General features: G+C 69.0%; 53 protein-coding genes and 1 riboswitch (2 of these 54 running past the window's edge). Of the genes, 23 read left to right on the top strand and 30 right to left on the bottom strand.

Annotated elements, in window-relative coordinates; translation table 11 throughout:
* From ABGI63_RS14735 to ABGI63_RS14720, 4 genes are all read right to left on the bottom strand, one after another.
* Positions 1-465: the 5' end (the start) of a TonB-dependent receptor gene (locus ABGI63_RS14735; RefSeq protein WP_349743142.1), read on the bottom strand. It extends 1,695 nt beyond the left edge of the window; 465 of the gene's 2,160 nt are visible here — the first part of the coding sequence; it begins with the start codon at positions 463-465; the stop codon falls past the left edge of the window.
* A 150-nt stretch (positions 466-615) separates the two neighbouring features.
* Positions 616-863: riboswitch (cobalamin riboswitch) on the bottom strand.
* Between the two features lie 50 nt (positions 864-913).
* A complete protein-coding gene (locus tag ABGI63_RS14730) occupies positions 914-3,733 on the bottom strand; it encodes an ATP-binding protein (RefSeq protein WP_349743141.1) in 2,820 nt (939 codons plus the stop codon).
* 8 nt (positions 3,734-3,741) lie between these two features.
* Positions 3,742-4,449 (bottom strand): hypothetical protein, encoded by a 708-nt coding sequence (locus ABGI63_RS14725; RefSeq protein WP_137942149.1) that lies wholly within the window; start codon positions 4,447-4,449, stop codon positions 3,742-3,744.
* Positions 4,446-5,783: a hypothetical protein gene (locus tag ABGI63_RS14720; protein ID WP_349743140.1), complete on the bottom strand. Its 1,338-nt coding sequence runs from the start codon at positions 5,781-5,783 to the stop codon at positions 4,446-4,448. Before ABGI63_RS14720 ends, ABGI63_RS14725 begins: the two co-directional genes overlap by 4 nt.
* Positions 5,784-6,005: 222 nt before the next feature.
* Here ABGI63_RS14720 and ABGI63_RS14715 point away from each other — a divergent pair, with 222 nt between their 5' ends.
* Positions 6,006-6,428, top strand: a complete 423-nt coding sequence (locus ABGI63_RS14715; RefSeq protein ID WP_349743139.1) for a hypothetical protein — start codon at positions 6,006-6,008, stop codon at positions 6,426-6,428.
* Between the two features lie 77 nt (positions 6,429-6,505).
* On the opposite strand, the gene ABGI63_RS14710 is transcribed toward ABGI63_RS14715, so the two are convergent.
* On the bottom strand, positions 6,506-6,880 hold the full coding sequence (locus ABGI63_RS14710; RefSeq protein ID WP_349743138.1) for a DUF1801 domain-containing protein: 375 nt from the start codon (positions 6,878-6,880) through the stop codon (positions 6,506-6,508).
* Between the two features lie 26 nt (positions 6,881-6,906).
* Complete coding sequence (locus ABGI63_RS14705; protein ID WP_137942144.1) at positions 6,907-7,725, bottom strand: M48 family metalloprotease; 819 nt, start codon at positions 7,723-7,725, stop codon at positions 6,907-6,909.
* 254 nt (positions 7,726-7,979) lie between these two features.
* On the opposite strand from ABGI63_RS14705, the gene ABGI63_RS14700 reads away from it, so the two are divergent.
* The 5 genes from ABGI63_RS14700 to ABGI63_RS14680 all read left to right on the top strand — a co-directional run bounded on the left by ABGI63_RS14700 (position 7,980) and on the right by ABGI63_RS14680 (position 11,871).
* On the top strand, positions 7,980-9,227 hold the full coding sequence (locus ABGI63_RS14700) for a cystathionine gamma-synthase family protein (protein WP_349743137.1): 1,248 nt from the start codon (positions 7,980-7,982) through the stop codon (positions 9,225-9,227).
* 4 nt (positions 9,228-9,231) lie between these two features.
* Positions 9,232-9,879 (top strand): hypothetical protein, encoded by a 648-nt coding sequence (locus ABGI63_RS14695; RefSeq protein ID WP_349743136.1) that lies wholly within the window; start codon positions 9,232-9,234, stop codon positions 9,877-9,879.
* A 6-nt stretch (positions 9,880-9,885) separates the two neighbouring features.
* Positions 9,886-10,206 carry a YnfA family protein gene (locus ABGI63_RS14690; protein WP_349743135.1) on the top strand — a complete coding sequence of 107 codons (321 nt, stop codon included), beginning with the start codon at positions 9,886-9,888 and terminating at the stop codon, positions 10,204-10,206.
* Positions 10,207-10,291: 85 nt separating this feature from the next.
* Positions 10,292-10,783, top strand: coding sequence for a MarR family winged helix-turn-helix transcriptional regulator (locus ABGI63_RS14685; protein WP_349743134.1), 492 nt, complete (start codon positions 10,292-10,294; stop codon positions 10,781-10,783).
* A gap of 149 nt (positions 10,784-10,932) precedes the next feature.
* A complete protein-coding gene (locus ABGI63_RS14680; RefSeq protein ID WP_349743133.1) occupies positions 10,933-11,871 on the top strand; it encodes an alpha/beta fold hydrolase in 939 nt (312 codons plus the stop codon).
* Positions 11,872-11,875: 4 nt separating this feature from the next.
* Here the strand turns inward: ABGI63_RS14680 and ABGI63_RS14675 are convergent, their stop codons facing one another.
* The gene (locus ABGI63_RS14675) at positions 11,876-13,981 is read right to left on the bottom strand and encodes a dipeptidyl-peptidase 5 (RefSeq protein ID WP_349743132.1); all 2,106 of its coding nucleotides are present in this window, start codon (positions 13,979-13,981) and stop codon (positions 11,876-11,878) included.
* A gap of 215 nt (positions 13,982-14,196) precedes the next feature.
* On the opposite strand from ABGI63_RS14675, the gene ABGI63_RS14670 reads away from it, so the two are divergent.
* From ABGI63_RS14670 to ABGI63_RS14655, 4 genes are all read left to right on the top strand, one after another.
* Complete coding sequence (locus ABGI63_RS14670; protein WP_349743131.1) at positions 14,197-16,749, top strand: response regulator; 2,553 nt, start codon at positions 14,197-14,199, stop codon at positions 16,747-16,749.
* 117 nt (positions 16,750-16,866) lie between these two features.
* Positions 16,867-17,835: a DUF3014 domain-containing protein gene (locus tag ABGI63_RS14665; RefSeq protein WP_349743130.1), complete on the top strand. Its 969-nt coding sequence runs from the start codon at positions 16,867-16,869 to the stop codon at positions 17,833-17,835.
* Positions 17,836-18,696, top strand: coding sequence for a DUF6279 family lipoprotein (locus tag ABGI63_RS14660; protein WP_349743129.1), 861 nt, complete (start codon positions 17,836-17,838; stop codon positions 18,694-18,696).
* Positions 18,697-18,782: 86 nt separating this feature from the next.
* On the top strand, positions 18,783-19,676 hold the full coding sequence (locus tag ABGI63_RS14655; RefSeq protein WP_349743128.1) for a hypothetical protein: 894 nt from the start codon (positions 18,783-18,785) through the stop codon (positions 19,674-19,676).
* A gap of 9 nt (positions 19,677-19,685) precedes the next feature.
* Here ABGI63_RS14655 and ABGI63_RS14650 read toward each other — a convergent pair whose 3' ends face one another.
* Together ABGI63_RS14650 and ABGI63_RS14645 are read right to left on the bottom strand one after the other, a co-directional pair.
* Complete coding sequence (locus ABGI63_RS14650) at positions 19,686-21,023, bottom strand: hypothetical protein (protein ID WP_349743127.1); 1,338 nt, start codon at positions 21,021-21,023, stop codon at positions 19,686-19,688.
* A gap of 99 nt (positions 21,024-21,122) precedes the next feature.
* Complete coding sequence (locus tag ABGI63_RS14645; RefSeq protein WP_349743126.1) at positions 21,123-22,142, bottom strand: NAD-dependent epimerase/dehydratase family protein; 1,020 nt, start codon at positions 22,140-22,142, stop codon at positions 21,123-21,125.
* A gap of 97 nt (positions 22,143-22,239) precedes the next feature.
* Between ABGI63_RS14645 and ABGI63_RS14640 the strand changes: the two genes are divergently transcribed.
* Positions 22,240-23,154: a LysR family transcriptional regulator gene (locus ABGI63_RS14640; RefSeq protein WP_349743125.1), complete on the top strand. Its 915-nt coding sequence runs from the start codon at positions 22,240-22,242 to the stop codon at positions 23,152-23,154.
* Here ABGI63_RS14640 and ABGI63_RS14635 read toward each other — a convergent pair.
* A complete protein-coding gene (locus ABGI63_RS14635) occupies positions 23,090-24,079 on the bottom strand; it encodes a LysR family transcriptional regulator (RefSeq protein WP_349743124.1) in 990 nt (329 codons plus the stop codon). The two genes, ABGI63_RS14640 and ABGI63_RS14635, sit on opposite strands and share 65 nt — an antisense overlap.
* A 148-nt stretch (positions 24,080-24,227) precedes the next feature.
* On the opposite strand from ABGI63_RS14635, the gene ABGI63_RS14630 reads away from it, so the two are divergent.
* From ABGI63_RS14630 to eutC, 3 genes are all read left to right on the top strand, one after another.
* Positions 24,228-24,470 carry a hypothetical protein gene (locus ABGI63_RS14630; RefSeq protein WP_137942129.1) on the top strand — a complete coding sequence of 81 codons (243 nt, stop codon included), beginning with the start codon at positions 24,228-24,230 and terminating at the stop codon, positions 24,468-24,470.
* Positions 24,471-24,553: 83 nt separating this feature from the next.
* Positions 24,554-25,936 carry an ethanolamine ammonia-lyase subunit EutB gene (locus ABGI63_RS14625; protein WP_349743123.1) on the top strand — a complete coding sequence of 461 codons (1,383 nt, stop codon included), beginning with the start codon at positions 24,554-24,556 and terminating at the stop codon, positions 25,934-25,936.
* Positions 25,933-26,691, top strand: a complete 759-nt coding sequence (gene eutC, locus ABGI63_RS14620; protein WP_349743122.1) for an ethanolamine ammonia-lyase subunit EutC — start codon at positions 25,933-25,935, stop codon at positions 26,689-26,691. The genes ABGI63_RS14625 and eutC overlap by 4 nt, the downstream gene beginning before the upstream one ends.
* Positions 26,692-26,697: 6 nt before the next feature.
* Here eutC and ABGI63_RS14615 read toward each other — a convergent pair whose 3' ends face one another.
* The 8 genes from ABGI63_RS14615 to ABGI63_RS14580 all read right to left on the bottom strand — a co-directional run bounded on the left by ABGI63_RS14615 (position 26,698) and on the right by ABGI63_RS14580 (position 32,717).
* On the bottom strand, positions 26,698-27,426 hold the full coding sequence (locus ABGI63_RS14615; RefSeq protein ID WP_349743184.1) for a GGDEF domain-containing protein: 729 nt from the start codon (positions 27,424-27,426) through the stop codon (positions 26,698-26,700).
* Positions 27,427-27,467: 41 nt separating this feature from the next.
* Positions 27,468-27,863: a DUF1987 domain-containing protein gene (locus ABGI63_RS14610; protein WP_262970744.1), complete on the bottom strand. Its 396-nt coding sequence runs from the start codon at positions 27,861-27,863 to the stop codon at positions 27,468-27,470.
* A gap of 35 nt (positions 27,864-27,898) precedes the next feature.
* Positions 27,899-28,471, bottom strand: a complete 573-nt coding sequence (locus tag ABGI63_RS14605; protein ID WP_137942126.1) for a SiaB family protein kinase — start codon at positions 28,469-28,471, stop codon at positions 27,899-27,901.
* A 14-nt stretch (positions 28,472-28,485) separates the two neighbouring features.
* Positions 28,486-29,724, bottom strand: a complete 1,239-nt coding sequence (locus tag ABGI63_RS14600) for a SpoIIE family protein phosphatase (protein ID WP_349743121.1) — start codon at positions 29,722-29,724, stop codon at positions 28,486-28,488.
* A 154-nt stretch (positions 29,725-29,878) separates the two neighbouring features.
* Positions 29,879-30,631, bottom strand: a complete 753-nt coding sequence (locus ABGI63_RS14595; protein WP_349743120.1) for an amino acid ABC transporter ATP-binding protein — start codon at positions 30,629-30,631, stop codon at positions 29,879-29,881.
* Positions 30,615-31,268: an amino acid ABC transporter permease gene (locus ABGI63_RS14590; RefSeq protein ID WP_137942123.1), complete on the bottom strand. Its 654-nt coding sequence runs from the start codon at positions 31,266-31,268 to the stop codon at positions 30,615-30,617. Before ABGI63_RS14590 ends, ABGI63_RS14595 begins: the two co-directional genes overlap by 17 nt.
* Positions 31,261-31,929, bottom strand: a complete 669-nt coding sequence (locus ABGI63_RS14585) for an amino acid ABC transporter permease (RefSeq protein ID WP_349743183.1) — start codon at positions 31,927-31,929, stop codon at positions 31,261-31,263. The genes ABGI63_RS14590 and ABGI63_RS14585 overlap by 8 nt, the downstream gene beginning before the upstream one ends.
* On the bottom strand, positions 31,929-32,717 hold the full coding sequence (locus tag ABGI63_RS14580; protein ID WP_349743119.1) for a transporter substrate-binding domain-containing protein: 789 nt from the start codon (positions 32,715-32,717) through the stop codon (positions 31,929-31,931). Before ABGI63_RS14580 ends, ABGI63_RS14585 begins: the two co-directional genes overlap by 1 nt.
* A gap of 130 nt (positions 32,718-32,847) precedes the next feature.
* On the opposite strand from ABGI63_RS14580, the gene ABGI63_RS14575 reads away from it, so the two are divergent.
* Positions 32,848-33,666, top strand: coding sequence for a DODA-type extradiol aromatic ring-opening family dioxygenase (locus tag ABGI63_RS14575; protein WP_349743118.1), 819 nt, complete (start codon positions 32,848-32,850; stop codon positions 33,664-33,666).
* 8 nt (positions 33,667-33,674) lie between these two features.
* On the opposite strand, the gene ABGI63_RS14570 is transcribed toward ABGI63_RS14575, so the two are convergent.
* The 4 genes from ABGI63_RS14570 to ABGI63_RS14555 all read right to left on the bottom strand — a co-directional run bounded on the left by ABGI63_RS14570 (position 33,675) and on the right by ABGI63_RS14555 (position 39,045).
* Complete coding sequence (locus ABGI63_RS14570) at positions 33,675-34,190, bottom strand: GNAT family N-acetyltransferase (protein ID WP_349743117.1); 516 nt, start codon at positions 34,188-34,190, stop codon at positions 33,675-33,677.
* Positions 34,183-34,824 (bottom strand): DUF1294 domain-containing protein, encoded by a 642-nt coding sequence (locus ABGI63_RS14565; protein WP_349743116.1) that lies wholly within the window; start codon positions 34,822-34,824, stop codon positions 34,183-34,185. The genes ABGI63_RS14570 and ABGI63_RS14565 overlap by 8 nt, the downstream gene beginning before the upstream one ends.
* An 81-nt stretch (positions 34,825-34,905) precedes the next feature.
* A complete protein-coding gene (locus ABGI63_RS14560) occupies positions 34,906-36,591 on the bottom strand; it encodes a DEAD/DEAH box helicase (protein ID WP_349743115.1) in 1,686 nt (561 codons plus the stop codon).
* 420 nt (positions 36,592-37,011) lie between these two features.
* Entirely contained in the window at positions 37,012-39,045 is a 2,034-nt protein-coding gene (locus ABGI63_RS14555) for a helicase-related protein (RefSeq protein ID WP_349743114.1), read from the bottom strand.
* On the opposite strand from ABGI63_RS14555, the gene ABGI63_RS14550 reads away from it, so the two are divergent.
* A complete protein-coding gene (locus tag ABGI63_RS14550; RefSeq protein WP_349743113.1) occupies positions 39,032-39,628 on the top strand; it encodes a hypothetical protein in 597 nt (198 codons plus the stop codon). The genes ABGI63_RS14555 and ABGI63_RS14550 overlap by 14 nt on opposite strands.
* On the opposite strand, the gene ABGI63_RS14545 is transcribed toward ABGI63_RS14550, so the two are convergent.
* Both ABGI63_RS14545 and orn read right to left on the bottom strand, forming a co-directional pair.
* Entirely contained in the window at positions 39,598-41,418 is a 1,821-nt protein-coding gene (locus ABGI63_RS14545) for a chorismate-binding protein (RefSeq protein ID WP_349743112.1), read from the bottom strand. The genes ABGI63_RS14550 and ABGI63_RS14545 overlap by 31 nt on opposite strands.
* Before the next feature lie 9 nt (positions 41,419-41,427).
* Positions 41,428-41,991, bottom strand: coding sequence for an oligoribonuclease (orn, locus tag ABGI63_RS14540; protein ID WP_349743111.1), 564 nt, complete (start codon positions 41,989-41,991; stop codon positions 41,428-41,430).
* A 53-nt stretch (positions 41,992-42,044) separates the two neighbouring features.
* Here orn and ABGI63_RS14535 point away from each other — a divergent pair, with 53 nt between their 5' ends.
* Genes ABGI63_RS14535 through rsgA form a run of 3 tightly spaced genes read left to right on the top strand, consistent with a single transcriptional unit; the run spans position 42,045 to position 44,574 of the window.
* Complete coding sequence (locus tag ABGI63_RS14535; protein WP_349743110.1) at positions 42,045-43,334, top strand: M48 family metallopeptidase; 1,290 nt, start codon at positions 42,045-42,047, stop codon at positions 43,332-43,334.
* A gap of 2 nt (positions 43,335-43,336) precedes the next feature.
* Entirely contained in the window at positions 43,337-43,669 is a 333-nt protein-coding gene (locus ABGI63_RS14530) for a 4a-hydroxytetrahydrobiopterin dehydratase (protein WP_269840202.1), read from the top strand.
* Entirely contained in the window at positions 43,624-44,574 is a 951-nt protein-coding gene (rsgA, locus tag ABGI63_RS14525) for a ribosome small subunit-dependent GTPase A (protein WP_432767422.1), read from the top strand. Before ABGI63_RS14530 ends, rsgA begins: the two co-directional genes overlap by 46 nt.
* 3 nt (positions 44,575-44,577) lie before the next feature.
* Here rsgA and ABGI63_RS14520 read toward each other — a convergent pair whose 3' ends face one another.
* From ABGI63_RS14520 to ABGI63_RS14510, 3 genes are all read right to left on the bottom strand, one after another.
* A complete protein-coding gene (locus ABGI63_RS14520) occupies positions 44,578-44,850 on the bottom strand; it encodes a hypothetical protein (RefSeq protein ID WP_349743108.1) in 273 nt (90 codons plus the stop codon).
* An 18-nt stretch (positions 44,851-44,868) separates the two neighbouring features.
* Complete coding sequence (locus ABGI63_RS14515) at positions 44,869-45,621, bottom strand: SDR family oxidoreductase (protein ID WP_349743107.1); 753 nt, start codon at positions 45,619-45,621, stop codon at positions 44,869-44,871.
* Between the two features lie 75 nt (positions 45,622-45,696).
* Complete coding sequence (locus ABGI63_RS14510; RefSeq protein ID WP_349743106.1) at positions 45,697-46,734, bottom strand: 6-phosphofructokinase; 1,038 nt, start codon at positions 46,732-46,734, stop codon at positions 45,697-45,699.
* A 76-nt stretch (positions 46,735-46,810) separates the two neighbouring features.
* On the opposite strand from ABGI63_RS14510, the gene ABGI63_RS14505 reads away from it, so the two are divergent.
* Positions 46,811-47,233 (top strand): response regulator, encoded by a 423-nt coding sequence (locus ABGI63_RS14505; RefSeq protein ID WP_349743105.1) that lies wholly within the window; start codon positions 46,811-46,813, stop codon positions 47,231-47,233.
* A 25-nt stretch (positions 47,234-47,258) separates the two neighbouring features.
* On the opposite strand, the gene ABGI63_RS14500 is transcribed toward ABGI63_RS14505, so the two are convergent.
* Positions 47,259-49,304, bottom strand: coding sequence for a M3 family metallopeptidase (locus tag ABGI63_RS14500; protein ID WP_349743104.1), 2,046 nt, complete (start codon positions 49,302-49,304; stop codon positions 47,259-47,261).
* A gap of 124 nt (positions 49,305-49,428) precedes the next feature.
* Positions 49,429-50,088 carry a hypothetical protein gene (locus ABGI63_RS14495; protein ID WP_349743103.1) on the bottom strand — a complete coding sequence of 220 codons (660 nt, stop codon included), beginning with the start codon at positions 50,086-50,088 and terminating at the stop codon, positions 49,429-49,431.
* A gap of 124 nt (positions 50,089-50,212) precedes the next feature.
* Here ABGI63_RS14495 and ABGI63_RS14490 point away from each other — a divergent pair, with 124 nt between their 5' ends.
* From ABGI63_RS14490 to ABGI63_RS14480, 3 genes are read left to right on the top strand one after another with little or no spacing between them, the layout of a single operon-like run.
* Positions 50,213-50,773: a YaeQ family protein gene (locus tag ABGI63_RS14490; protein WP_349743102.1), complete on the top strand. Its 561-nt coding sequence runs from the start codon at positions 50,213-50,215 to the stop codon at positions 50,771-50,773.
* 47 nt (positions 50,774-50,820) lie between these two features.
* Positions 50,821-52,866 (top strand): prolyl oligopeptidase family serine peptidase, encoded by a 2,046-nt coding sequence (locus ABGI63_RS14485; RefSeq protein WP_349743101.1) that lies wholly within the window; start codon positions 50,821-50,823, stop codon positions 52,864-52,866.
* Complete coding sequence (locus ABGI63_RS14480) at positions 52,866-53,720, top strand: DUF924 family protein (protein WP_349743100.1); 855 nt, start codon at positions 52,866-52,868, stop codon at positions 53,718-53,720. Before ABGI63_RS14485 ends, ABGI63_RS14480 begins: the two co-directional genes overlap by 1 nt.
* Before the next feature lie 6 nt (positions 53,721-53,726).
* Here ABGI63_RS14480 and ABGI63_RS14475 read toward each other — a convergent pair whose 3' ends face one another.
* Positions 53,727-54,583: the 3' portion of a long-chain fatty acid--CoA ligase gene (locus tag ABGI63_RS14475; protein ID WP_349743099.1), read on the bottom strand. 841 nt of this gene lie beyond the right edge of the window; only the last 857 of its 1,698 coding nucleotides appear in the window; its start codon lies beyond the right edge, outside the window — the gene reads right to left on this strand; the stop codon is at positions 53,727-53,729.

Here is a 54,583-nt window from a genome sequence, read left to right as displayed (position 1 = left end):
GCGCTCGTAGCCCCAGCTGTCGGTCGGCGTGGACTGGGTGCCCGAGGCCGTGGCCATGCGCAGGCCGTCCTCGGCGCTGGCCACCGACTCGTTGCCGGTGAAGCCGCGGCTGGAATACGTGCTGCCCGAGGTGGCCGAGGCCTGCACCGCGATGCCGGTGGCGCGGCCCACCGTGTCGGCCACGCGGGTGTCGCCGCGGGCCTGCTGCAGGGACACATCGATGCTCTCGATGCTGGCCGGCGTATCCAGCGCGCTCAGCGCCAGGCGCGAGGCCGTCAGCTGCGGGGCCTTCAAGCCGCCGGCCTTGTGCGAGACCCCCTGCACCAGCACCGGCCTGAGCTCGGTGGTCGGCGCAGTGCTGGGCGGGTCGACTTCGGCGGCGGCCGCCAGCGTGCCCAGCAGGGTCAGGACGGCGCCCGCGCAGGGGGCCAGGACGGCGCAGGGCCGCACAGGGGACTTCTTCATCGTGATCAGCAGCCAAGCAAGGGGACGGCCACGCCAGCCGGCCGCGACAGGACGCGGACGGAGCCAGGCAGAACGGATGGACCATCCCTCGTGCGCACCACCTCCCCGTGGCCGCGCACCTCATGACGCTGCCGCCGGCCCGAGGGCTGACGGCGCATCGCCTTGTTGGCCGGTATCCGGGCTGACGGCGCGGCTCATATGCCCTTCCCAGACGCCGGGGCATCCAGTGGGCTGCGGATATGAGCTGCAGGTTTCTTCTGTCGAAACCTGGGTCCGTTTGACCGTTGCGGGGGCAGCTCAGGCAAGGATGGGGCCGCGTGGCCCTGCTCCCTCCTGATTCCCGTTTAACTGCGGCATCAATGACTGACCCCGCGAGCACCAACGGCGCGCATTCTATGCGAGGCCGGTGTCCCCCGATGTTGATCGGGCAAGACCTGGCCCCGGCCCTTCAGTCGTAGATTGACTTCTCGGGCCGCCGCGTGATCACCGCGATCGGCGGGGCCCAGCGTTCGCCGCGCGGCTTCTTGCTGGTCACCAGGGTGATCTCGCTGGGCTCGAAGACCTCGACGTTGTGCGTGATCGGCGTGGTCAGCAGGTACTGCGCGCGCGTGCTGCGCAGGAAATGGCCGACCAGCTGGATATTGCGCACGTCCAGATGGGCGAAGGGCTCGTCGATGAAGACAAAGCCGCCGGGGGTCTCGTCGTCCTTCATCAGGCCCACCAGCAGGATCAGGCTCTTCAGCACCTGCTGGCCGCCCGAGGCCTCGCCGTCGTTCAGGCCCACCTCGCCCTTGCCGTCGAAGTTGAAGCGCACATGCAGGCCGGCCTGGGCCAGCACCATATCGTCGTTGTCCAGATGCGGCAGCTCGGCCTGGGCCATCACGCCGGCTAGCTCGCCGAGCTCCTGCACATTCTTCTTGTAGCGCCGCACGGTCGCGCGCAGCACGTCGATATAGCGCTCGCGGGCATTGAAGGCGGCGATGCGCGCCATCTCGTTGCTGGCGCGCCGGTCCTCCAGCTGGCTGCTCTGCTCCAGCACCGAGACATTCATGCGGGCATGGCGCTCCTGCACGGCCGGATCGGTCTCCCACACCCCCGTGTCCAGCTCCTGCTGCACATGGCGGGCCGCGATCTCGGCCTGCTTGGCGTTCTCGAACTCGTCGCGCAGCGCCTGCACCTTGGCCGGCTGCGTCCAGCTGGCCGGGAAGGCCTCGCGCGCCTCGCGCGAGGCCTTGGCCGCCAGGGCCAGGTCTTGCCGGCGCGACTCATGCTCGCGCAGCACGCGCAGCACGTTCTCCTCGCTGGCCTTCAGTCCGCCCTGGGCGGCCTCGTAGTCACGCTCGCTGCGGGTCGCCGCGGTCAGCGCGCGGTCATGCTCGGCGTCGAGCGCGGCCATGCGGGTGGCGGCCTCGATGCGGGCCTGGCGCAGGCCGGCCAGGCGGGCCCGGCCTTCGGCAAACTCGGCCGCCCGCTCGGCCAGCTCGCGCGCGGCCTTGTGGCCTTGCGCGGCACGCTGCACGTCCTTGAGCTGGCGCTCGACCTCGGCCTGCTCCTTGGCGATGCGGCTCAGCTCGCTGTCGTAGCGGCTCAGCTCGCGCTCCAGCGAGGCGCGGCGCGAATCCAGCGCCGAGGTGCCGAACTGGTAGTCGCGCGCCTCCACCCAGAGGCTGCGGCCGCCGCGGCCGTCGCGGTAATAGGCCTCGGGCGTGATCCACTCGCCGCCGGCCTTGCTGCCGGTCTCGGTGTCCTTGACGCAGCGTATCGTCGCCAGCTGTCTCGCAAGCCAGCCGGGCAGCTTGGCATTGATCTTCAGCGCCGCCAGCAGCGAGTCCTTGGGCGCCTGGGCCGGCGCGTTCTCGCCGTCGGCGACGACGTAGTGGCGGTAGCGCTCCTTGGCCGCCAGGCCGAAGGCGCGGCCCTCGTCGCCGCTGTGGGCCAGCACCACCACCCAGCGCGAGGGCCGCAGCAGGCCCTCGGCGGCCGCGCGCCAGGCTTCGTCGGCGATGTCGATGCAGTCGGCCAGCACATGGTGGGCGATGCCGGCCTCGTCGAGCGCGCGCCGGAAGCGCGTCACCTCGGGCGGCGGCGGCGGCAGGCGCTGGCCGCTCAAGGCCTCCATCGCCGCCTGGGCCTTGCGGCTCTGGTCGTTCTGGCGCGTGAAGCTCTCGCGCAGCGTGTGCTGGCGGCTGCTCAGTTCCTCCAGGCGCTGGGTCAGCTCCTGGCCGTCGGACTCCACCGCGGCCAGCGCCTTCAGCTCCTCCTCGCGCTTGGCCAGCAGCTCGACCGGGCGCTCGGCCTCGCGGGCCGCATCGAAGGCGCTGCGCGCGAGCTTGCGCTCGGCCTCCAGGTCCACCAGCTTCTGCTTGGCGGCCTCATGGCCCAGGTGCAGCGCATGCAGCTCGGCGCGCTTGGCCGACATCTGGCGCTTGTCGCTGGCGGCGAACAGGCGCTGGCGGTGCAGCTCGCGCAGATTCTGCGCAGTTCGGGCGCGCGACTCGGCCCATTGCAGCACCGGCACCACCTCGGTGGCCAGGCGCTCGCGCTCCTTGAGCCGCAGCTGGTACTGCTGGTAGCTGTTGACGCGGTTGGCCAGGTCCGAGAGCTGGGCCTGGGTGTGCGAGAGCTCGTGCGCGGCCTGCTCGACTTCCTTGAGCAGGCTTTGCTGGTGGCTGCGCGCCTGGTCATAGCGGTCCAGCACCTCCTGGTCGCCGAAGACCTCGAACACCAGGCGCAGCAGCTCCTTGGGCGAGAGCTCGCACAGCCGGTCGGTCTGGCCCTGCTCCAGCGCCAGCACGCGGCCGATCGCTCGGGTCAGGCCGGCGGCCTCCAGGCGGCGCTTCCAGGCCTCGATGCCCAGCCAGTCCTTCTCGGCCTTCTCGGCCAGCGCCTCGATCTCGTGCACGCCGTCCAGCATCACATAGCGGCGCTGCCAGTCGCCGCCGTGACGCTCGATGCGGCAGGCCAGCGTCACCTGGTCGGAGTACAGCAGCGAGCTGGCGAAGGGGCGCGAGCTGTTCTGGCGGCCGCGCGCGCGGTTGTCCACCAGCGCGCGCAGCCAGGCCGTCTCGGCATTGGCGTGGCGCGCATAGGTCTTATAGGTGCGGCCGCCGGAGCACTCCAGGCCCAGCAGGGTGCGCATCGCGTCGAGCAGCGTGGTCTTGCCCGAGCCGTTGGGGCCGGCGATCGTGATGATGGCGCCGTCCAGCGGCATCGAGACGCGCTGGCAGTAGTCCCAGTGCAGCAGTTCCAGAGATTGCAGATGAAACATAGATAGGGTCAGGTCTCGCTATCGAGTTCGGCTTGTTCGCCGGCCTGCAGCCGGGCGACCAGGGGCGCGGCGGCCGGGTCGGTCGAGCGGGCCAGCACATCGGCCAGCGCGCCGTCGAGGATGCGCGGCGCCAGCGTGTCGTAGTCCAAGAGCAGGTCCAGCAGCGGGCCCTCGGCGATGTCCTCGCCGCGGCGGATGATGAAGCCGTTGCGCTCCAGCAGCTTCAGATTCGAGTCCAGCCGCATCTTCTTGCCCAGCTGGTTGCCGAAATCGGCCAGCAGGCTGCGGTAGGACACGGTGGGCGAGACGCTGGCGGCCAGCGGCAGCGGCTTGTCGGTGGCGAAGAACTCGCCCTGCCCCTCCTCCTTGGCCTCGGCCCGCGCCACCTGGCGCTGGCGCTTGGGCAGCACGATCAGCGACCACAGCACGATCAGCAGCGCGACGCCGTCGCGCGGCAGGTCCAGATTGTTATTGGCCGCCAGGCCGGTCTCGCCGAACACCGAGACCTCGGCCGGGCGCAGCATCGCGACGCTGATATGGTCGGCATAGAGGTTGTCGATCACCTTCAGCCCGACCTGGGCCAGCCGGTCGCCCAGGGCGGCCCACAGCTCGGTGTCGATCAGCGCACGGCGCACCAGCGCATGGTTGCGGGGCAGCCAGCGGCGCGCGATCAATTGCGCCGCCAGGTGGGCGGCATCATCCAGGGCTTGGCTCATGAGGAAGAGGCTTCTTTCGGGGAATCGGGGGCCGGGTTGTAGAGCACGCCACGGCTCATCCACTTGACGAACTCATCGCTGGTCTCGCCCTGCTCGGCCGACCAGCGCACGCGCCAGGGCTGGCGCGCCATATCGCCGGTGGCACCGCTGAGGTGCTGGGCCTGCGGGTCGCCCAGCAGCGGCAGCAGCTGGGCACGGTAGGCGCTGCGCGCATAGCTGCCGCCCAGCACGGCCGGGGCCACGTCTTGCTCCAGCGCCTGGCCGGGCTCGCCGGCGGCCAGCCAGCGCGTCAGCAAGGCCTGCAGCTCGCCCATCTCGGGCGGCAGGCTCAGCACGGCCAGCTGGCCCGGCGGCGCGGCCTGGCCCGGCGGCAGTGGCTCCAGCTCCTTGGGCTTGGGCCGGTCGCGCTCGAACTCGGCCTCGGCCAGGTCCAGCAGCTCGTGCTGGGACACCAGCACCGGGTGCACCGGCCGCGAGAGCGCGCCCAGCGACAGGTTTTCGAGGAAGGGCACGTTCTGCAGCCAGCGCCGCACATCGGTGGTCGTGATGCCGGTGGAGCCCAGGGTCACGCGCTGGCGGTCGGCCTGCTGCAGCGCGCGGTTGAACTGGCTGGCCATCGCCAGCAGCCGCGCCTGGGCCAGGCCCAGCTCGCGCGCCAGCCTCTCCAGCCGCGCGTTGCCGTCGGCCTCGGCCTGCTCGATGATGGCCTTCAGCGCCTCGCTGGCCCGCTCGACCAGCTTCAGCGCCCGCTCGAAGCGCTGGCGCGCGCGCCGCAGGTGGAATTCCGAGCCGCTGGCGATCGCATCGGCGAACTCGTCGTAAAGCCGCGAGAGCTGGGCCTGCAGATGGTGCAGCTGGGCCGGGTCCAGGGTGCCCATCTGGTGGGCACCGGCCACGTTCGCCAGCAGGGCCGCCAGGTCGGCGTCCTGCTCGGCCGCCTGCGTCAGCGGCGACAGCAGGCCCAGCAGGCGCTGCGCCAGCGGCGTCACGCTGTACTGCTGGTTCGAGCCATCCCAGGCCAGCAGCTCGGCCTCGCGCAGGCGCTTGAGCACCAGCTCCAGCGCCTCCTCGCGCAGCGAATGGAAATGGCGGTTCAGCGTGTCGCGCGCCACGCGCGACTCCGGCAGCGCCATCAGCTCCATGAACACCCAGACCCGCAGGCGCACCAGGGCCGCCGGCCCATGGCACAGCGCCCGCAGCGCGGCCAGCAGGCCCTCGTTACGCTCCAGCTGCCACCACAGCAGCGCCTCGGTCGGCGCGGATCCCTCGCGGAAATAGTCTTCGAAGCGCAGCTCGACGGTGTCGTCGGCGGCGCTTGCCTCGTGATCGATCATGGTGGGATTATCCCAGGGCGGGAAAAGTCCCCCGGCAGCGGAGCAAAGAACATCAGCCCATCGGGGACAGCTCGCCGAAATACTGCGCACGCGGTGTGCCGAGCAGGCCGGCGCTGTGCTCGACATCAGGCGGACGCAGCTCTGCCTGTAGAGTCCAGCGGTCCGTGTCAAAGTCTGATTCAGATATCACGGCAATCCGGACCTACTCAGGAGGCCAATGTCATGGGATCTGGTACCAACAGCAGCACAAAGAAACCAACGCTGGAGGAAGTGGCGAAGCTCTGGATGAACGAGAACTCGGTCGTCAATACCAAAGTGGCCTATTTCACCGCAGTGAATGCAGCGCTCGGGGCTGCACTGACCCAGACCAAGAACGATCTTCCCCCGGTCCTTGTTGCGATTGCCGGACTTCTCGTCGCGCTGGCCGCCTTCTTTTCCATTGCACGCACTTGCGCCTACCGGCGCCACTTCAGGCAGTTGCTCGATCAGGACCCGGATTACAAGCGCCTGTTCGTCGTCGAGTTTCAGTTCTACGAGAAGTTGAAATCCAACAAGCTGCTGACATTGGTGCCGTTTGCGGCAATCGCGGGGTGGCTGCTCGTTCTCGTGCTCGCTATCAACTGTGGCGCACCTCATCGCTGGTAGCGCCTGCCACGATCAGCGCTGAGTCTGGCGCAAGCCATCGTGCCCTACAAAACGCAGGGCCGAGTCCTGACCGCCCATCAGACCACCCAGTCCAGCTTCGCCGCCTCCTCCGCCAGCGTCGCCACCGTCTGCCGCGCCAGCGCCGTCCCTTCCCGCAGCTCCAGCGTCGCCATCTGGTACTTGCCGCCGGGCCGCAGCCGCGGCTCGATATGGCGCAGGCGCTGGCCCTGCCAGAAGCCGAACAGCAGGCGCTGCGGCTCGATGCGTATCAGCAGCACCGGTTCGCCTGCTGCATTGAAGTAGACGAGGTGGCCCCACTTCAGCCGCTCCTGCAGCTGAGGGGCGCTCTCGCGCACCACCGCTCGCAGCGCCTCGGCATAGACGCGCTGCCAGCTGCCGGCCTGATGGCAGGCGATGTATTCGTCCGGTGTTCTGGCGGCAGTCAAGATCATCGGCGTCATGCTCCGGTCCCCCTCCATCAATCCGTCTTGGCTTCGTCCTTCTTGCCCACCAGGCTCTGGAACCAGCCCAGATACTGCTTTCTGAAGCTCAGCGGTGGATGGAGTGGGTCGAGCAGCGCATTGCCCGGGGTCTGGCCGGCCTGCGCATCGTGGGAATGCTCCAGCATCTCGTTGTCGAAGCGCTTGATCCCGCCCTCGGCACCGACGTTCTTGGCCGAATGCAGATCGGCCTTGATCTCGAACAGCTTGCTGATCAAAGGCAAGGACAGCCCGGCCCCCAGCAGCGTGCCCACCAAGCCGCCCACCGGACCGCCCACAAAAGCCCCCAGCGGCCCCAGGCTGAGCAGGCTCGCCGCACTGACGCCGGTCACCGCCGCATTCAGATAGCCACCACCGGCCGCCATCTCGCCGGCAAAGCCCGCAGCGCCGCCCAGAACACCTCCCAGCAAACCGCCCAAGGGCCCCAGCGACAGGGTCGCGAGCCCGCTGGCACCCAGCATCGCGGCCGTCATGCTGCCCAGCGGCAGCTGCTCCGACCCGCCAAAGCGGGTGTCAAAGGTCTTGTAGTGCGACAACTCATGTCCGACGGTGAAGTTCAGCTGATCCTCGTCCTTCCCCCGGAGCAGGCTGCCTTCGATCGACACATCGTTGCCGGTGGCGTTATTGCCGCGGCCCTCGGCGTCGTAGAAATTGAGCCGGGCGGGGTCGATGCCCATGCGCTCGGCAATCGCCTGCAAGCGGCGCAAGTCCTCGCCCTCGAACTTCTTCCCTTGGCGCACACATTGGGCCACCGCCTGCACGGTGCTCCCGGGCGCCGGCTGCCGCAGCCGCGCCATCTGCCGTGCCTGCGCGGCCACACGCGGACCGGCCGCCGGCCTCGGCCCGCTGCGGTCTTGATGAAAAGTGCGCGCTCCCCGCGCCGCTGCGGCCGGCTGAAAATTAGCCTGGGGGCTTGCAGATACGGGGTGTCGGGACGCATGCATGGGCGGATTCTGAGCAGCCTCGCCCGCCTCGTCCATCAGCAATTTGCTGATCTACGCCGCAGCCGAGATGCGCTGGGGTGCCGCCCCGCCGCTGCTATCCTTCCGCGATGAATTCGCCCGACCATCACAATTCCCAGCTCAGCACCGACAACATCCACGCCGACCGCCGCTTCGGCGTCGAGCATGGCGGCGTGCACAAACCCATCCACACCTCGGTGCAATACGGCTTCGAGCGCGTCGAGGACCTGATCGCCGTGTTCCAGGGCACGCTCAAGGGCGGCTTCAACTACGCCCGCCAGGGCACGCCGACCACGGCCGCGCTGGAGGCCAAGATCACGGGGCTGGAGCAAGGCATCGGCACGGTCAGCTTCGCCACCGGCATGGCGGCGATCACCGCGATCTTCATGACACTGCTGCGCGCCGGCGATCACATCGTCTCCAGCCGCTATGTGTTCGGCAACACCAACAGCCTGCTCGGGACGATGGAGGATCTGGGCGTCGCGGTCAGCAAGGTCGATGCCGGCTCGGTGGCCGCCGTCGAGGCCGCGCTGCGGCCCGAGACCCGCCTGGTCTTTGTCGAGACCGTCTCGAATCCCGGCACGCTGATTCCGGATCTCGAAGGCATAGGGGCGCTGTGCCGCGAGCGCGGCCTGGTCTATGTGGTCGACAACACCATCACCTCGCCGGCCCTGTTCCGCCCGGCCGCCGTGGGCGCCAGCCTGGTGATCAACTCGCTGACCAAGACCATTGCCGGCCATGGCGACGCGCTGGGCGGCGCGGTCACCGACACCGGCCTGTTCGACTGGCAGGCCTATCCCCATATCTTCCAAGCCTACCGCAAGGGCGACCCCAGGCAATGGGGCTTGCAGCAGGTCCGCAAAAAGGGCCTGCGCGATATGGGCGGCACCCTGTCCTCGGACAACGCCCACCGCATCAGCGTCGGCGCCGAGACCCTGAGCCTGCGCGTGCGCCAGAGCAGCGCCAGCGCGCTGGCACTGGCGCAATGGCTGCAGGCGCATCCCAAGGTGGCCGCCGTGCACTACCCGGGCCTGGCCTCGCACCCGCATCACGAACGCGCCGCGCGGCTCTTCAAGGCCGGCTCCTGGCTGCTGAGCTTCGAGCTGCGCGACACGGCCAGGCTCAACGAGGTGCTGAACCGCCTGAGGCTGCCGATCAAGGCCACCGGCCTGGGCGACACCCGCACACTGATCATCCCGGTCGCACCGACCATCTTCTGGGAGGCCGGCGCCGCCGTGCGGGCCGAGATGGGCATTGCCGACGGGCTGGTGCGGCTCTCGGTGGGCCTGGAGGACGAGGCCGACCTGATCGCGGACTTCGCGCAGGCGCTGGGCTGAGGCCATGGCAGGCCTGCGCCGCCTCCCGCTCCTCGCCACCCTGCTGCTGGGCGCCTGCGCCCACCCGCCGGCGCCGCAGACCGCGACGATGAGTTTCTTCGTCACCAGCCTCGGCCCGGGCCGAGGGGCGGATCTTGGCGGCTTGGAAGGGGCCGATGCGCATTGCCAGGCGCTGGCCACTGCCGTCGGTGCGGACCAGCGGACCTGGCGGGCCTATCTGAGCCAGCAGTCCAATAAGCAGCAGCCCAGCATCGATGCGCGCGACCGCATCGGTACCGGCCCCTGGCATAACGCGCGCGGCGAGCTGATCGCCGCCAACCTGGACGAGTTGCATGGCGCGGGCAACCGCATCGGCCGCGACACCGCGCTATCCGAGCGCGGCCTGCCCACCCCGGGCCGCTGGCACGACATCCTGACCGGCACCCGCGCGGACGGCACCGCCCCCTCGCCGCTGGACCCCGACCTGACCTGCAAGAACTGGACGAGTGCGGCCGACGACGGCGCCGCGCTGGTCGGCCACCACGACCGCGCCAGCGCGATCAAGGAGTCCTGGGCCACCTCCTGGCTGTCCGCCCACCAGAGCCGCGGCTGCAGCGCCGCCAAGCTCTCGGAGCTGGGCAGCGGCGGGCTGTTCTACTGCTTCGCCAAATAGGCGGGCATGAGGACCCTGCTGTTGTTCCTGGCCACCGCGCTGGCCGAAATCATTGGCTGCTATCTGCCCTGGCTGTGGCTCAAGCAGGGCCGCTCGGCCGGGCTGCTGCTGCCGGCGGCGGCCAGCCTGGCGCTGTTCGCCTGGCTGCTGAGCCTGCACGAGACGGCCTCCGGCAGAGTCTACGCGGCCTATGGCGGCGTCTATATCGGCGTGGCCATCTTGTGGCTGTGGGCGGTGGACCAGATCCGGCCGACGGCCTGGGATCTGGCCGGCGCCGGCGTCGCGCTGCTGGGCATGGCCATCATCATGTTTCAGCCGGCGCGCTGACCCAGAACGGAAAAAAAGGGGAAGGCTGGCAAGCGATGCTAAAAGTAGCTTGCAATTAAATCGCACGCGATTTAATATTCATCCCATGGCACGCAACACCTCTTCTTCCACCGCAGTCATCAAGTCGACGCCGCAGCAACAGCCCAAGGCCGTGCTGCTGGACCAGCAGCTGTGCTTTGCGCTGTACTCGACGATGCTGAGCTTCAACAAGGTCTATCGCGAGTTGCTGAAGACGCTGGATCTGACCTATCCGCAATACCTGGTGATGCTGGTGCTGTGGGAACGCGACGGCCTGACCGTCGGCGAGATCAGCGAGCGGGTGTTCCTGGAGTCGCCGACGCTGACCCCGCTGCTCAAGCGCCTGCAGGCCGCCGGCCTGATCGACCGGGCCCGTTCGGCCGCCGATGAGCGCCAGGTGCTGATCACGCTGACCGAGCCAGGCCGGGCGCTGCAGGCCAAGGCACAGTCGATCCCGCAATGCATCGCGACGGCCGCCGACACGCCGCTCGCCGAGATCAACGAGATGCGCGACCGGCTGCTGGCGCTGCGCGGCCGCATGCTCAAGGCCGGCGGCTGAGCCCGGCCACCCTACTTTTCCCTCACGCCAGACACCACGGACGAAGCTGAACGATCCGAACTCAAAACAAATACATCGCACACGATTTAATTTCCAACAATTAATAACCCATCCCTGTTCCCCCTCACCCACCACACCAAGGAATTGCCATGAAAGCCTTCGCCAAGCAACTGATCGCCCTGTCCACGCTGAGCCTCGCCGCTGGCGCCGCGCTCGCCGCCGGCACACCGTCGCCGGCGGCCCAGCCCGGCGGCAGCTATGTCACGACCCCACAAGGCGTGCAGCTGTACTACAAGGACTGGGGCCCGCGCAACGGTCAGCCCGTCGTTTTCAGCCATGGCTGGCCGCTGAACTCGGACAGCTGGGAAGCGCAGATGCTGTTTCTGGCCGACCAGGGTTACCGCGTGATCGCCCATGACCGCCGTGGCCATGGCCGCTCCAGCCAGCCCTGGGAAGGCAATGACATGGACCACTACGCCGACGATCTGGCTGCCGTCATCAACGCAGTGGATCTGAAGGGCAAGAAAGCCGTGCTGGTGGGCTTCTCCACAGGCGGCGGCGAGGTGGCCCGCTATATCGGCCGCCATGGCACAGGCAAGGTCGCCAAGGCGGTGCTGGTCAGCGCCGTGCCGCCGCTGATGCTGAAGACCGCGGCCAATCCGGGCGGTCTGCCGATCGAGGTGTTCGACGGCATCCGTGCCGCGCAAACGGCCAACCGCGCCCAGCTCTACAAGGACATCCCGACCGGCCCCTTCTACGGTTTCAACCGCCCGGGCGCCAAGGTCTCGCAAGGTCTGATCGATGCCTGGTGGACGCAGGGCATGCAAGGCGGCCACAAGAACACCTATGACTCGATCAAGGCCTTCTCCGAGACCGACTTCACCGCCGATCTGAAGAAGTTCGATGTGCCGACCCTGGTGATCCATGGCGACGACGACCAGATCGTTCCGATCGACGCGTCCGGCCGCGCCTCGGCCCGGCTGGTCAAGAACGCCCAGCTGATCGTCTACCCGGGCGCGCCGCACGGCCTGACCGACACCCACAAGGATCGCGTCAACCAGGACCTGCTGAACTTCATCAGGAATTGACGCGTCAAGACGGGTCCGTCGAGCCGGCGCTGCGCCTTGTGCGGGCGCCGGCTTTTTTCCCGGCAGCGGTGTCCTGCGCCACCACCCAGTCAAGGAACTCCCGATACCACAGCCTCGAGTTCTGCGGCTTCAGCACCCAGTGGTTCTCATCGGGGAACCACAGCAGCCGGGCATCGACACCGCGCGCCTTCAGGGTGTTGTAGTAGGCCAGGCCGTTGCAGTCGGGCACGCGGAAGTCGCGGGCACCGTGTATCACCAGCGTGGGCGTTTGCATGCGCTGCGCGAAGCTGGCCGGACTCTGCGCGAGCACGCGGGGCAGGTCTTGCCAGTACAGCGCGCCGAGATCGCGCGGACGCTCCGGGTAGGAGTCGGCGCTGAAGGTCGCAACGCGGTCGAACACGCCGGCATGGCAGACATAGCTGCGGTAGCGGCCGGGCTTGATGTGGCCGTTCATCCACGCGACCATGAAGCCGCCATAGCTGCCGCCGGTGGCCGAGAGCCGCTTCGCATCGGCCCAGGGCTGGGCCAGCAACCAGTCGCTGCCGGCCTCGATGTCCTGCAACTCCAGCTGGCCCTGGCGGCCCATGATGCTGTTGCGGAACTCGAAGCCGAAGCCGCTGGAGCCGTGGTAGTTGACCTGGGCCACGACATAGCCGCGCGAGGCCAGCACATGGGGGTTCCAGCGGTAGCCGAAGGTATCGCCGGCGGCCGCGAACGGGCCGCCGTGGATGACCTGCATCAGCCCGTGCTTGCGGCGCGGGTGGAAGTCCACCGGCAGGGTCAGCCACATCTGCACCGGCTCGCCGAGCGCGCCGCTGATCTGGACCTCGCGCAGCTCGCCAAGCCTGCGGCGCGCCAGCAGCTCGTCGTTGAAGCGATCCAGGCGCTGCGGCGGCTCGCTGTTGCCCGAGAGCCGGCGTGCATGCAGTCGCACCGGATGGCGGGCGCTGTCGCTGGCCGTGAGCAGCAAATCACCGGCCACATCGAAACCCTGCACCCAGCCCCCCTCGGCAACGACGCCAGGCGCGCCACCGGCCAGCGGCTGACGCCACAGATGGCAGCGGCCGCGCTGCTGGGCCGTGAACAGCAGCGCCGCGCCGTCCCCGCTCCAGCGCAGCGGCGCGTCGACATGCAGGTCCAGGCCCGCTTCATCACCGAGCAATCGCCAGCCCGGTTTGGTGCGGCCGCCGCAATCGACCACGGCCAGCTGGGCCAGCGCCTTGTGGCTGCGGCCGATATGGGCGGCGGTGCAGGCCAGCGCCCGGCCATCGGGCCGGTAGCGCGGCGCGCCGAAGTCCCAAGCCGGGTCATCGGCCAGGGCCCTGATCCGTCGGCTGGCGATCTCGATCTCGGCCAGGGCCTGGCGGTTGCCCAGCAGCTGGACGGTGGCCGGGTCGTGGGCGAAGGCGATGCGGCGGCCATCGGGACTCGCGTCATAGACCTCGTTACCGCCGGCATCGCGGGGCAGTTCCAGACCCGTGCCCTCGAACAGATCGCTGATGCGGCCGCTGTCGACATCGAGCAGCAGCAGGTGCAGCACGCGGCCCATCGGCAGGTTGTCGTCCCAGTAGCGGTAATAGGCTTCGCTGGTCGCGTAGCCGCTCTCCTTGCGCTCGCTGACCTCGGTCTTGTAGCGGCGCGCCTGGGCGGCTGCGCCTTTCAGCTCGGGCCAGACCCAGGCGGCAAAGACGATACGCCGGCCGTCGGCCAGCCACTTGAAGGACTCGATGCCCGGCGCGAAGTTGCTGATGCGGCGGGCCTCGCCGCCGTCGGCGTTGATCAGATAGAGCTGCGGGCTCAGGTCTTTGCTGCCCTGCTGCTCGCGGCGGGCCAGGAAGGCGATCTGACCGCTGCTGGGCGACCAGGCGGGCGCGCCGTCCTTCTCGCCGCAATGGGTCAGCGCGCGCGGCGGGGCGCTCGCGTCGGTGGACATCAGCCAGAGCTGGCTGCTGGACTTGTTCGTCTCCATATCGCCGCGTGTGACGGCGCAGACCAGGCGGCGGCCATCGGGCGCGAGCGATGGCGCCCCGATGCGCTCGAAGCGCCAGAGGTCGTCGACGCTCAGCGCCGGCTGAGTTGCGGAGAGTCTGAGCGCGGGGGGCTTGGGCATCCCTGCAGTGTCGCAAACCCTGGCGGCCGACACTGGCGTGGCCAAGGGGTGACGGTGCGATCCGTGAATCACGTCGCCGATCGACCGCCGCAGCGATGCGGCAGCCTGGCGGCCAGCAACTGTTCGTTTTTGCAACCAAGCATTGCGACAAGGCCTGACTTCACTGACTATTGGCCATCGAACACGATCGCAAGTTTCGGCTTCAGGGAGGCGACGTGCAAGCATGGAGCGCAAGCTCGGCGCGCCCGAACGCGCCTGCAGGGGCAGTTGGCCCCGGTGACGAGGCCACGGCCTTTCTGCTGAACCAGCCCGCCGGGCGCGCCGAGCGTCGGCGGGCACTGGCCGTGCTGCTGGTCTCGCTCATGCTGTTCTGCGTGGTGGTGCCACAGGCCAAGCTGAAGTTGCCGGCAGTCGCGGCCTTCATGCCGATCTACGAATCGGCCCTGGTGATCATCGACCTGATCACGGCGGTGCTGCTGTTCGGCCAGTACCGCATCCTGCGCTCACCCGCCCTGCTGCTGCTGGGCAGCGGCTATCTGTTCAGCCTGCTGCTGACGGTCGGGCATGCCCTGACCTTTCCCGGCATGTTCACGCCCACCGGTCTGCTGGGCGCGGGACCGCAGAGCACGGCCTGGATCTATATGTTCTGGCACAGCGGCTTCCCGCTGTTCGTGCTGGGCTATGCGCTGCTCAAGCGCGCCGCGCCGCTGCCCTCGCCCGCCTATGGCCGCCTGGCCCTCGCGGTGCCGCTGCTGGCCACGCTGGTGGCACTGGGCCTGATCGCGCTGGCGACAGCCGGTCAGGCGGCGCTGCCGGCCATCATGAGCGGCAATCAGTACACCGCAGCGATGCGGGGCACGGTGGCCAGCGTCTGGCTGTTCAGCCTGGTGGCCCTGCTGGTGCTGTCGCGGCAGCGGCCTTACACGGTGCTGGACCTGTGGCTGGTGGTGGTGCTGAGCGCCTGGCTGTTCGATATCGCCTTGTCGGCCATGTTCAACGGCGGCCGCTACGATCTGGGCTTCTATGCCGGCCGCATCTTCGGCCTGCTCGCCTGCGGCGTGGTGCTGCTGGAGCTGCTGCTGGAGAACGGCATGCTCTACGCCCGCCTGGTCCAGGCGCACCAGGACGAACACCGCAAGAGCGTCGAACTGGCCGCCGCCCGCGACGCGGCCCAGGCCGCCACGGCGGCCAAGAGCCTGTTCCTGGCCAGCATGAGCCACGAGATCCGCACGCCGATGAATGCCATCATCGGACTGACCCATCTGGTGCTCGAGACCGATCTGCGGGCGCGCCAGCGCGATCTGCTGAGCAAGGTGCAGACCTCGTCGCGGGCCCTGCTGACCCTGCTCAACGACATCCTCGACTACTCGAAGATCGAGGCCGGCAAGGTGGTGCTCGAACGCGAGGAGTTCAGCCCCGAGGAGACGATAGAGAATGTCGGCCACCTGTTCTCGGCCCGCATCGAGGAGGCCGGCCTGGAGCTGTTCTTCGAGATCGGCGAGGACATCCCGCAGCGTCTGTGCGGCGATGCATTGCGTCTGACCCAGGTGCTGAACAATCTGGTCGGCAATGCGATCAAGTTCACCGCGCGCGGCGAGATCGTGATCGGCGCCGAACTGGTTTCGCGCAGCGAGGCCCGGATCCAGATCCGCTTCAGCGTGCGTGACACCGGCATCGGTCTGCCCAAGGCCCAGGCCGAGCGCCTGTTCCAGGCCTTCGAGCAGGCCGACAGCAGCGTCACCCGCCGCTACGGCGGCACCGGCCTGGGCCTGGCGATCTGCAAGCGCCTGGTGGTATTGATGGGTGGCGATATCTGGGTGCGCAGCACGCCCGGTGAAGGCAGCTGCTTCAGTTTCACGGCCAATTTCGAGCCGGCCAGCGAGGCCGCCGAGCGTATCGACCTGCACCGCATCCACGGCATGCGCACGCTGATCGTCGACAGCCAGCCCACCGCGCGATTGATACTGCAGCAGATCTTGCAAAGCTGGCGTTTCCAGGTCGGCACCGCTTCATTCACCGACGACGCGCTGTTGAAGCTGCGCCGCACCGACCGCCGGGCCCCCTATGAGTTGCTGCTGCTCGACTGGAAGACCGCCGGCATCGAGCTGGTTCAGCAGGCACGGCAGATCGCGGGCGAGCCTGGCGGCCGCCCGCTGGCGGTGCTGATCATGGTCGGCGCCCAGCAGCGCGAGCAGATGCTGGAGGAGATCGACGGCGACGCAGCCGGCATCGGCATCGTGCTGAAGCCGGTCACGCATTCGCGGCTGTTCGAGGCGGTGCTCGAACTGCAGCATGGCCAGACGGCACCGCCGCCGGCCCAGGGCATCGGGGAGTCGAGTTTTGCAGAGCTGCTGCGGCCGCTGCGCGGCGCGCGCGTGCTGCTGGCCGAAGACAACCTAGTCAACCAGCAGGTGGCCTGTGCCTTCCTGGAGCTGGGAGGTCTGGAGGTCACGGTGGCCAACAACGGCGAGGAGGCCGTCGACTGGATCAAGCGAGCGGCCTTCGACATCGTGCTGATGGACATGCAGATGCCGGATATGGACGGCATCCAGGCCACGCGCGTGATCCGCAGCCTGCCGCAGGCGGCCCGTCTGCCCATCATTGCGATGACGGCCGCCGCACTGGACGAGGACAAGCAGGAATGCCTGGCCGCCGGCATGAACGCCCACGTCTCCAAACCCATAGACCCGCGCCAGCTGGCGCGCACGCTGCTGGATTGGGTGCCGCCGCTGGACCATGACAGGCAAGACCGGGCCGGTGGCCGATGAGCCGGCATCGCGCCGCAAACAACACCCGCGCCGGCCCCGCCGGCCTCCTGCCGCCCGGCCATGGTAATTTCGGCCCTGCGCGGACGCTGACGCGTCCACCTGGGGCATGAATCCATGATGCTGAACACTCGGAACCTGGTCTTGGCCTGTGCAGCGATGGGCTTGCTGGCGCTCGGCCTGGTCGGCTGGCAGCTGACCCAGCGCCCGCTCGCCACGCCAGGCAGCAACAGCGATTCGGGGCTTGTGACCCCGGCGCCCGCCCGGCCTGCGCTCGACCCGCCGACGCCGGGTACGACGCCCGCCGCGCCACCGGCGCCGGCCGCTGCGACAAGCGCCCCAGCACCGAAGACAGCGAACACCCCGGACGCCACCCAAGCCGCGCCCCCGCCCACTTCGCGCAATGCCGCCACGACAAGCCCGGCGATCCGGCACCGGGTCGCCGTCAAGACCAGCCGGCCGCCCATCCTGCCCAACGAGGTGGACAGCGTGGTGGCCAAGGCCTTGGGGCCGAAGACGCTGGCTCGCTACTTCTACACGGAGCCGCTGGCACGCCGCTTCGTCGCCAGCGTCGACAAGCTGGGCGAGAAGCAGCCGCCGACCTCGCAATGGCTGCTGCGCCCGGCCCGTGGCGAGCTGCGGCTGAGCCCTGCCCGCAAGCCTCAGGACGGCCGTGTGATCGCCGCCGCCAACAGCCAGCGCTATGCCGACTTCCTGCGCTGGTTCGAGCGCACGGACAACGCCCGCCTGCTCTCGCTGTATGCCCGCATGTATCCGCTGCTGCAGCAGACCTATGTGGAGCTGGGCCATCCGGAGGGCTATTTCAATGACAGGCTGATCGCGGTGATTGACCAGATGCTGGCCACGCCGCTGCAAAAGAGCGCGCTCAGGGTCAAGCCGGCCAGTCCCGAGACCCTGGCCGCCGCCGCGCGCACGCCGACCACGCCGCGCTACGAGATCGCCGATCCGGCACTGGAAGCGCTGAGCACCGGGCAGAAGATGATGCTGCGCATCGGCCCGGCTCAGGCGGCGCGGCTCAAGATCAAGCTCAAGAGCTTGCGCGCCGGTCTGCTGCGGCTGGGGCGCTGAATGCCGGGCTGGCGTGTCCTCGCCCTGCTGCTCGCCACCCTGCTGCTGCAGGCCTGCAGCACGGTCAAGCTGGCTTACAACCAGGCGCCCACGCTGCTGTACTGGCGCCTGGACAGCTATCTGGACTTCAACGACGAACAGGCGCCACAAGTGCGCGAAAGCCTTCAACGCCTGCAGCTGCGGCATCGGCGCGAGCAGCTGCCGCGCTATGCCGAGCTGCTGCAGCGCGTGCGGCCCCTGCTGGCCGAGCCCATCACGGCCGAGCAGGCCTGCGCCGTCGTCGAGCAGGGGCGCAGCCTGCTGGGCGAGCTGGCCGATCCGGCGCTGGACACGCTGGCGTGGCTGGCCGGCGATCTGAGCGCCGAGCAGCTCAGGCATCTGGAGCGCAAGCAGAGCACCGCCAATCTCGAGTGGAAGCAGAAGTGGGTGGACATTCCGGCCGAGCAGCTGGCGAGCCTGCGCTACGAGCAGGTGCTGTCGCGCAGCGAGATGCTGTACGGCAGCCTGGACGAGGCGCAGAAGAACGCGATCCGCACCGGGCTGGCGTCGGCGGTGTTCGATCCGCAGCGCAGCTATGCCGAGCGGCTGCGCCGCCAGCAGGATTTGCTGCAGCAGCTGCGCCGCATCAAGGCCGAGCAGCTCGCCCCCGAGCCGGCGCGCGCGCTGCTGCGGGCCTGGCTGCAGCGCGTGATGGTCTCGCCCGACCCGGCCTACCAGCGCTACCAGCAGGCGCAGATCCGCGAGGGCTGCAGCACCTTCGCGCGGCTGCACAGCGCCACGACACCGGCCCAGCGGGCCCGGGCGCAGCAGACGCTGAAGAGCTACGAAGACGACTTCCGGCAGTTGGCCGCAGCAGCCTGAGACGGCCGCATGAGCCCTGTTTGGGGCTCGCCGAATCGACGCCGCTTCCGTATGCTCGCGCCAGCAGGTCAACAGGGAGCATGCAGATGGCCACTCGCCCCGGCTACAACAGCGCACAGCTGGCAATCGAACTCGACGGCAAGATTGCCGGCCCGGTGCAAAGCCTGCAAATGCCGGCCTACCGGCTCGAACCGGTGGTCGCAGCGATAGGCCCGGACCGCCGGCCGGCGCTGGGCAACAACACCCATATCGAGCCGATGCAGGCCGAGTTCGAGCCGCTGCAGGCGCCGGCCCTGCTCGATTGGGCGCTCTCGCTGCCCGAGCACAGGCCCGCCGAGTTGGCCGGCGCCGCGCTGGTGCTGGACCAGAACGGCATGCTGCAGCGCCGGGTCGAATGGCGCGAGGGCCTGCTGACCGAGCTGCGGCTGCCCATGCTGGACGCGACGTCCAAGCAGCGCTTTGGCATCGGCATCAGCTGGCAGCCCGGCAGCGTGGTCTATGCGAAGCCGGACGGCTCGGCCAGGCTGCCCGCCAGTCCGCGCGGCAAGGGGCCGACGCTGGCCAACTTCCGCGTCTCGGGCCTGCCCTTCGACGCCAGCTTCATCACCCGCGTCGGGCTGCCGACGGTGACGAGCAAGACAGCCGAGGACGGCTTCGGCAGTTTCCGCCCTCCCCGTCCCAGCTATAAGCGCATCGATCTGGGCGAGCTGACCCTGGAGTTCTCGGCGCGCTCGCGCGACGCGGTGCTGGCCTGGGTGCAGAAGATCATCGACGACGGCCGCATCCTCGAGGAGGAGTATCTGGACATCGTCATCGACCTGCTCGATGCGGCGATGAAGAAGGTGCTGCTGAGCCTGCGCCTGTCGGGCTGCGGCCTGCTGGCCTATGAGGAATCCCGGCTGGAGAGCATGGCCGACAAGCCAGCGACCGTGACGCTGCGCCTGAGCATCAGCGAGCTGCGGCTCAAGCTCGGCGGCTGAGCCGGCGGTTCAGTCCAGGCACTGCCCGCTGCGCCGCTCGGTGGCCGGCAGGGCCAGGCCGGGCAGCTCCAGCGCATAGTGCAGCGACAGCAGCTGCCAGCCTTCCGGGCCGAGCTGCCACTGCATGCTGTTGACGCCGCTGTAGTCGGGCCGGGCCTGGGCCGGATCGCGGCGGGTCTCGACCACGCTATAGACCTGGGCATGGGCGCCGTAGCGGCGCTGCTCACGGTGGATCTCGCACTCATGCATGGCCGGCCCCGGCCGGGGTTTCAGCAGCGCCAGAAATTCCGCGGCCGACCAGGCCCGGGCCCCGGTGGCGGCGGCGCGCAGGGTCTGACCGAACACCATGGCCTGCGGATGCAGCAAGGCGCTCATGCGAGCGACATCGGCGCCCTGGTCTGCGCCATGGCCGAAAGCGCGCCATAGCGCGCCGACCTGGGCATCCAGCACGGCCTGGCTGTGGACCTGCGCGGCCGGGCCCAGCGCGGCCAGCACCGCCGGCCAGCTGACCCGGTACATATGGGCCAGACCCGGCGCGCCGCCGGCCAGCGGCCGGGTCGAGGCGAACAGCAGCCACTGGCCATCGGCGCTCACCGAGGGGGTGAACTCGAAATCGGGCCCGTTGATCGGCGCCGGCAGGCGCAGCGCCGGGCCGAAGCCGGCGCCGACGCGCTCGGCCAGATAGAGATCGCCGCCCGCGCTGCCGGCGCGTCGGCTCCACCACAGCGCATGGCGGCCGTCCGGCGTCAGGCTGAAGTCGCTGTTGAGCTCGCCCTCGTTGATCGGCGCCGGCAGGGCCAGGGGCGCGGCGCTGCCGGGCTCGACCGCATAAACGCTCAGCTTGGCCGGCCCGCCGGCGCGGTAGGAGGCGAAGTACAGGCGCTCGCCATAACGCTCCGGGCCCAGCTCATAGGCCGGGCTCTGCCAGGCCTCGGCCAGCCGGATCGGTGGACCGGCCCAGCGGCCATCGACCAGGGAGACCTCGTACAGATCGAGCTGACCCAGCGCAGCGCCGGCACCTTGCGTCGGCCGGTCCGAGACAAAGCTCAGGGTCTTGCCGTCGGCGCTCAGATGGGGGTCGGAGTCGCGCCAGCGCGGGTCGGAAAAAGGCAGGGGCTCGGCGGTCCGCCAGCGCTCCCCGTCGCGCTTTTGCGTATAGATCTGCGAGCTCTTGAAGCCGGCGGCCGAGCGGGCGAACACGCGGGTGTCGCCGCGCTCCTGCAGGTTGTAGGCCTGCAGGCCGCTGCTGCCCAGATCGCCCAGATCGATGATCTCGACGCTCAGCGTCTGGGCCTGCGCGCCGGCCAGCGCCAGCCAGGAGCACACAAGGAAGGTGTAGCGTGACATCGGAAGGATCGGAGAGTGGGCCAGCGCGCGATGCTAGCCAGGGCCGCCGGCTCGGCCGGCGCCATCCGACCAGGCCCGGCCGGCGTCGGACGAAGCGGGCTAGCGCACCGACGAAAGCGTCTTGGCCGTCGCCGCCGGCGCGGCCAGGCAGCCCAGCCCCGCCAGCGTGGCCTCGACCGCCTGGTCCAGCGGCGTGTGCGGCTCATGGCCCAGCACCGCGAGCAGTCGGGCGTTGCTCATGCGCACCGGCTGGCGCCACAGATAGCGTATCTCGCGCAGCTCGCGCAGAAAGCCGACGAAGGGGGTGGCCAGCGCGACCAGCCACCAGGGGAAGGCACGCAGCCGGGGTGCGGCGCCGCCGTGCCGGACCACCGCCGCGCGGATCGCGTCGCCCATCTGCCGGCCGTCGCCATCCCAGTGGCCGGCCATATGGAAGCTCGCGAACGCCGGCAGCTCGGCGCGGCGCTGCAGCAGCTCGACCATGGTCGCCGCGACATCGGGCACATAGGACCATTGGTGACCGACACCCGCAGCACCCGGCAGACTGACGGTCGTGACCGGACGGCCCGGCTTGACCAGCCCCTGCGCGAACCAGCTGTTGCCGACCCTGGGACCGAAGAAATCGCCGGCCCGCACGATGATGACGCGACAAGGCCCACCCTCGGCAGCCGCCTGCAGCCGCCGCTCCAGCTCGACACGGATCGCGCCCTTGCGAGTCTCGGGCCGCTGCGGTGCATCCTCGGCCAGCAGCGGGAAGGCGTCGGGGCCGTAGTTGTAGACCGTGCCCGGCAGGACGATGGTGGCGCCCTGGGCCTGGGCGGCCGCGATGGTGTTGTCCAGCATCGGCAGCACCAGCTCGGCCCAGCGGCGGTAGCCGGGCGGATTGACCGCATGGACGATCACCGCGCAGCCCTGCGCGGCGGCCATCACGTCCTCGCGCTTCATCGCATCGCCGCGCAGCCAGGTGATGCCATCGCGCTGCTCGGTCGCCTGGGCCGCCCCACGCTGCAGCGCCCGCACCTGCCAGCCCCGGTTGCGCAGCTGGCGTGCCAGCTCGCCGCCGATGCCACCGCTGGCACCCAGCACCAGCACCGTGTTGTCGTTCCTGATCTTGGCCATGTCCATCTCCTGAAAACCTGTTGCGATGGCCGCAGTCTCGGCGGCCCGGCGCCTTAATGGAATTAGCGAACACAAGCGAGCAGCTATACATTTATGTATGGATCAAGAGATTGGCTGGGAGCTTTACCGGACTTATCTGAGCGTGCTGCAGCAGGGCTCGCTGTCGGGCGCGGCACGGGCGCTGGGCATCGCCCAGCCCACCGTCGGCCGGCATGTCGAGGCGCTGGAAAAAGCCCTGGGTCTGCCGCTGTTCACCCGCTCGCAGCTGGGCCTGCAGCCCACCGAGGCGGCGCTGGCGCTGCGGCCCCATGCCGAGGCGATGAGCAGCCATGCGGCGGCGCTGCAGCGCGCGGCGGCCAGCCAGGGCGAGGCAGGCCATATCCAGGGCACGGTGCGCATCACGGCCAGCGAGGTGATGGGCGTCGAGGTGCTGCCGCCGATACTGGCGCGGCTGCAGGCGCAGCATCCGGCGCTGACCATCGAGCTGATGCTGAGCAACCAGCTGCAGGACCTGCTGCAGCGCGAGGCCGATATCGCGGTGCGCATGACCGCGCCGCAGCAGGCCCAGCTGATCGCGCGCCGGGTCGCCCCGGTGGAGCTGGGCCTGCATGCCCATCCGCGCTACCTGGACGCCCAGGGCAGGCCGGGCTCGCTGGCCGAGTTGGCCCGGCACCGGCTGATCGGTTTCGATGTCGAGACGCCCTTCGTGCGCGCGGCCCGCAAAAGCGTCGGCATCCCCTGGCAGCGCGAGGCGTTCCGGCTGCGCAGCGACAACGATCTGGCCCAGCTGGCGCTGATACGGGCCGGCGCCGGCATCGGCATCTGCCAGGTGGCGCTGGCCCGGCGCGAGCCGGCGCTGCAGCGGCTGCTGCCCGATCAGCTGTCTTTTGTGCTGGAGACCTGGGTCGCGATGCACGAGGACCTGCGCGCCAGCCCGGCCTGCAAGCTCACATTCGAGGCCCTGTGCCAGGGCCTGGCGCCGCCTGCGCAATCTCCTGCGCCGCCGCTGTGAGCAGCTCGCGCAGCCAGCGCTGGCCCGGGTCCAGCTCGTGGCGCGCATGCCAGACCTGGCCGATCGCGATACCGACCAGCTCGAAGGGCAGCTCGCGGCTGGCCAGCTGGGGTGAGAAGCCGGCGGCCGGCACAAAGCTGCTGGGCAGCACGGTCAGCAGATCGCTCTGGCGCACCGTCAGGCCGGCGGTGAAATAGCTATTGACCGTCATCACGACCTCGCGCTCGCGGCCGATCAGGGCCAGCGCGTCGTCGACAAAGCCGCGCGCGCGGCCGGCGAAGCTGACGCGCAGATGCTGGGCCCGGCAATAGGCATCGAGGGTCAGCGCGCCCGGCGCGGCCAGCGGGTGGTCGCCGCGCATCACGCAGAGGTACTCGGTCGCATACAGCGGCGCCAGCCGTATCAGTTCGGCCTCGCCCTGGGCCGCCAGCAGGCCCGGCAGCTCGGGGAAGAAACCGACCGCCACATCGGCACGCCCCTGCTCCAGCATCTCGCGCGGGTCGCGCGAGGTCAGCGGCACGATGCGCAGCGCCACCCGGATGCCCTCGCGCTGGAAGCGCTTGGCCAGCGCCGGCACGAACAGCGCGGCCGTCGCGTCGGCCATCGCCAGGGTGAAGGCGCTGCCCGGCTCGCGGGGATCGAAGGCCTGGGGCTCGAAGGCGCGCTGCAGATGGCCCAGCGCGGTGCGCACAATAGGCCATAGCACCTCGGCATGCTCGGTCGGCACCATGCCCGAGGAGGTCGGGATGAACAGCTCCTCGTTGGTGGCCTCGCGCAGCCGGCGCAGCGCATTGCTGACCGCCGGCTGGGTGATGGCCAGCCGGGCGGCGGCCCGGGTCACATTGCGCTCCTCCATCACCACATCGAATACCCGCAACAGGTTCAGATCGAGGGTGCGGAAGTTCAGGGGGCGTGGATTCGGCATGTCCGGATGCTAAATCCATCACAGGCCATTCGCGCCAGTGATACCGCGATTCGGATTCGCAATTGGCGGCTTCTACGTAAAAACCGCAATATTCGGCCCATGGATACGGAGCGCTTGTGCTCCCTCCATACGCAAGAAGGGAAACACCATGTCCACCACCAGCCTCAACCTGCCGCTTCATGTGATGCCGTCCGACGTCGCCCGCGCCCACAGCGCCCAGGCTTCCGGTGCCCGCCTGATCGCGGCCGGATCGGCGGTGTGGCGCTTCCTGAGCGCCATCGGCGAAGCCCGCGGTCGCCAGACCATCGAAGAGCTGATCAAGAGCACCGAGATCACCCGTCCCGAGCTGTCGGCCGCGCTGCGCCGCGCCAACAACGGCAACTGGTCCTGAAGCGACAAGGGCGGCGCTAGACTGGCTGCATGCGCAGCCCGTTGCCCCGCCCTGCCGCCTCCGGGCCACTGGAGGCTTGAACCATGGCCTACGGCGCCATGGTCGGCACCGCCAGCTACCGCTTCGCCGATCTGCGCGAGCTGCTGGCCAAGGCCTCGCCGGAGCGCTCGGGCGACCAGCTGGCCGGCATCGCGGCCGAGAGCGCCCGCGAACGGGTCGCCGCCCGCTTTGCGCTGGCCGACCTGCCCTTGACACGCTTCCTCAGCGAAGCCGTGATCCCCTATGAACAGGATCAGCTGAGCCGGCTGATCATCGACGGCCACGACGCGGCCGCGCTGGCCCCCATCGCCCATCTGACGGTCGGCGGCCTGCGCGACTGGCTGCTGTCCGACGCCGCCACGCCCGAGGTGCTGACGGCCCTGGCCCCGGGACTGACACCCGAGATGGTCGCGGCGGTCAGCAAGCTGATGCGCAACCAGGACCTGATCCTGGTGGCCAGCCGCTGCCGGGTCGTCAGCCGCTTTCGCTCGACCCTGGGCCTGCCCGGCCATCTGGCGGTGCGGCTGCAGCCCAACCACCCGACCGACAGCCCCGCCGGCATCGCCGCCAGCATCCTCGACGGGCTGATGTATGGCGCCGGCGACGCGGTGATCGGCATCAATCCGGCCGCCGACAGCGTGCCGGCGCTGTGCCGGCTGCTGGACCAGCTCGACGAGCTGATCCAGCGCCATCAGATCCCCACGCAGAGCTGTGTGCTGAGCCATGTCAGCAACACGCTGCAGGCGATCGCGCAGGGCGCGCCGGTGGATCTGGTGTTCCAGTCGATCGGCGGCAGCGAGGCCTGCAACCGCAGCTTCGGCGTCGACATCGCCCTGCTCGACGAGGCCCATGCAGCCGCCCGCGCGCTGGCGCGCGGCACGGTCGGCGACCAGCTGATGTACTTCGAGACCGGCCAGGGCAGCGCGCTGTCGGCCGCGGCCCATCACGGCGTCGACCAGCAGACGCTGGAGACCCGCGCCTACGGGCTGGCGAGGCGCTACCGGCCGCTCCTGGTCAACACGGTGGTCGGTTTCATCGGGCCCGAGTACCTGTTTGATGGCAAGCAGATCATCCGCGCCGGCCTGGAGGATCATTGCTGCGGCAAGCTGCTGGGCCTGCCCATGGGCTGCGACATCTGCTACACCAACCATGCCGAGGCCGACCAGGACGATATGGACAATCTGCTGGTGCTGCTGGCCAGTGCCGGTGTGAACTTCATCATGGGCGTGCCGGGCGCCGATGATGTGATGCTGAACTACCAGAGCAGCTCCTTCCACGATGCCCTGTTCCTGCGCCGCCTGCTCGGGCTCAAGCGCGCGCCGGAGTTCGAGGCCTGGCTGCAGCGCATGGGCATCAGCGGCAGCGACGGCGCGCTGCTGGCGCCGACCGCGCACCCGCGCCTGATGCCGCCGCAGGGCCGGGCATGAGCGAGGACCACGATCCCTGGGCCGAGCTGCGCCGCCACACGCCGGCCCGCATCGCGCTGGGCCGCAGTGGCGGCAGCCAGCGCACCGCCGACTGGCTGCGCTTCGCGGCCGACCATGCCCAGGCCCGCGATGCGGTGCATCTGCCGCTGGACGAGGCCGCGCTGAGGGCCGGCCTGGTCGAGGATGGCTGGCCCGAGCCGCTGCTCGTGCACAGCCGCGCCGGAACGCGCGCCGAGTATCTGCGCCGGCCCGATCTGGGCCGCCGGCTCGACGCGGCCAGTGCCGCCGTGCTGCATTCAAGGGCCGACGCGCCGGTCGACCTGGCCCTGGTGCTGGGCGATGGTCTGTCGGCGGCGGCGCTGCAAGCCCATGCCCGCCCGCTGCTGCGGGCGCTGCGCGAGGCCCTGGCGCAGCGGCTGAGCATGGCGCCGCCGGTGCTGGCCCTGCAGGCCCGCGTCGCGCTGGGCGACGAGATCGGCGCGCTGCTGCAGGCCAGTCTGGTGCTGGTGCTGATCGGCGAGCGGCCGGGCCTGAGCTCGCCGGACAGCCTGGGCGCCTATCTGACCCATGGGCCGGCGGTCGGCCGCCACGACGCGCAGCGCAACTGCGTCAGCAATATCCGCCCGGCCGGCCTGGCGCCGGCGCTGGCAGCTCAGCGCCTGGCCTGGCTGATCCAGGCCTCGCTGCGGCGAGGCCTCAGCGGCATCGCACTGAAGGACGATAGCGAGGCGGCGCTGATCGCGGGTCAGCCATGAAGGCCGTCAGCTCGGCTCCCGCGTGATCGCGCTCGCGCTCACGACCCGGTTGCGGCCGCTGCGCTTGGCCTCGTAGAGCGCCTCATCGGCCTGGCCATAGGCGGCATCGAAGCTGCTGCCGCGCGGCAGGCAGGCCACGCCGAAACTGGCGCTCACCACATGGCCGCCCGGCAGGCCGAAGTCGTGGCCGGCGACCTTGCGGCGCAGGCGCTCGGCCAGCGCGACCGCCGCCTCGCAGCCATCGTCGCGCAGCAGCACCGTGAACTCCTCGCCGCCGACCCGGCCGATATCGGCACCGGGCGGCACCTCGGCCTGCAGGCAGGCGACCACGCCGCGCAGCACCGCATCGCCGGTCGGGTGGCCGAAGCCGTCGTTGACGCGCTTGAAGTGGTCGATGTCCAGCACGATCAGCGCCACACCGTGCTGTGTCAGATAGCGGTTGGCGCGCTCGATGATGGCCGCGCGGTTCAGCACACCGGTCAGCGAGTCGTGGGTGGCGCGGTACTCCAGCTCGCCGGCCAGCTCATGCAGGCGCTGGTTGAGCCGGTTCATCTCCAGCTCCTCGCGGTCGCTGCGGCGCACCAGCCGGCGCGTCTCGCGCAGCAGCCGCTCGTAGGCCAGGATCAGCTCGCCCAGGGCCTGGTGGTGCCAGGCCCGCTCGTCGGCATAGGCATCGCGGGCCGCCGCCAGCGCGCGGATCTCCAGCTCGAACAGATCGTCCTCGGGCTGCGGCATGCGGTACATCATCGTCGTCGCGCCCAGCTGCTGACGCGCGTTCACACCGTGCCCACCGGCTGCATCACGAACGCGATGGCCGGGAAGTCATCGACCAGTTCCTGGCCGAACTCGTGGATGGTGTCGTCCTCGGCGTCGTGGAACCAGTGCAGTGTCACCCGGTTGCCGCCGGCCTCCACCGCCTCGGCCAGCGCCTCGATGATGTTGAACAGCATCTTGGTGCTGGAGCTGTTGAAGTAGGCCAGCGCGATATTGACGGTGATGGTGCGCTGCTTGCAGGAGCCAAGGTAGGCGCGCAGCTGGCGGATGATGTCGCCGTAGAAGGCGGCCGCGTTCTCGGGATAGGACTCGCCGCGCAGGCTCAGCACGCCCTCGTCGAAGCGGAAGTCCACCTCGGGCGAGCTGGGGCTGGCGGCGATATAGAGGGTGTTCTCCATGCCTGGGTTCTCGTGGTGGGGGATGGGAGCGGACATCAGATGACCGCCCGCAGGGAGAGGACCAGGGTGTCGGGCCGCTCGTCCAGGGCTTCGATGCTGAAGGCCAGCGGCTCGCTGGCATCGCGTGCCATGGTCAGGAAACCCATGCCCGCGCCCTTGCTGCCCTCGGGCGTCTCGGCGCGCAGGCCGTCGCGGTAAGCCTTCTTGATCTCGTCCAGGGTCATGCTGCGCAGGCGCTCCAGCTTTTCGCGCAGCGCCTCGGCCACGCCGGCCTCGACCGGATTGGCGCACAGCAGCAGGTAGCGCCCGTCGCGCTCGCTGATGCAGACCGAGCCGTGGCGCAGCTCGCGCTCGGTCTGGCTGCCGGGGGTCAGCGCATCGGCCGAGTAGTGGATGATGTTCTGCGCCATCTCGATGAAGGAGGAGAACAGCTTGCGCCGTGTCGGCCCATCGACGCCGCTGACCTCCAGCTGCAGCTTCACCGCCTCGGCCATCGCCGCGATGATGTTCTGCGAGAAGTAGCCGACGTAGTAGAAGATCACCCGGTGGCGCTGCGCCAGGTCGAAGAAGGCTCCGTACTCTTGCACGATGGGAGCGGGGGAAGACATGATGACAAGGACTCCTAGACGCGGAAACAGAAGAAGCTGAGGTCGTCGCGGCGGTGGTGCGGGCCTTGCCAGGCCTGCAGCGCGTCCAGCAGCGCACGGTTGATGTCGGCGGTCGGCCGCTCACGCTGCGCCAGCAGCAGCTCGCGGATGCGGCGCTTGCCGAAGGCGATGGCCTTGGGGCCGCCGATCTGGTCGATCAGGCCGTCGGTGGTGACGAAGACCAGACTGCCGGGCTGCAGCGGCACGCAGCGGTTGGTCCAGGCGAAATCGATATCGCTGTCCACATAGCCGACGCCCTTGCGCTCGCCATCGATCATCTCGACGCCGGCCTGGCCCGGGTTCAGCAGGAACAGCGCGGTCTTGGCACCGGCGAAATGCAGGCTGCGGGTGGCGGCGTCGAACCAGAAACAGGCCGCGTCCATGCCGTCGTCCGAACCGGGCGTCTCATCCTGGCCGTCCATCTGGCCCAGCATCTGCTTGATGCTGCGGTTGACGCTGGCCAGCAGCCGCGCCGGGTCGCGCGGGCCATGCTGCTCGATCGCCTTGGACAGCGTGATCGAGGCGATCAAGGTCATGAAGGCACCGGGCACGCCGTGGCCGGTGCAGTCGGCCACGGTCGCGAACCAGCCCTCGGGCATCGCGCTGAACTGGTAGAAATCGCCGCCCACCACATCGCGCGGCTCCCACACCAGGTCGGCGTCCAGCCGGGTCTGGGCCAGGGCCTCGCGCGAGGTGCGCAGCATCGAGCGCTGGATCACGCTGGCGTACTCGATGCTGTGCATGATCTGGCGGTTGCGCGCCTCCTGCATATCGGCGACCACGCGCATCAGCGGCAGGCCCTGGCCGACCCCGGCGAAAACGCCGTCGCGGGTGATGATGAAGCCGTCGGTCAGCGCCTTCTCGCCGAAGGCCACCGCGCGCTGGGTCAGCTCCTCGATGGCCATGCCGGCGTCCACCACCAGCGGCTCCTTGTCCATGAAGGCGATGCAGCTCTTGCGGTTGTAGAGCTCCCGATGAAAGGGCTTGCTCATCTGCGAGAGAAAGATATTGCGGTTGATCAGCCCGATCGGCTGACCGCCCTCCACCACCGGCAAGCTCATCAGCTCGCGGTGCCGGGTGAACACCTCCATCACCTGCTCGTTGTTCTGATCGGTGCCGATGGCCGGCACGTCGATGCACAGATCGCCGGCACTGGGCTGGCGGAATCTGGGGCGGCAGTCTTGCAGATAGGAGGCGGCAGCGGCGTCGGGCATGGCAGGCGCAGAGAAGCACAAGCCCGGGATGCTAGGCAGAGCAGATCACATGGCTGTGACACCTCGTCACAAACTCGGCGCTACTCGCCGCAAGCCGCACTTGCGTGACCAATGTCGCAGCCCGGCCGCCCGGCTGCGGCGCCCGCGCAACGCTTCAGTGCAGCGCCGACAGGAACTGCTTGAGCTCGGGCGTTTGCGGTGCGCCGAAGATCGCCTCGGGCGGTCCCATCTCGTGGATGCGGCCGGCATGCATGAAGACCACGCGATCGGCCACCTTGCGCGCGAAGTTCATCTCGTGCGTGACCATCAGCAAAGTCATGCCCTCGTCCGCCAGGCTCTCGACCACGCGCAGCACCTCGCCGACCAGCTCCGGGTCCAGCGCCGAGGTGATCTCGTCGCACAAGAGGATGCTGGGCTGCATCGCCAGCGCGCGCGCAATCGCGACACGCTGCTGCTGGCCACCGGAGAGCTGGTCCGGGAAGGCATCGAACTTCTCGGCCAGGCCGACCCGCTCCAGCAGCTGGCGGGCCTGACGCTCGCCCTCGGCCGTGCCCTGCTTCTTGACCAGGCTGGGCGCCAGCATCACATTGCGGCCCACGCTGAGGTGCGGGAACAGATTGAAGCTCTGGAAGATCATGCCCACATGCTGGCGCAGCTCGCGCATCGCACGCGCATTGCCATGCAACAGCGGCAGGCCGTCGACCAGCAGCTCGCCCTGCTGGAACTCCTCCAGCCCGTTGACACAGCGCAGCAGCGTGCTCTTGCCCGAGCCGCTCTTGCCGATGATGGCGATCACCTCGCCGGGCTCGACCTCCAGATCGATGCCCTTGAGCACCTCGTTGGCGCCGTAGGACTTGCGCAGCGCGCGGATGCTGGCGGCGGGGGTGTGATCAGTGCTTGTTGACATTCAATTTCCTCTCCAGCGAGCGGGCATAGAAGCTCACCGGGAAACACAGCGAGAAGTACATCAGCGCGACGCAGCTGTAGACCAGAAAGGGCTGGAAGGTGGCATTGCTGATCATCGTGCCGGCCTTGGTCAGCTCGACAAAGCCGATCACCGAGGCCAGCGCCGTGCCCTTGATGACCTGGACCAGAAAGCCCACCGTCGGCGCGATCGCCATGCGGCCGGCCTGCGGCAGCACGATGTGGCGCAGCTGCTCGCCAAAGCTCATCGCCAGGCTTTGCGCCGCCTCCCACTGCCCCTTGGGCACGGCCCGCACGCAGCCCTGCCAGATCTCGGCCAGGAAGGCGCTGGTATAGAGCGTCAGCGCCAGCGCGGCCGCCGTCCAGACCGAGGTCTCGAAGCCCAGCAGCGCCATGCCGAAATAGGCCAGGAAGAGCTGCATCAGCAAGGGCGTGCCCTGGAACAGCTGCACATAGCCGCCGACCAGCGCCTGGGCGCCGGGCCAGCGCGCGGTGCGCGCCACCAGCAGCGCCAGGCCCACCAGGCCGCCGCCGACAAAGGCGATCAGCGACAGCACGACGGTCCAGCGCACGGCCATCAGCAGATTGCGGACGATGTCCCACAGACTGAACTCAACCACGGCGATGTCCTCCGAACAGAAAGCGCGGCCCCAGCCAGTTCAACAGGCTGCGCAGCGCGATGGCCAGCAGCAGATAGATGGCGGTGGCGACGATGAAGGACTCGAAGGCGCGGAAGTTGCGGCTCTGGATCAGGTTGGCGGCGTAGCTCAGCTCCTCGGTGGCGATCTGGCCGCAGACGGCCGAGCCCAGCATCACGATGATGATCTGGCTCACCATCGAGGGCCAGACCCGGCGCAGCGCCGGCGGCAGCAGCACATGGAGGAAGACCTGGGCCCGGCTCAGCGCCAGGCTCAACCCGGCCTCGGTCTGGCCACGCGCGGTCGACGCGATGCCACCGCGCACGATCTCGCCGGCATAGGCGCCCAGATTGACCACCATCGCGATCACCGAGGCGGTCTCCGGCGTCAGCTTGACGCCCATCGCCGGCAGGCCGAAGAACACGAAGAAGAGCTGAACGATGAAGGGCGTGTTGCGGATCGCCTCCACATAGCCGGTCGCCAGCCAGCGCAGCGGCGCCGGCCCGTCCAGCCGCGCCCAGGCGCAGGCCACGCCCAGACCCACGCCCAGCAGCGCCGCGATCGCGGTCAGGCCCAGGGTCCAGGCCACCCCGGTCAGCAGCAGCCGCCACTCGGCCAGGACGGCCAGGAAGTCAAATGTGATCACAGCGGCAGATCACCGGCGCCACGGCCCAGCCACTTCTTGGACAGGGCCTCGATGCTGCCGTCCTTCTTGGCCGCCGCGATGATCTCGTTGACCTTGGCCAGCAAGGCATCCTCGCCCTTGGCCACGCCGATGAAGCAGGGGCTGTCCTTGAGCAGCAGCTTGTACTCGGCACCCAGCTGCGGGTTGCGCTGCGCCATCAGACCGGCGGCCGAGGCGCTGGTCGCGATCAGCTGGGTCTGGCCGGCCACATAGGCGGCCACCGTCGCGTTATTGTCCTCGAAGCGCTTGATCTGCAGGCTGGCCGGCGCCACCTTGCCCAGCTCCTGGTCTTCCATCGCGCCGCGGGTCACCGCGACGGTCTTGCCGGCCAGATCCTCCCAGCTCTTGACCGCCATGGCCTTGGGGCCGAACACGGCCTGGTAGAAGGGTGCATAGGCGGCGCTGAAATTGATCACCTTCTCGCGCTCCGGGTTCTTGCCCAGGGTCGAGATCACCAGATCGGCCTTCTTGGTCTGCAGATAGGGAATGCGGTTGGCGCTGGTGACCGGCACCAGCTCGAGCTTGACGCCCAGCTTGGCGGCGATCAGCCGGGCCATCTCGATGTCCAGGCCTTGCGGCGCCATATCGGTGCCGACGAAGCCGTAGGGCGGGTAGTCGGTCGGGATCGCGATATTGATCTGCTTCTTGGCCAGGATGCCGTCCAGCGCGGTCTGCGCCTGGGCCGACAATGCACCAAAAAGTGTCACGAGGGCCAGGCTGGTGTGCAAAAAGGGGCGGCGTTGCATGCAATGGACTCCGGGTTGGTGATGACTGTCACAAGCTTGTGCAAAAGCCATGCCACGGCTTTGGATTTTTTGAACGCTGTGATCAATCGCCGCCAGCCTCTGGCGCCGCCGCAAGGCCCACACTGAGGCCATGGCCTCAACCCGACTTCCCACCTACTTCCTGTCCCATGGCGGCGGCCCCTGGCCCTATATGGACGGCCCCTTCCGCGAGAACTTCCATCAGCTGGAGGCCTCGCTGAAGGCCATCCCGGCCGAGCTGGGCCGCAAGCCGCGCGCGGTGCTGATGATCTCCGGGCACTGGGAGGCGCAGCAGTTCAGCCTGATGGCGGCCGAGCGGCCGACCATGGTCTATGACTACGGCGGCTTCCCGGCCCACACCTATTCGATCCGCTACCCGGCACCGGGCGACCCGGCGCTGGCCAGGCAGGTCAAGTCCTTGATCGAGAACGCCGGCCTGCCCAGTGCAATGGATGAGCAACGCGGCTTCGACCATGGTGCGTTCACGACCCTGTTCCCGATGTACCCCGAGGCCGAGGTGCCCGTGGTGCAGCTGTCCATGCTGCAGGGCTACGACCCGGCCACCCATCTGGCGCTGGGCCGGGCGCTGGCGCCGCTGCGCGACGAGGGCGTGCTGATCATCGGCAGCGGCCTGAGCTATCACAATCTGCGCGCCTTCGGCCCGGCGGCCAGGACGGCCTCGGGCCAGTTCGACGCCTGGCTGCAGCAGACCCTGTTGCAGACCCCGCCGGCCGAGCGCAGCGCGCTGCTGACGCAGTGGGGCGCGGCGCCGGCGGCCCGCCAGGCCCATCCGCGCGAGGATCACCTGATCCCGCTGATGGTGGCGGTCGGCGCCGCCGAGCAAGAAGCCGGCGCGCTGATCTATCACGAGAGCGCCTTCATGGGCGGCGTCACCGTCTCGAGCTTCCGCTTCGGCGCCCTGCCCGGCTGACGCTGGGCTCAGGCCAGCGAGCGCTGCATGAAGCGGGCCTCGGGCCCGAAGCTGGCCAGCTTGGCGGCCAGCGTGGCCGAGAGCTGCTGCAGCGAGGCATAGCCCTGGCGCTGCCAGAACGGCTCGGAGCCCTGCACGGCGACCAGGCCCAGGGTCTGCAGTCCCAGATCGCCGGCCCGGCGCTCCAGATGCTCGACCAGGCGGCGTGCCAGCCCCAGCGAACGGCCGGCCGGCGCCACGGCCAGGTCGTGCAGATAGAGCAGGCGCGGCTCGGCCGGCAGCGTCAGGCTTTGCGCATTCAGCGCCGGCAGGCTGTCGTGGCATAGCGGCAGGCCGACCAGATAGGCCAGCGGCTGCTCGCCGCGCCAGGTCATCCAGCAGGTCCGGTAAGGCTCGGCGGCGCGCAGCTTGGCGGCGAAGGCCTGCGCATCCTCCAGAAAATCGGCGCCATAGCACTGCGCCTGCAGGGCCAGCACCGCCGGCACATCGGCCGCCGACAGCGGCCGCAGAACGATCTCAGACATTGAAGAGCACCAGTAACTGCACACCAAGCGGCGTGAAGATCAGCACAAAACCCAGCACATTGACGATCACCGTCAGCCAGAACAGGCGCAGGAACTCCGGCTTGTTGGACTTGTGGCGCAGGATGTGCTGGGCCAGCAACGCGCCGGGCCAGCCGCAGGCCAGGGCCAGGCCATGCAGCGTGCCCTCGGCGACCCGCCACTGATTCAGGCGCGCGGCCCGCTTGTCGCCGGCGTAGACGATGAAGGTCGCCAGGCTCATCGCCAGATAAGCACCCCACAGCGCACGCGGCAGCTCGAAGGCCAGCTGACAGATCAGCACCAGGGCCGCAAAGCCCGGCACCAGCCACAGGCTCAGGCCACGCCGGGCCTCGCGCCGCGAACGCTCGCGCTCCAGCGCGGTCGGTCCGGCCGGGGCCGCCGGCCTGGGCTCCAGGCTTTGCACCTTCAGCGCGCGCGGCTTGCCCTGGGCGTCCTCGCCCGGCTGATAGCTCAGACGTTCGCCGACAAAAGGCCGGCGTGCGCGCAGACCAAAGGCCTTGATATGGACGAAGAGCTTGGCCCCCCCGGCGTCCGGGGCGATGAAGCCATAGCCCTTGACGTCGTCCCACTGGATCAGTTTTCCGTTCGCTCGCATGCTCGGGCGGCACTGTGCCACAACAGAATCGAAAAAGCCCGCTTGCGCGGGCTTTGCTTGCTTCAGCGAGTTCGGGACGAATTAACGACCGAAACCGCTGCGGCGGGGCGCGCCGGCCGGTGGGCCGCTGCGCTTGGGGCCGCCGGGGCCGCGGCGATCGCCACCAAAGGACGGGCGCTCGCTGAAGCCGGCACCACCGCGCGGCTCGAAGTTGCCGCCCGAACGGGGAGCACCATCGCGCGGGGCGAAATCACGGGCCGTGAAATTCGGCTTGTTGCCGAAGCTGGGCTTGCCGCCAAAGGCCGGCTTGTCGCCATAGCTCGGGCGGTCGCCACGCGGGGCGAAGTTGCGGTCGGCATTGTTGCCACGGAACTCGCCGCGCGGCTCGAAGCCTTCCGAACGCGGAGCCGCATCGCGGTGCTGGAAAGGCTTGCCGCCTTCACGGGCGAACGAGGGCTTGGGGCCGTCGCGATGGAAGGGCTTGCCACCACCAAAGGTCTTGCCGCCGCCACCGAACTTGTTGCCCCAGGCCGGGCGGCTGCCACGGTCCTCGAAACCACCACCGGCACCGGCCGGGCGCGGCGGGAAGATGCGCGGTTCTTGCGTCTTCGGCTCCAGGCCGGCGATCTGCGCCACCGGGATGGTCTGGGTCGTGAATTGCTGGATGCGGCGGATCATCGACACATCGTCACGCACGGCCAGGGTCACGGCCAGGCCGGCGCGGCCGGCACGGCCGGTGCGGCCGATGCGGTGCACATAGTCCTCGGCCTTCATCGGCAGACCGTAGTTGATGACGTGGGTGATGGTCGGCACGTCGATGCCGCGGGCGGCGACATCGGTGGCCACCAGCACGCGCACTTCACGACGGCGCAGCGCCATCAGCACCCGGTTGCGACGGCCTTGCGGCATGCCGCCGTGCAGCGGCGCGACCGAGTGGCCGATCTCCTGCAGGCGCTCGGCCAGCCAGTCGGCATCGCGCTGGGTCGAGGTGAACACCACGGCCTGGTCCAGCTCGGGCTCGGCCAGGATGGCTTCCAGCAGCTGGTCCTTGTGGTTGTTGTTGTCGGCCCAGTGCAGGCGCTGGGTGATGTTCTCGTGGGTGTCGGTGTGCGAGGCCACATCGACGCGCAGCGGGTCACGCAGCAGGTCATGGGCCAGGCGGCCGACGTGGCCGGCGAACGTGGCGCTGTACATCACGGTCTGGCGGGCCGCCGGGATGCGCTCGGCGATCACCTTGATGTCGTCGATGAAGCCCATGTCCAGCATGCGGTCGGCTTCGTCGAGCACCAGCATCTCGACATTGTCGAGCACGGCCTTGCCGGACTGCAGATGGTCCAGCAGACGGCCGGGGGTGGCGATCAGGATGTCCAGCGGGCCGGACAGCTGCTTGATCTGCAGCGCATAAGGCATGCCGCCCAGCACGGTGGACAGCTTCAGGCCCGGCACATGGCGGCCGTAGGTCTGGGCAGCCTTGGCCACTTGCATGGCCAGTTCGCGGGTCGGGGTCAGCACCAGGATGCGGGGGCCGAAGACCTTGCCCTTTTCGCGGCGGGTGTTGTTGTCACCGCGGGTGTCCAGGATCTTCTGCAGCGCCGGCAGGATGAAGGAGGCGGTCTTGCCCGAACCGGTGCGCGAGGACACCATCAGGTCCTGGCCATTGAGGCCCGGCGGGATCGCCTGGGCTTGCACTTCGGTCGCGGTTTCGTAGCCGGAGTCTTTCACGGCGCGCAACAGGGACTCGTGCAGGCCTAGATTTTCAAAGCTCATATCTTCTTTCAACAAAGCCGTGCCCTGCCCCGGTCTTGGCGGGACAAAAGCACGCGCCTGCCGCGCCAGATCAATAGGGCGCGGTCAAGCCAGTAAAGTCGCTGGGAGAAAGCTCGCGTCGCACACCTTTTTTTCGCGCAGCTCAAGAGATGAGCCAGGCCTGGTGCGGCGCCGGGGAACAGTCATAGCGACGGCATCGCCGCCGACCGAACCCGAAGGGTGCTCAGCGCGTCGTATGAAGCCCGGTGGCGATCACCGGATACGGCCTGAACGTGGTCAGAGGAGACGAACGAACCGTTGCAGACAGCGCTGCAACGAAGCCGCGACTATAGCACGCTAGGGAAAGTACTAGCAAGCGCGACTTGACTATTTGTCGGCGGGGCGGCGGTTCGCGTGAAGATCACACGCCGCCCCGCGCCATCACATCAGCTCAAGCAGGGCCACCAGCGCCTGCATGAAGCGCTGCAAGGCCTCGCCGCCCAGCAGCTGCAGGCTGAGGTCGCCGTCCAGACTGCAGGCCGGCATCTCCGGCCAGCTGTCCTGCAGCGCCAGCATCGCGCTCTCGATGCCGCCCTGGGCCAGCAGCTGCAGCAGCGGCAGGCCATGGGTCTCCTCGCCGGCCACCAGGCCCAGGCGCTGCTCCAGCAAGGCCTCGCCCCAGGGCAGTTCCAGACTGATCAGGCCCACGCCGCTCACGCGCAGATCCAGGCCGGCACCGGCCGCATCGCTGCACAGCAGCAGCGGGCTGCGCGAGTCCTCGCGCCAGCGTGCCGCCTGCGAGCGGCGTTCGGCCAGGCCGGTGGCGGCCGACAGCTGCACACAGGGCAGACCGACGGCCTGCAGCCTTGCGGCCAGCAGGGCCAGACCATCGTCCCACTGGCTGCAGACCACCAGCTTGCTCGCGGCCCCGGCCAGCAGCTCGCGCGCCAGCGCCAGCACCGCATCCAGACGCGGCGCCGGCCCCTCCGCGGCCGCATCGGTCAGCGCCGGGCTGATCGCCAGACGGCGCAGCGCCTGCAGGCCGCGCAGCAGCTGCAGCTGCTCCGCATCGGCCAGATAGGCACTGCGCTGCCAGCGCGCGACGCTGCGACGCAGCGGCGCCAGCAACGCGGCCTGCAAGCCTTGCTGCTGCGCACTCAAGGGCTGGGCCCGCAGCTGCACCAGGGCCGGCGGCAACGCCAGCTCGCTGCCGGCGCGGCTGAGCATCACCCGCTCCAGGCTCTGTGCCAGCCGAGCCGGCGCGGCCAGGGCCAGCAGCTGCCCCTGGGCGTCGTGGCGCAGATGGCGCTCATGCAAGGCCGCCAGCGCGCCGCTGCGCCGGTGGTCGAGCAGCTCGACCAGGCGCAGCAGGGTGGCCGGCTGCTCCTGCGGCAGCTGGCTGGCCAGCAACAGCAGGAAACCTTCCGGCAGCTGCTGCAAGCGGGCCACCGCGCCCTCGCCCAGGCGCTGGGCCTCGTCGACGATGACCAGCTCGGGCGCCCAGGCCTGCAGCGGGGCCAGGTCTTGCTCCAGCGCGCCCAGGGCGGCGATCTTGATCTCGGCCGGCGCCTGCCATTGCTGGGCCCGCTGTGCGGCATCGCCCCAGACCAGGCTCGCGCTGCGCGTGCTCAGCGACTGCGCCTCCGCCAGCCAGCGGCTCTGGGCCGACTCGGCGCACAGCAGCAGCACACGTTCGACGCCGAAATGGCGCTGCATCAGCTCGGCCGCAGCTAGGCCGGTCGGCTGCATGCCCAGCTGCAGATCGTCGGCCACCAGGGCGCGGCCGGCGCAGGCCGCGAACAGGGCGGCTTCCAGCTGATGCTGGGGCAAGGGCAGCTTCAGCAACTGGCGCAGGGCCGGGCTGGCCATGCCTTGCTGGTAGGCCTCGGCCAGGCGCAGCATGCGCTGGCGGGCGTCGCGGCCCTCGGCCAGCTGAGTCCACACCGCGTCATCGACACGCAGCTCATGCCCATGCTGGGCGGCCAGTGCCAGCAGGCCCGGCAAGGCATCGCCCTGCTGATCCTGCGGCAGCGCGATCAAGGCCTCGGCGGCCTGGCGCAGCGGAGCCGGGCAGTGGCGGCCGGCATGCCAGTGCAGCTGGCGACGCAAGCCGTATTGCAGCCACAGCTCGCTGTGCTCGGTCTGCCAGCCCTCGACCAGCGCGGCCTGGCCCTCGGCATCGTCCTGCAAGGCGAGCAGCGCAAAGCCCAGATGCTCGCAGCTGCCTTGCTGGGCATAGCCCGCGCAGCTGCAGCTGGCCGCCGACACCCCGCCGCCACGCAGCAACACCTGCCAGCGCTGGCCGGTGGCCAGCAGCTCGACCTGCTGCGGGCTGCCGAACCAGGGGCCTTGGCGATGCAGCGCAAAACGGGCGGGCGGGGCCGGCGGCGGTGCAACAGGCGCGGGCGCTGCGGGCTTGCGGGCCACCGGCTTGGCCGCTGCCTTCTTCTTGGCGACGGGCTTGATTGCCTCCACGACCGGCTCGGGCGCCACGGGCGGCTTGGCCACTGATTTTTTGGCCGCAGGCTTCGCCGCGACCTTCTTGGCCGGAGCGCTCACCGCGGGCTCGACTGCGGCGGCCTTCTTGACGGTGGCCTTTTTGACAGCGACCTTTTTGGCCGGCTCCTTCTTTGCGGCCGCTTTCTTTGCGGGCGCAGCCTTGGCCAAAGGTTTCTTGGCCGCAGGTTTCTTGGCCGCAACGGGCGCCGGCACCGGTTCGGCCTTCTTGACCGTCTTCTCTGCGGCCGCCTTCGCAACCGCCTTCACAACCGTCTTCACGGTCTTGGTCGCGGCTTTGCCGGTCGTCTTGACTGGCGCGGCCGGCGTCTTCTTTGCAGCCGGTTTCTTCTCGATGGCTGCGGCCTTCTCAACCGTTTTCACGGCTGCGGTGGTCTTCTTGGCTGCGGCCTTGACAGCGGCTTTTTTAGCCGCCGTCTTCTTGACCGGCGCCGTCTCGGCAACAACAGGGGTGGCGGCGCTCGCGGTGCGGCGCGTCTTCGGTGGCGTGGCCATGGCTATGAATGAGGTTCAGGGTTGGACGGCAGAGCTGCCATCGTGATCGGGACGGAGCATGCGCGCCGGGCACCAGCCGCGCAAGCTGTTGAAGAAAGCCAGCGCCTGAGCGCGGGCCAGATCGGTCTTGAGCAGCCGGGCCTCATGCAGACGGCCCTGCTGCAGCAGTTCTTCGCGCAGCACGCCGGGCAGCAGCCCGGCCGCCAGGCGCGGCGTCAGCCAGCGGCCGTCGAGCTGCAGCGCGATATTGCCGAAGCTGCATTCGGTCAGCTCGCCGTCGGCATTCCACAGCAGCATATCGAAGGCCTCGGCCGGCTTGGCCGCCGCGAAGGCCTCGTAGGCCTCGCGGCGGGTGGTCTTGTGCTGCAGGAACTCGGCGCCCGGGCCATCGGTCGTGATGGCCGTCGTCGCCAAGGCCAGGACTACCGGCAGCGGTGTCGGCGCCAGCGGGGCGATCTCGGTGACGACACGTCCCTGCGCGTCGCTGCTCAGCCGCACCCGCCACTGGCCTTGATCATGGCGCTCGGCCAGCCGGGCCAGCGCCTCGCGCACCGCGCCCTGCGACAGCCGCAGGCCGAAGTGCTGGGCCGTGCGCTGCAGACGGGCCAGGTGGCCGGCCTGGCGCGGATAGTCGCCCTCGGACAGCAGCAGGGTTTCGAGCGCCGCGATGGGGCGCTGGGCGCGCAGCAGGAAACGGGTCTTGGCGCGCCATTCGGCCACCTCGGCGGCCGGCTGCGAGTCCAGCGTGATGCCGCTGCCGATGCCGCATTGCAGCGTACCGTCGGGCCGCTGCTCGACCGTGCGGATAGGCACATTGAAGGTGGCCGCCCCGCCCGGCTGCAGCAGGCCCAGCGCGCCGCAATACCAGCCGCGTGCCGCGGGCTCCAGCTCGGCAATGATCTGCATCGCCCGTACCTTGGGCGCGCCGGTGACGCTGCCGCAGGGAAACAGCGCGGCGAACAGCTCGGACAGCTTCAGGCCCGGGCGGCTGACCGCGGTGACCGTCGAGGTCATCTGCCAGACGGTGGGCAGGCCGTGTAGCTCGAACAGGCGCGGCACCCGCACCGAGCCCAGGCTCGCGACCCGGCTCAGATCGTTGCGCAGCAGGTCGACGATCATCAGGTTCTCGGCGCGTTCCTTCTCGCTGGTGCGCAGATAGGCTTGCGCGGCCTCGTCGCTGGCGCGGTCATGGCCGCGCGGCGCCGTGCCCTTCATCGGCTGGGCCCCGAGCAGCCAGGTGTGGCGGGTATCGGGCAGCGGCCGCCAGTCGAAGAACAGCTCGGGCGAGACACTGGCCACGCCCTGCCCGCTCGCGCCGCGCAGGAATAGCGAGAAGCCGCCCGGCTGGGCCGCATGCAGGGCCAGGAACAACTCAGCCAGATCAACGCCCTCCGCCAGCGCGGCGTTCAGGCGGGTCGTCAGATTGACCTGGTAGCAATCGCCGCTGCGTATCCATTCGCGGATGCGCTCGATGTCGGCGCGCGAGCGGGCCTCGTCCTGGCGGTCCAGCCAGTCGCCGCAGAGTGCCCCCGCAGCGCCGGCCTCGGGCCAGGGCTGGGGCGCTTCGGTGTAGACCGCGAACTCGGCCAGCGGGCCGCCCGCCGCATGGGTCTGCAGCGCGCCGTCAAGCGCGCCGGCCGCCTCGTAGCGCAGGCCGCCCAGCACCCAGGCGCCGGCGCGCGCGGCCGCATGGGCGGCGTCCAGCACGGCCGGCAGCTCGGCCGCGCTGGCGGCGCGCAGCCAGCGCTCGGGCGGGGCGTCAAAGGCGCCACGCAGACGTTCGCCGTCCTCTCGCGCCAAGGGGTGGCGCGGGAAGTCAAAAGCGGCCCAGAGCACGGAACTCTCTCAGAGGCTCAGCAGATGCTCGCGGTAATAGACCAGCTCGTCGATGGACTCGTGAATGTCGGCCAGCGCGGTGTGCGCCTGGGCCTTCTTGAAGCCTTCGATGAGGCCGGGCTTCCAGCGCCGCGCCAGCTCCTTCAGGGTCGACACGTCCAGATTGCGATAGTGGAAGAAGTCTTCCAGGCTGGGCATGTAATTGGCCAGGAAGCGGCGGTCCTGGCAGATGCTGTTGCCGCACATCGGCGATTTGCCGGCCGGCACATACTGTTTCAGGAATGCGATCACCTCGGCGGCGGCCTGCTCCTCGCTGACGGTCGAGGCCTTGACCCGGTCGATCAAGCCGCTCTTGCCGTGCGTGCCCTTGTTCCAGTTGTCCATCGCATCCAGCGTCGCGTCGCTCTGGTGGATCGCGAACACCGGGCCTTCGACGCGGGTCGTCAGATTGGCATCGGTGACGACCACGGCCACCTCGATGATGCGGTCGCGATCGGGGTAGAGACCGGTCATCTCGAGATCGATCCAGATCAGGTTTTGCTCGTGGCTGGCCAGGGTGGCGATATCACTCATTGGGATTCCTCGTCTTTGTCGGCGCATATTGTCGCAGCCCTACACTTCAGTCCATGTTCCCGTTCCAACTCCCTCCCATCCACCCGACCGCGCTGAGCCTGGTCTTTGCTGCCGCGCTGCTGCTGTCGCTGGCGCTGAAGCTCTGGCTGTCGACCCGCCAGGTGCGCCATGTGATGCGGCACCGCGACCAGGTGCCGGCCGCCTTTGCCGCCACCGTGCCGCTGGCCGCGCATCAGAAGGCCGCCGACTACACGGTGGCGCGCAGCCGTTTCGGGCTGCTGGCGATGGCCTTCAATGCCGCCGTGCTGCTGGGCTGGACCCTGCTGGGCGGGCTGGACGCGCTGAATCTGCGGGTCTATGCATGGGTGGCGCCGCACTGGGGTGGCATGGCCTACCAGCTGGCGCTGCTGCTGGCCTTCAGCGTGATCGGCGCGCTGCTGGACCTGCCCTTCGAGCTCTACAACACCTTTCGCATCGAGCAGCGCTTCGGTTTCAACCGCATGAGCTGGCGGCTCTATCTGGCCGACGCCGCCAAGAGCGCGCTGGTCGGCGCGCTGATCGGCCTGCCGATCGCGGCGCTGATCCTGTGGCTGATGGGCGCGGCCGGCGGGCTGTGGTGGTTGTGGGCCTGGGGCGCCTGGATGGGCTTCAATCTGCTGATCCTGGTGCTCTACCCCACCGTGATCGCGCCGCTGTTCAACAAGTTCGAGCCACTGGCCGACGAGGGTCTGCGCAGCCGGGTCGAGGGCTTGATGCAGCGCTGCGGCTTCGCCGCCAAAGGCCTGTTCGTGATGGACGGCAGCCGCCGCTCGGCCCATGGCAATGCCTACTTCACCGGCATCGGTGCGGCCAAGCGCGTGGTCTTCTTCGACACGCTGCTGCAGCGCCTCAGCGGGCCCGAGGTCGAGGCGGTGCTGGCCCACGAGCTGGGCCATTTCAAGCACAAGCATGTGCTCAAGCGCATGGTCCTGATGTTCGCCTTGAGCCTGGCCGGCTTCGCGCTGCTGGGCTGGTTGTCGCGCCAGCTGGGCTTCTACCTGGCCTTCGGCGTGCAGCCGAATCTGGCGGCGCCCAATGACGTGCTGGCCCTGCTGCTCTTCATGCTGGTGCTGCCGGTGTTCGGCTTCTTCTTCACGCCGCTGGCCAGCCGCCTGTCGCGCAAGGACGAGTTCCAGGCCGATGCCTATGCCTGCGCCCAGGCCAGCGGCGCCGATCTGGCCGCCGCGCTCTTGAAGCTGCACGAGGACAATGCCGGCACCTTGACGCCGGACCCGGTCTACGCGCGCTTTTACTACTCCCACCCGCCGGCCAGCGAACGCCTGGCCGCGCTGCAGACGACATGACCATGAATCTTCTTCTTGCCCAATGCACGCCCCAGCGCGAGGCCCTGCCGCTCGAACAGCTGGCCGACTGGCTGGCACAGACGCCCGGCTGGGCCGCCGACACCGAGCACAAGGTGATCGGGCGGCGCTTCGATTTTGAGAACTTCTACCAGACCATGGCCTTCGTCAACGCGGTGGCCGAGATCGCCCATGCGCAGGACCATCACCCGGAGATGATGGTCGGCTTCGATGCCTGCACCGTCAGCTTCAGTACCCATTCGGCGCAAGGCCTGACCCCCAACGATTTCATCTGCGCCGCTCAAGTGAGTGCCCTGCCCGAGGCCACGGCCGGATGAGCAAATTCAACGCGCTGGACCTCGGTCTGGTGGTGCGCGGCCACGGCCGGCACTACATCGTCGAAGACGCCGACGGCCGTCGCCTGGTCTGTCATCCGCGCGGCAAGAAGAGCGACTGCGTGGTCGGCGACCAGGTGCGCTGGGCACCGTCGGGTTCGGACGAGGGGGTGATCGAGGCCGTCGAGCCGCGCCGCAATCTGCTGTTCCGACAGGACGAGTGGAAGACCAAGAGTTTCGCCGCCAATCTCGATCAGCTGCTGATCCTGGTCGCGGTGGAGCCGGTGTTCAGCGAGAGCCAGCTGTGCCGCGCACTGATCGCGGCCGAGAGCGCCGGCATCGCGGTGCGCATCGCCTTGAACAAGACCGACCTGCCGGGCACCGAGCAGGCCCGCGAACGCCTGCTGCCCTACCGCGAGATGGGGCTGGAGGTGATGGAGGTCGCGCTGAAGGCCGACCCGGTCGGCTCCAGCGCCCTGCTCTCGCCCTGGCTGGAAGGCAAGCGCACCTTTGTGCTGGGGCCTAGCGGCACCGGCAAAAGCACGCTGATCAATCTCTTGATCCCCGATGCCAAGGCGCAGATCGGCGAGATCTCGCAGGCGCTGAATTCGGGCCGGCACACGACGACGACGACGCAGTGGTACTGGGTCGACGCACAGCGCCAGACCGCGCTGATCGACTCACCGGGCTTCCAGGAATTCGGCCTGCAGCAGATCACGGCCGAACAGCTGCCGCTCTTGATGCCGGACCTGCGCCGGCATGCCGACCACTGCCGTTTCTACAACTGCACCCACCAGCATGAGCCGGACTGCGGCGTCCGTGCCGCCGCCGCGGCCGGTCTGATCAGCCCCTCGCGCTTCCGCATCTATGGCGAGATCCTGCAGGAGCTGGGCGCCAAGCGCTGGTGAGGCTCAGGGCTCCAGCCGCGGCTGCGAGGGCTTGACCTCGCGCACCTCGACATCGACGACCTCGCCCATGGTCCTGGCTGCGGCACCACGGCGGAACTGCTGGCGCGCACGGGCAAAGCCCGAGACATCGATGACGGGCTTGCGGCCCCGCACCAGACTCCACAGCATCAGGCCCAGCATCGTCACCAGGGCCACGGCCATCAGGCCCAGCACCAGCACGACGGTGGCGACCGCGAGCAGCAGACGCAGGGCAAACGTAACAACAGCAGACAGCAAAACCTATCCTTTACGAAGTCAACCGCGGCCGACAAAGGGCATCTTCGTCGCCATCACGGTCATGTTCTGCACATTGGCCTGCAGCGGCAGGCCGGCCATATAGAGCAGCGCGCTGGCCACATGGGCCACATCCATTGTCGCCTCGACGGCGATCTCGCCGTTGGCCTGGCGCACGCCCTGGGTCATAGGCCGCGCCATCTCGGTCAGCGCATTGCCGATATCGAGCTGGCCGCAGGCGATGTCGAACGGCCGGCCGTCCAGCGACAGCGATTTGGTCAGACCGGTGATCGCATGCTTGGTCGAGGTGTAGGGGGCGGAATTGGGACGCGGCGCATGGGCCGAGATCGAGCCGTTGTTGATGATGCGGCCGCCCTGGGGCTGCTGGGCCTTCATCAGACGAAAAGCCGCCTGGGCGCAGAGGAAGCTGCCGGTCAGGTTGACGTCGACCACCGCCTGCCATTGCTCGAACGGCAGCTCGTCGATACAGACGCCGCGCGCCGACATGCCGGCGTTGTTGAACAGCAGATCGAGCCGGCCGAACGCTTCACGGATGCGCTCGAAGGCCAGGGCCACCGCCTGCGGCTGGCTGACATCGGTGGGCAGCAGCAGATAGCGCTCGGGCGCCGCCGCGGCGGTTTCCTCCAGCGCCTCCATGCGCCGGCCCAGCAGGGCCACGCGGTAGCCGGCGCCGGCCAGGGCCTGGGCGCAGGCCCGGCCGATGCCGCTGCCGGCGCCGGTCACGGCGGCGAATTTTTGCGTTGGAGCTGTCATCGCGAAATCGATCAGGCTGGCGGGATTGCAGGGCCAGATGATGGCATCAATTGAAAACCGGTGCTGCCGGCGCCCTCAGGGATTGGCCAGCACACCCAGGCAACGCGCCGCCTGCATCAGCTCATGATCGAGCGGCACCAGGCGGCTGGCCCCGGCCACATCGGTCAGGCTCACGGCCACGCAGCGATCACCCTGCAGGGCCACCATCTGCCCATGGCGGCGCTGCAGCACCAGTTGCGCCGCCTGCACGCCGAAGCGGGTGGCGAGCACCCGGTCGAAGGCGGTCGGTGCACCGCCGCGCTGCAGATGGCCCAGCAAGGTGTAGCGCAGCTCGGCCTCGGGGCCCAGGCGCGGGGCCAGGTCTTGCATCAGCCGCTGACCGACCGTCTCGCCCGCGCCCGCGCTCTCGCCTGCGGCGGCGAGCTTGACGCCCTCGGCCACGCAGACCAGCGCATAGCCCTGCTCGCGGCTGCGCCGCTCGCACAGCGCGGCCAGCGCCTGGCCGTCATAGCCCAGCTCGGGCAGCACGATGGCGTCGGCACCGCCGGCCAGCCCGCCCTCCAGCGCGATCCAGCCGGCATGCCGGCCCATGGTCTCCAGCACCATCACGCGGCCATGGCTGCGCGCCGTGGTGCTCAGCCGCTCCAGCGCATCGGCCACCACCGCCACCGCGCTGTCGAAGCCGAAGCTGCGCTCGTTGTGCATCAGATCGTTGTCTATGGTCTTGGGCACGCCCACCACCGGCACGCCCAGGCGCGCAAAGCGCTCGGCGATCGTCATCGTGCCGTCGCCGCCGACGGCCACCAGCACCTCGATGCCATGGCGCTGCAGGCAGTCCAGCGCCCGGGCCGAGCAGTCGGCACCGCCGGCGCCGAAATAGGCAAAGGGATCGGCCCGGTTGTGGCTGCCCAGCACGGTGCCGCCCTGGTTGATCAGGCCGCGCAGCCGGGCGGCGTCGAGCGGCTGCACCCGGTCTTCCAGCAGGCCCAGAAAACCCTGCCGTATGCCGCTGACGCGCACGCCGCCGGCCTCGGTCAGCGCCAGGGTCAGCGCCCGTATCACCGCGTTCAGGCCCGGGCAATCTCCACCGCCGGTCAGAATTCCCACATGCATGTCATCACTCCCACGAATGGATCCATGCTGCCACGTCAGGCGCTACATTTGTAGTCGTAGCCCCGGAGACCCGCGAGTGACAGAGTTCAGCCCCATCAGACCCATCCCCTCTGGCCAGCCTGCCGGCGCCGGCAAGCTGCTCTATATCGAGGACAACCCGGTCAATCAGCTGGTGGTGCAGGAGTTGGTGGCGCAGCGTCCGCTGCTCCAGCTGGTCTGCGAAGAGGATGGTGGCCGCGGTCTGGCGCGCGCACGGACCATGCAGCCGGACCTAATCCTGTTGGATATGCAACTGCCCGACTTCAATGGTTACGAGGTATTGCAGCTGCTGCGCGCCGATGCGCAGACCGCCGCCATCCCCTGCATCGCGCTGTCGGCCAACGCGATGCCCGAGGACATCCGGCGCGCCCGCGAGGCGGGCTTCACCGACTACTGGACCAAGCCGATCGACTTCAAGGCCTTTCTGAGCGGGCTGGACGCCCGCTTCGGCAAGGCCTGAAACCGATCCGCCCGATCCCGGTCGATCAGGCCGGCAGCAGACCCCGGCCCCGCAGCATCGGCGCCACCACCGCATCACGACCCCGGAAGGCCCGGTAGGCCTCGCGCGGCTCGCGGCTGTTGCCGCTGGCGTAGATATGGTTCAGCAGGGCCTGCGCGACCTGGGGGTCGAAGGGGCTGCCCGCCTCGACAAAGGCCTCGTAGCCATCGGCATCCAGCACCTCGGCCCACATATAGACGTAGTAGCCGGCGGCATAGCCGCTGCCGGCGAACAGGTGCTGGAAATGCGCCAGCCGGTGGTTCATGCCGATTGCGGCCGGCAGGCCGTAGGCCGCCATGGTCCGGGCCTCGAACTCGGTGATGTCCGGGCCTTGCTCGTCGGTCAGCGAATGCACGGCCATGTCGACCAGGGCGCTGGCGGTGTAGCGCACCGTCTCATAGCCCTGGTTGAACAGCTCGGCGGCCTTCAGCTTGGCCAGCAGCGCGTCGGGGATCACCGCGCCGGTCTGGTAGTGGCGGGCATGCTTCCTCAGCACCTCGGGCTCGCTCATCCAGTGCTCGAACAGCTGCGAGGGCAGCTCGACAAAGTCGCGCAGCACCTGGGTGCCCGACAGGCGCTCGTACTCGACATTGGACAGCAGGCCGTGCAGGCCATGGCCGAACTCGTGGAACAGCGTGCGGGCGTCGTCGAAACTCAGCAGCGTCGGCTCGCCGGGCGCGCCCTTGGCAAAGTTGTTGTTGTTCAGGATCACCGGGATCGCGCCGATCTCGTTGCGGGCCTGCCAGCGCAAGGCGTTCATCCAGGCGCCGCTGCGCTTGGTCGCGCGGGCGAAGTTGTCCTGCAAAAAGACGCCGCGCGGCGCGCCGTCGGCCCCCTGCACCTCGTAGACCTTGACATCGGCGTGATAGCCGGCGACCTCGGGCTTGGCGACGAAGCGCAGGCCGAACAGACGGCCGGCGCAATCGAACAGGGCCTGCACCATCGCATCCAGCGGGAAGTAGGGCTTGACCTCGGCCTCGTCGAGATCGTAGCGGGCCTTGCGCACCTTCTCGGCATAGAAGCGCCAGTCCCAGGCCTGCAGCTCGAAGCGGTGGCCCAGCGAAGCCATCATGCCTTCAAGCAGCTGGCGCTCGCCCTCGGCGGCGGCCTTGGCCGGCTCCCAGACCTGGGTCAGCAGGCCCTGCACCGCCGCGCGTGTGCCGGCCATGGTGTCGGCCAGCGCATAGTCGGCATAGCAGGCATGGCCGTGCAGGCGGGCCTGCTCGTTGCGCAGGCTCAGAATCTGCTGGGCCACCGCGCGGTTGTCGGTCTCGCCGGCTTTTTCCCCGCGGCCCACCCAGGCGCGCCAGGCCTGCTCGCGCAGATCGCGGCGTTCGCTGAAGGTCAGGAAGGGCACGATATGCGAGCGCGACAGGGTGATCGCATGGACGCCCTCGCCCAGGCCACGATCGACGGCGGCCTGGCGCGCGGCGGCACGCACGAAGTCCGGCAGACCGGCCAGCTCGTCCTCACCCTGCAGCAGCAGCTGATAGCCGCTTTCGTCGGCCAGCACGTTCTGCGCAAACAGCGTGTGCAGCTCGGCCAGGCGCTCGACCACCTGAGCATAGCGGCGCTGCGACTCGCCCTGCAGCTTGGCGCCGGCGCGCACAAAGTCCAGATGCACACGCTCCAGCAGGCGCAGCTGCTCAGGCGCCAGGCCCAGGGCCTGGCGTTCGGCATGCAGCGCGTCCACGCGCTTGAACAGCTCGGCATGCATATAGACGGCATTGCCATGCGCGGCCAGCGGGGCGGCCAGCGCACGCTGGGCGGCCTGCAGCTCGGGCGAGGTGGCCGAGGCGGCCAAGGTGTAGAACAGATGCTCGAGCCGGGTCAGCAGGCGGCCGCTGCGGTCGAACGCCGCCAGGGTGTTCTCGAAGCTCGGCGTGGCGCTCTGCTGGGCGATCGCATCGAGCTCGGCGCGGTGCTCGGCCAGCGCCGCCTCGAAGGCCGGCGCGAAATGCGCGGCCTCGATCCGGGCAAAAGGCGGCAGGCCGTAGGGGGTGTTCCAGTCTTGCAGCAGGGGGTTGCTCATGCCTTGTCTCACTGTGATGGCGGCAGGGGTGGCGCCGCCATGGTGTTGTTGGGGTGGCGCGATTGTAGAAACGGCGCCAGCCCGGTGGGGGTGGCGCCGTTCAAAAACCGTGCGGTCCGGTGACTTACTTCAGGCCCAGCTCTTTCTTGACGGCGATCTCGTCGGCCTCGTCATAGGGCTTCTTGCTGCAGTCTTCCTTCCAGTCGTCGACCTTGTCCAGATGCGCTTCGGCGCGGGCCTGCAGGGCCTGGGTATCGGCATTGTGCTTCTCGACCTTGGCGTCGAAGGCCTTGGCGTCGGCGCTGTACTTGGTCTTGCTGGCGTTGAAGGCATCGATCCGGGCGTCGTGCGCGGCCGCCTTGGCCTTGTAGTCGGCCAGCACCTTCTCGGCGTCCGGGCGCTCCATCTTGGGCAGTTGGGCCTTGATCACTTCCTGGCCCTTGATCAGCTCTTCGCGTTCGGCCTTCAGCTCGGCGCCGGTGGTGGTCAGCGCGGTGCCCTGCTGGGTCAGCTCTTCCTTGGACTTGACCATCTCGGCACGCTCCTGGGCATTCGCGGCCTGGGCGGCCTTGATGTCCTTGGCGTCGGTCTCGTTCTTGTCGAAGGTCGTCAGGCAGGCGCGCAATTCATCGCGCGTCATCAGCTTCTGCTTGGGTTTCTCGACGACGGGGCGGCTGACCTTGTTGTTCTTGGGGTCGACCTTGGCGTTCGGATTGGCCGTCTGGGCCAGGGCCAGCGCGGGCAGCAAGGCGGCAATGCAGGCGGAAAGCAGGAATCGTTTCATGGCAGGACTCTTCAGCGCGGGGGTGAACACAGCGGCACCGGCTCGGCGGCGCCAGGGCGGCATCATGCCATGCTGGGCAACAAGCCCGATAATCCGCCGCTTTGCCGCTCCCGAGACTCCCGATATGGCGCTCAAAGCCACCATTCACAAAGCTCTTGTGCAGATCGCCGACATGGACCGCCATGTCTACGGCGACCACAACCTGACGATTGCGCGCCATCCTTCGGAGACCGACGAGCGCATGATGATCCGCGTGCTGGCGTTCGCGCTGCACACGCCGGCCGATGATCTGAACGGCCGGCTCGAGTTCACCAAGGGCCTGTCCGATGTCGATGAACCCGACCTCTGGCAGCTCAGCCTGACCGGCGAGGTCCTGCACTGGATCGACCTGGGCCAGCCCGATGACCGCCGCCTGATGAAGGCCCATGGCAAGGCGAACAGGGTCACGGTAATCGGCTTTGCCAGCAGCACGCCGGTCTGGTGGGCCGGCATCGAGACCAAGCTGACGCGCGCGCCGCGCCTGTCGGTCTGGCAGATCCCCTACGAACAGTCGCAGGCCCTGGCCCGGCTGGCCGAGCGCAGCATGCAGCTGCAGGTCAGCGTGCAGGACGGCGGCATCTATGTCTCGACCGCGCAGGCCTCGGTCGAGATCACGCCGATCGCCTTGAAGGTGGCCACCGAATGAAGGCACTGCTGTTAGCCTGCGGGCTTGTTCTGACTTCCTTGCACACCATGGCTCAAGACACGGACCCCTATCAATGGCTTGAAGAGGTGCAGGGCGAGCGCGCGCTGGCCTGGGTGCGCGAGCGCAATGCCCAGAGCCTGAAGACGCTGCAGGCGCGCCCCGAGTACGCCGGCATCCGCCGCGATCTGCTCGATGTGCTGAACGCCAAGGACCGCATCCCCTTCGTCAGCCGCAAGGGCGACTGGCTCTACAACCTCTGGCAGGACGAGCAGCACAAGCGCGGCCTGTGGCGCCGCACCAGCCTGGCCGAGTACCGCAAGCCCGAGCCCCAGTGGGAGACCGTGCTGGACCTCGACGCACTGGGCCAGGCCGAGGGCGAGAGCTGGGTGTTTGCCGGCGCCAGCTGCCTGGCGCCCGACTACCGGCGCTGCCTGCTGTCGCTGTCGCGCGGCGGCGCCGATGCCCGTGTGGTGCGCGAATTCGATCTGGTCGACAAGCGTTTCGTGGCCGGCGGCTTCACGCTGCCCGAGGCCAAGAGCCAGGTCGAGTGGATCGATGCCGACACGATTTACGTCGGCACCGACTTCGGCCCCGGCTCGCTGACCGACTCGGGCTATGTGCGCATCATCAAGCGCTGGCAGCGCGGCACGCCGCTGAGCGAGGCCAGGACCGTGTTCGAGGGCGTGGCCAAGGATGTGGCGGTGTCGGTCAATGTCGACCAGACGCCGGGCCATCCCCGCACCCTGTTCACCCGCGCGCTGGATTTCTACAACCAGCGCAGCTTCCTGCTGCAGCGCGAGGACAAGCTGCTCGCGCTGGACCTGCCCAGCGATGTGCAGGAGCAGTTCTGGGGCGAGCGCCTGATCCTGAGCCTGCGCAGCGACTGGACCGTTGGCGGCCAGACCTACCCGGCCGGCGCACTGCTGCTGACCGACGCGGCCGCCTATCTGCGCGGCGAGCGGCGCTTCCAGACCCTGTTCACGCCGACCCCGACGCGCTCGCTGGCCGGCTACAGCCTGACCCGCTCGCACCTGATCCTGAACATCTCGGACCAGGTGGCCAGCCGGTTGGAGGAATGGGACTTTTCCGGCGAGCTGCCCAAGCACCGCCCCGTGCAGGCGCCCTTCCCCGGCACGCTGAGCCTGGCCAGCCTCTACGACAGCGAGCTGCCCAGGGACGAACTGGGCGACCGCTACCTGCTGAACTACGCCGACTTCCTGACCCCCGACACCCTGTTCCTGGCCCGGGCCGGCAGCGATGCGCGCGAGGCCCTGAAGAGCCGCGAGCCCAAGTTCAAGTCCGAGGGCATGCGGGCCGAGCAGTTCTTCGCCAAGAGCCGCGACGGCACCGAAGTGCCCTACTTCGTGATCTGGCCGGCCGGTGCCACCGCCGACGGCAAGAACCCGACCCTGCTTTACGGCTACGGCGGCTTCGAGGTGTCTATGCAGCCCTGGTACTCGGGCGGCTTCGGCCGCGCCTGGTACGGCAAGGGCGGCGTGCTGGTGCTGGCCAATATCCGCGGCGGCGGTGAGTTCGGCCCGACCTGGCACCAGGCCGCCACCAAGGCCAACAAGCAGCGCAGCTACGACGATTTCATCGCGGTGGCCGAGGACCTGATCGCACGCAAGATCAGCAGCCCGCGCCATCTGGGCATCATGGGCGGCAGCAATGGCGGCCTGCTGGTCGGTGCCACGTTTGTGCAGCGCCCCGAGCTGTTCAATGCGGTGGTCTGCCAGGTGCCGCTGCTGGACATGCGCCGCTACCACACGCTGCTGGCCGGCGCCTCCTGGATGGCCGAGTACGGCAACCCGGACGATGCGGCCGAGTGGGCCTTCATCTCGAAGTACAGCCCCTACCAGAACGTCAAGCCGAGCACGAAATACCCCAAGGTCTTGTTCACCACCTCGACCCGCGATGACCGCGTCCACCCCGGCCATGCGCGCAAGATGGCCGCGCTGATGCAGGCCCAGGGCCATGAGCTGCTGTACTACGAGAACATCGAGGGCGGCCACGGCGGCGCGGCCGACAACGAGCAGCGTGCCACCTTGCAGGCGCTGGAATACAGCTATCTGTGGCAGCAATTGGGGCGCTGATGAACACGCTGGACATTCGACACAACGAGCCCGCCCAGCGCTTCGAAGCCCGGGTCGACGGGCTGAGCTGCGAAGTCGACTATCTGCGCGAGGGTGAGCGGCTGATCATCACGCACACCGGCACCGATGCGGCACTGCGCGGCCGCGGCCTGGCCGGCCAGATGGTGGCCCATGTGCTGGCCTGGCTGGCGCCGCAAGGCCTGCAGCTGGTGCCGGCCTGCAGCTATGTGCAGACCTATCTGGCCCGGCATCCGCAGTGGCAGCGGCTGTGCGAGCCGGCCGCCGTGCAGGCGGTCTTGAACTTCTGGTTCGGCCCGCTCGGCTCGGCCGAGGAGGGCCAGGTCCGCAGCGTCTGGTTCCAGAAGAACGAGGTCTTCGATACCGAGATCGTCCAGCGCTTCGGCGCGACGCTGCAGGCCGCGCAGCAAGGCGGGCTGAGCCACTGGCGCGCGACGCCGCTGGGCCGGCTGGCCCTGATCTTGGTGCTGGACCAGTTCAGCCGCAATGCCTTCCGGGGCCAGGCCGCCGCCTTTGCCGGCGATGCGTTGGCGCTGCAGCAGGCCCTGGGCCTGCTGGACAGCCCGGCCTATGCCCGCCTGAGCAGCCTGCAGCGCTGGTTCGTGCTGATGCCGCTGGAACATGCCGAGGACCTGGCCCTGCAGCAGCGCTGCGTGCGCGAGTTCGAGGCCTTGGCGGCCGACGATGCCCGCCTGGCCGGCGCGTTGGACTATGCGCGGCGCCATCTGGACGTCATCGCGCGCTTCGGCCGTTTCCCGCATCGCAATGCGGCGCTGGGCCGCAGCAGCACCGCCGCCGAGCAGGACTATCTGGCCCAGCCCGGTGCCGGTTTCTGAGTCCGCTCAGGCCCGTTCCTTCTCCTGCAGCAGCCGCCACATCACCTTGCCCGAGCCGGACTTGGGCAGGCTAGCGACGAACTCGACCAGGCGCGGCACCTTGTAGGCCGCCATATGCTCGCGCGCCCAGCCGATGAGGTCCTCGGCCGTGATGGCCTCGGCGTCGGCGCGCAGCACCACCACGGCCTTGACGGTCTCGCCGCGGTAGGCGTCGCGGGCCCCGATGATGCAGGCCTCCTGCACGGCCGGGTGCTTGTAGAGCAGCATCTCGACCTCGGAGGGCCAGACCTTGTAGCCGCTGGCGTTGATCATGCGCTTGAGCCGGTCGGTGATGAAGAAGTAGCCCTCCTCGTCCATGCGGCCCAGATCGCCGGTGCGAAAGAAGCGCTTGCCGTCGATCTCGACAAAGGCCGCCGCCGTCGCCTCGGGCTGGCGCCAGTAGCCCTTGAACACCATGGGCCCGTGGCTGATGATCTCGCCGACCTCGCCGAGAGGCATCTCCGCCAAGGTCACCGGATCCACCACCCGCGAGTCGACCCCGAAGATCGGGATGCCCAGGCATTGCAGCTTGGCCCGCTCGGGCGGGTTGGCATGGGTGGGTGCGGCGGTCTCGGTCAGGCCATAGCCTTCGGCAAAGGTCAGGCCGAACTCGGTGCGCAACCGCTCGGCCACGGCCTGCGGCATCGCGGCGCCGCCGCCGCTCAGATAGACCAGGCTGGTGAGATCGAAGCTCTGGTAGTTGGGGCTGCCGAACAGGTCGATGATCATGGTCGGGATGCAGGTCCAGTGCGTGACCTTGTGGCGCGAGATCAGCTGCCCGGCCAGTTCGCGGTCCCAGCGCGGCATGATCACCAGGCTCATGC

It is taken from the genome of Roseateles cavernae (assembly GCF_040187885.1).
In the GTDB taxonomy this organism is placed as follows: Bacteria; Pseudomonadota; Gammaproteobacteria; order Burkholderiales; family Burkholderiaceae_C; genus Roseateles_E; species Roseateles_E cavernae.
This window is presented reverse-complemented; position numbering and strand designations above follow the sequence as displayed.

What these genes read in the sequence shown, in the direction of transcription:
- ABGI63_RS14730 (WP_349743141.1), bottom strand. Translation starts at nt 3,733, where the DNA reads ATGTTTCATCTGCAATCTCTGGAACTGCTGCACTGGGACTACTGCCAG.
- ABGI63_RS14725 (WP_137942149.1), bottom strand. Translation starts at nt 4,449, where the DNA reads ATGAGCCAAGCCCTGGATGATGCCGCCCACCTGGCGGCGCAATTGATC.
- ABGI63_RS14720 (WP_349743140.1), bottom strand. Translation starts at nt 5,783, where the DNA reads ATGATCGATCACGAGGCAAGCGCCGCCGACGACACCGTCGAGCTGCGC.
- ABGI63_RS14715 (WP_349743139.1), top strand. Translation starts at nt 6,006, where the DNA reads ATGGGATCTGGTACCAACAGCAGCACAAAGAAACCAACGCTGGAGGAA.
- ABGI63_RS14710 (WP_349743138.1), bottom strand. Translation starts at nt 6,880, where the DNA reads ATGATCTTGACTGCCGCCAGAACACCGGACGAATACATCGCCTGCCAT.
- ABGI63_RS14705 (WP_137942144.1), bottom strand. Translation starts at nt 7,725, where the DNA reads ATGGCGCGGCTGCGGCAGCCGGCGCCCGGGAGCACCGTGCAGGCGGTG.
- ABGI63_RS14700 (WP_349743137.1), top strand. Translation starts at nt 7,980, where the DNA reads ATGAATTCGCCCGACCATCACAATTCCCAGCTCAGCACCGACAACATC.
- ABGI63_RS14695 (WP_349743136.1), top strand. Translation starts at nt 9,232, where the DNA reads ATGGCAGGCCTGCGCCGCCTCCCGCTCCTCGCCACCCTGCTGCTGGGC.
- ABGI63_RS14690 (WP_349743135.1), top strand. Translation starts at nt 9,886, where the DNA reads ATGAGGACCCTGCTGTTGTTCCTGGCCACCGCGCTGGCCGAAATCATT.
- ABGI63_RS14685 (WP_349743134.1), top strand. Translation starts at nt 10,292, where the DNA reads ATGGCACGCAACACCTCTTCTTCCACCGCAGTCATCAAGTCGACGCCG.
- ABGI63_RS14680 (WP_349743133.1), top strand. Translation starts at nt 10,933, where the DNA reads ATGAAAGCCTTCGCCAAGCAACTGATCGCCCTGTCCACGCTGAGCCTC.
- ABGI63_RS14675 (WP_349743132.1), bottom strand. Translation starts at nt 13,981, where the DNA reads ATGCCCAAGCCCCCCGCGCTCAGACTCTCCGCAACTCAGCCGGCGCTG.
- ABGI63_RS14665 (WP_349743130.1), top strand. Translation starts at nt 16,867, where the DNA reads ATGCTGAACACTCGGAACCTGGTCTTGGCCTGTGCAGCGATGGGCTTG.
- ABGI63_RS14660 (WP_349743129.1), top strand. Translation starts at nt 17,836, where the DNA reads ATGCCGGGCTGGCGTGTCCTCGCCCTGCTGCTCGCCACCCTGCTGCTG.
- ABGI63_RS14655 (WP_349743128.1), top strand. Translation starts at nt 18,783, where the DNA reads ATGGCCACTCGCCCCGGCTACAACAGCGCACAGCTGGCAATCGAACTC.
- ABGI63_RS14650 (WP_349743127.1), bottom strand. Translation starts at nt 21,023, where the DNA reads ATGTCACGCTACACCTTCCTTGTGTGCTCCTGGCTGGCGCTGGCCGGC.
- ABGI63_RS14645 (WP_349743126.1), bottom strand. Translation starts at nt 22,142, where the DNA reads ATGGCCAAGATCAGGAACGACAACACGGTGCTGGTGCTGGGTGCCAGC.
- ABGI63_RS14640 (WP_349743125.1), top strand. Translation starts at nt 22,240, where the DNA reads ATGGATCAAGAGATTGGCTGGGAGCTTTACCGGACTTATCTGAGCGTG.
- ABGI63_RS14635 (WP_349743124.1), bottom strand. Translation starts at nt 24,079, where the DNA reads ATGCCGAATCCACGCCCCCTGAACTTCCGCACCCTCGATCTGAACCTG.
- ABGI63_RS14630 (WP_137942129.1), top strand. Translation starts at nt 24,228, where the DNA reads ATGTCCACCACCAGCCTCAACCTGCCGCTTCATGTGATGCCGTCCGAC.
- ABGI63_RS14625 (WP_349743123.1), top strand. Translation starts at nt 24,554, where the DNA reads ATGGCCTACGGCGCCATGGTCGGCACCGCCAGCTACCGCTTCGCCGAT.
- eutC (WP_349743122.1), top strand. Translation starts at nt 25,933, where the DNA reads ATGAGCGAGGACCACGATCCCTGGGCCGAGCTGCGCCGCCACACGCCG.
- ABGI63_RS14615 (WP_349743184.1), bottom strand. Translation starts at nt 27,426, where the DNA reads ATGCCGCAGCCCGAGGACGATCTGTTCGAGCTGGAGATCCGCGCGCTG.
- ABGI63_RS14610 (WP_262970744.1), bottom strand. Translation starts at nt 27,863, where the DNA reads ATGGAGAACACCCTCTATATCGCCGCCAGCCCCAGCTCGCCCGAGGTG.
- ABGI63_RS14605 (WP_137942126.1), bottom strand. Translation starts at nt 28,471, where the DNA reads ATGTCTTCCCCCGCTCCCATCGTGCAAGAGTACGGAGCCTTCTTCGAC.
- ABGI63_RS14600 (WP_349743121.1), bottom strand. Translation starts at nt 29,724, where the DNA reads ATGCCCGACGCCGCTGCCGCCTCCTATCTGCAAGACTGCCGCCCCAGA.
- ABGI63_RS14595 (WP_349743120.1), bottom strand. Translation starts at nt 30,631, where the DNA reads ATGTCAACAAGCACTGATCACACCCCCGCCGCCAGCATCCGCGCGCTG.
- ABGI63_RS14580 (WP_349743119.1), bottom strand. Translation starts at nt 32,717, where the DNA reads ATGCAACGCCGCCCCTTTTTGCACACCAGCCTGGCCCTCGTGACACTT.
- ABGI63_RS14575 (WP_349743118.1), top strand. Translation starts at nt 32,848, where the DNA reads ATGGCCTCAACCCGACTTCCCACCTACTTCCTGTCCCATGGCGGCGGC.
- ABGI63_RS14570 (WP_349743117.1), bottom strand. Translation starts at nt 34,190, where the DNA reads ATGTCTGAGATCGTTCTGCGGCCGCTGTCGGCGGCCGATGTGCCGGCG.
- ABGI63_RS14565 (WP_349743116.1), bottom strand. Translation starts at nt 34,824, where the DNA reads ATGCGAGCGAACGGAAAACTGATCCAGTGGGACGACGTCAAGGGCTAT.
- ABGI63_RS14560 (WP_349743115.1), bottom strand. Translation starts at nt 36,591, where the DNA reads ATGAGCTTTGAAAATCTAGGCCTGCACGAGTCCCTGTTGCGCGCCGTG.
- orn (WP_349743111.1), bottom strand. Translation starts at nt 41,991, where the DNA reads ATGAGTGATATCGCCACCCTGGCCAGCCACGAGCAAAACCTGATCTGG.
- ABGI63_RS14535 (WP_349743110.1), top strand. Translation starts at nt 42,045, where the DNA reads ATGTTCCCGTTCCAACTCCCTCCCATCCACCCGACCGCGCTGAGCCTG.
- ABGI63_RS14530 (WP_269840202.1), top strand. Translation starts at nt 43,337, where the DNA reads ATGAATCTTCTTCTTGCCCAATGCACGCCCCAGCGCGAGGCCCTGCCG.
- ABGI63_RS14515 (WP_349743107.1), bottom strand. Translation starts at nt 45,621, where the DNA reads ATGACAGCTCCAACGCAAAAATTCGCCGCCGTGACCGGCGCCGGCAGC.
- ABGI63_RS14510 (WP_349743106.1), bottom strand. Translation starts at nt 46,734, where the DNA reads ATGCATGTGGGAATTCTGACCGGCGGTGGAGATTGCCCGGGCCTGAAC.
- ABGI63_RS14500 (WP_349743104.1), bottom strand. Translation starts at nt 49,304, where the DNA reads ATGAGCAACCCCCTGCTGCAAGACTGGAACACCCCCTACGGCCTGCCG.
- ABGI63_RS14495 (WP_349743103.1), bottom strand. Translation starts at nt 50,088, where the DNA reads ATGAAACGATTCCTGCTTTCCGCCTGCATTGCCGCCTTGCTGCCCGCG.
- ABGI63_RS14490 (WP_349743102.1), top strand. Translation starts at nt 50,213, where the DNA reads ATGGCGCTCAAAGCCACCATTCACAAAGCTCTTGTGCAGATCGCCGAC.
- ABGI63_RS14485 (WP_349743101.1), top strand. Translation starts at nt 50,821, where the DNA reads ATGGCTCAAGACACGGACCCCTATCAATGGCTTGAAGAGGTGCAGGGC.
- ABGI63_RS14480 (WP_349743100.1), top strand. Translation starts at nt 52,866, where the DNA reads ATGAACACGCTGGACATTCGACACAACGAGCCCGCCCAGCGCTTCGAA.